Raw genomic sequence first — 57,671 nt, forward strand, 5'->3', positions numbered from 1 at the left:
TACCTCTACTGAATTTTGAGAGGCAGGACTTCCTACATGGGCAAATACACCAGCCGATTTGACTTCATATTCACTATTCGCTTTATGTCTAAGAACGGCTTCTGCCATTGGGCTTCGGCATGTATTTCCCGTACATACAAAGAGAATATTCCTCATAATCAGCTCCCTCTCCAAGTTTTTATACCTTTCATGTAAAAATACAATTATCTATACAAATAAACTTATTACATACTTAGTATAGTATAAAACAAAGCAAATTTTTCTAATATAGATACCAACAAATTCTTCCTAAATTGTCAAAAAAGAATTTGAAAAATCGACACAATTCGACATTCCCTAAACCTCTGACCTTTTTAAGTCATGAGTTTCTTACATAAAGAGTCCTAATAAAATAAAAAAGTACTTTCCAAGCATAGGAGTAGTACTGTTTTTAAATATACGCTTCATAATATAGGTGCTGTTTGTATATATAAATTCATCAACGATTATAAGACTTTTTTGAATGTAGAACTATTATTTTAAAAAATCTTTACTTAGATTTTATTTTTAAATTGGTAGTAATAGCTTTAACCCACAAGCAAATAGAATACTCCCACCAAGTGCTTCGCCATATGAACCGAGCCAATGCTGAACCTTTCTACCTAAAATTAGCCCAGCCCACGCTAAAATCATACTGAAAAAGCCAAATAGGAAGATTGCAAGTAATACTCTTGCCCCAAAAATTCCGAGACTAAGTCCGACTGAAAAACTGTCGAGGCTGACACTTAGGGCAAATAAAAACAATCCAAAGCCTATTGGTGTTATAAGGCGGTCTTGTGCTGAACCTGTACTAAATGAGGAAATTACCATTTGAATCCCTAATAGTAATAAAAGTGCTCCACCAATATATGTTGCAATGCCACTAAAGTGAAAGGATATAAACCTGCCAATCCATATCCCTAAAAGCGGCATAATAAAATGAAACAATCCGATTGTTATACCAATATAAAATATTTGTTTTAATCGCAATTTTATCATGCCCATTCCTAGTCCTAGCGAAAAAGCATCCATTCCTAGGGCGAGCGCTATCATAACTAATGTTAAGATTTCACCGACTAGCTCCGTTACTCCCATTATTTTTCCTCCTTGGACTTGCTTATATAACTTATGCACGTCCAATTGGATTTAGAATAAATAATGGGACTGATTTAACGTATAGCACTCTTAATATCTCAATCAACTTATGAACTACCCAATATGTGATAACGGTTGTTGTTATACTGTAAGTGCTTTTATGCATAAAAAACATGTGCTTTCCGCGCTTTCAGAAAAAATTGCACTGTTTTTTTAATGTTGCTATTTAGTAACCGTTGGCTCTTTAATTATTTGTCCACCTGCAGCTTTTGTTAACCTGTTCATTAAGGCTTCGCCAACATCTGAGTACGGGAAAGCTTCGCCGTAGATTATGTCTACATCCTGGTCATCAAACCTTCGCAGGCTATCATATAGATGGTGGGCAACTGTTTTTAAGTCTCGACGATATCCACAGGCAACAACGACATCAGCCTCGTAGGTATGTTTATTTTCCTCAGTTGTTAACACCGCCACCTTTTTCCCAAGCTTCTGTTCCTTCTCTACTAAACTTTGCAAAAATTGAGGCGACCCCTCAACAAGTATAAACGGAGCTTGTGGTGCATAATGGGTATATTTCATTCCTGGTGATTTAGGTGCATGAGCCGTTACCGTCTCGTCATTTGGTAGCAAGGCTTTATCAACAACAACAACGCCGATTACCATTTCAATTTGCTCTTTTGTTATTCCGCCCGGACGTAAAATCATTGGCGGATTGCATGTACAATCTATAACAGTTGATTCAAGCCCTACACCTGTTGCACCCCCGTCCAGAACACCTGCAATTTTCCCTGTTAAATCTTTTAATACGTGTTCTGCCTTTGTTGGGCTCGGTTTTCCGGAAAGATTTGCGCTAGGCGCTGCAAGCGGCACCCCCGCTTCTTTAATTAATGCTAACGCGAGTGGATCATCCGGCATTCGGATGGCAACCGTTTTTAGACCTGCTGTTACTCTAGGAGATACGGATGAATCGCCTTCAAATACAATCGTCAATGGTCCTGGCCAAAATTTATCCATTAATGTCTTAGCTTTTTCCGGGATACCTTTCACTAAGTTATGTAGTTGCTCAATTGTTGCGATGTGGACAATTAGTGGGTTATCGCTCGGACGTCCCTTTGCTTTGAAAATTTTACTAATTGCCCTGTCTGATAAGGCATTTGCACCTAGCCCATAGACGGTTTCTGTCGGAAAGGCAACAACTTCATCATTAGTAATCCACAATGCTGCCTCTTTTACTTGTGGATTATCTGTGAGTATGTCTGTTTTTTTGTCCACAATCCAATGCTTTGTTTGTAAATTATTCATAGGTCTTCCCTTCTCTTGCCATATCACTAATTTTCCATATTATATCTTAAAAAATATGTTTTTTAAAACAAAACTATCCACATAATGTGGACAAATTGAACAAAAAAGTGGATAACTTTGTGGATTTTATCTTAAAACGTGTATTTCATGATAATCGGTTTCTCATTTTGGATCATTTGGAAATGGTCAAATAATTGGATATCAATAGGAGTATTCTCTTCTATCTTAAAACCGATCATTTCGAACAAGGCTATTGTTGAACTATGTAGTGTACATAAATATAATTGCTTAATTCCATTATTGTTTGCGTATTGTAGAACTGCTTTGATTAATTGTAATACCGTCACGTGGTCTGATTGATCAGACATTACAAGGGACCTTAGCAGACCTATGTTATTGTGCAATTCAAAGCCTACAACAGCAGTAATTAATTGATCATACCCATTTTCCATTATTAAAAAATTCCCGATATTTTCTGTTATCCCATTCGTTTGTAGACCTGCTTGTCCAACAACTTGTTCAATTGCAGCAATATCATTGCTTGTTGCTTTACGAATAACCTTCAATGCATTTCCTCCTAACTATTAAGTCATTTCTATTAATGAATAGTAGGTTAGCAATAAGAAGGCACTATTAATTATAATTAAGAAGACGCATTTCTTAAAGTGCTTCTTAGTGTAAAAATGTGCTTTCAAACTAGCTGAACTCCTACTATATTAATTAACTCTATGACTAAATCGTTCGGTTCATGCTTAAATCTAGTAAATTTTTTAACTACTATATTTTTTGATTTTTCGTTTAAAAACAACAGGGCGCTTTTACATTAGCATTTTCCCTAAATTCGAACTTCTCACGACTAAAGTTATGAGATGCCTGCGTAAGGAGTCCTAATAACTTTCAACTGCCTTTATTTAATTAAAGACTCTTTTAAACTTGGTAATACATTTTAGTTCCAGATATTTCGATTTCCGCGGGCTCGCGCTAGGTGGACTCGCGTCAGGCGGGCTCGCGTCAGGTGGACTCGCGCTAGGTGGACTCGCGTCAGGCGGGCTCGCGTCAGGCGGGCTCGCGTCAAGCCGCCTCGTTCACTTCGTTCGCTGTGAGGTCTTGGACTGTCTCGCTGTCCCGCAGGAGTCTACGTGTCTGGAACACAGACGAGATACTACTAAAATCAACATTGTACTTTAACAAAACTTAATAAAAAAATGCAATTCTTTAATTAAAAATTTTTTTGAGCAGTTCCATTAGAAATGATTTTACTTCTACTGTTTCGGTTACCTCATTTGTTTCATGATCTTGTTGCTTGTTAGTCTCACTACTTTGTGGATCGTTTAAATTGTCATCTTGTAGATTGCTTGCTTTGCTACCTTGTAGTTCATTGACTTTGTCATCATCGAGAATGCTGTCTTTGCCACCTTGTGGTCCATTGACTTTGCCATCGTCGAGAACGCTGACTTTGTCACCTTGTGGTCCATTGACTTTGTCATCGTCGAGATTGCTGGCTTTACCACCTTGTGGTCCATTGACCGCATCACCGTTGGAAAAATCAAGAAAGCATAGTGGCGGGAATAATACACACCACCAATTTGCGCCTGCTCCATTTCCTATAGTAATTAAAATTGCTTCATATTGACCAGCTGGGTAAATAAAGTTGCCGTAAATTTTTGTAGGAAAGCTAACATTTTGATCATACTCAACTTGTACCGTTTGTTTTATCCCTCCATCAACTACTACTTTATTAGCAATTTCTTCAACTTCAGCAACCCGACTAGCAATTAATGTTCTTGCTGCTTCAATTGATGTTAAATCCTCAACCCATGTTGTAATTTCAGCGTTTACAGCATCTCGAACTTTTCTTTTTAACTCTTGATCACTAGGAGAATCACTATTAGCTAAAATACGCAAACGAATTGCTTCATCTGGAATTACGACCGGTCCCTCTGCTTCTACAATCGCTCTATCAAAAACTTGGATAATGTTCGCTCCTATTACTAATAAAAGTAAATAAATAATTGCTTTGTTCTTCATTTTGTCTCCACCGCCCCTTCACTAAGACAGTGTGGACAAAATATAATCATCTTAAACTAGCATTTTTAATTTTTTACTAGATTTATTATTTTTGAGAAAGAGAACAGTTGATAGCATAGTCACTCACAAGTTTTTACAATGTGCTGGATAAAAAAGGAACCGCGGCGCAATCCGCTCCACCGATAGCATAGTCACTCACAAGTTTTTACGATATGCAGAAAGTAAGCGTTCCCTCGTTTGTTTGGTGAGCGTACCGGAAATCGCTGTTTCTTTCTTTTTTTACTTTGTAAGAAAGGTTCAATACGCATCACCATTAAAAAGTTCCGTATACCATCCGGTCCTTGCCATTAATGTCATTGACAACTTCAACATTTATTCCTTGTTTATCAAAGGTTTCTTTCAGCAAAGCTGCAACGTCCTGACCTTGCCCTGCTCCAACCTCGAACGCGATAAGCGCATGAATTTTTACGACAAACGGCAATTGCTCCATAAAACGACGATAATAATCTAAACCATCCGCTCCGCCGACTAAGGCGCGTAATGGTTCATGATCTTTAACCGTATCGGCTAAGCCTTGGATATCACTTTCAGGAATATAAGGTGGATTAGAAACGATTACATCAAACTTTTCTCCATTTTCAATAAAAGGAGATAACAAATCAGCTTGAACAAATCGAACATTCTCCGCACGAAGTTCAGAGGCGTTTTTTTCGGCAACCTCCAGCGATTCCTTCGCAATATCAGTTGCAGTCACTGCTAAGCTTGGATCTTCAAGCGCAAGTGTGATCGCAATAATTCCACTACCTGTCCCTACGTCAATAACTGAAAGCTTATTTTCCTCTTTAAAGTGCTGCTTTATCCTTTGTAAAACACCTTCAATTAACTCCTCAGTTTCAGGCCGAGGTATTAAAACCTCTTGATTCACCGCAAAAGTTCTGCCATAAAATTGTTCAGACCCAATTAAGTATTGGACTGGAATCCCATTTCCAAAGGCAAAAACACTGTCAATATACTCTACTTTTTCTGCTTCATTTTTCCATTCATCCTGTAATGATGCGTATAGCTCAGTCCTTGACATTTTAAGGTGATGTCTTAATAAAAGTTCAGCCGCAAAAACTTCACGACCTTGGTTTTTTAAAAAAGAAGAAGCCCAATTGAGGGCTTCGTGAATTTTCGTGATGATTGGTTTCATAATTGGGTTTTCTCCATATCCTTTCATGTTTTTCTCAACTCACAATACTGTGCTTTTTGCTTGCAGGCCGTGTATTTTGTAATACCGAGATTTTAGTCACATCTTATATGAATCACGGTTCAGCTAGGCGAGTTTGTTCATGTTCTACACACTAAAGCATACAAGTTCATTCGCCTACATCATATTTTAACCTCAGTCTATTATGAATTTCAGTCTTAGACTATTATAAATTACAGTTTAGCGAGGCGAGTTTGTTCATATTTTTACATACTAAAGCAAACAAGTTCATTCGCCTACATCATATTTTAACCTCAGTCTATTATGAATTTCAGTCTTAGACTATTATAAATTACAGTTTAGCGAGGCGAATTATTTTAGAACTCATGTAGTTTTATCAATATGGACATTGAGTGAAATTACTCAGCCTGCTCCATTTTCCTTGCTTGATCGTCCATAATTAATGCATCTATGATTTCATCAAGCTTTCCTTGTAAAATTTGGTCTAACTTTTGAATTGTTAAGCCAATACGGTGATCTGTGACACGATTTTGCGGAAAATTGTAGGTGCGAATTCGCTCTGAGCGGTCCCCTGTTCCAACAGCTGATTTTCGATTTTCATCGTATTCCGCTTGAGCTTCCTGTTGGAATTTATCATAAATTCGTGCACGTAAAACCTTCATTGCCTTTTCCTTATTTTTGATTTGCGATTTTTCGTCCTGACATGATACAACAACACCTGTTGGGATATGTGTTAACCTGACCGCTGACATCGTCGTATTAACACTTTGTCCTCCTGGCCCGCTTGATGCGAACGTATCAACACGAATGTCTTTTTCATGAATTTCAACTTCAACCTCTTCTGCTTCAGGAAGAACAGCAACTGTTGCTGTAGATGTATGAATACGACCTCCAGATTCCGTTTCTGGAACCCGTTGAACGCGATGCGCACCATTTTCGAACTTCATTTTTGAATAAGCGCCATTTCCATTTATCATAAAGATAATTTCTTTATAGCCACCAATACCAGTCGTGCTCGCTTCGATAACCTCCGGCTTCCAGCCTTGTGCCTCCGCAAAACGGCTATACATTCTGAATAAATCACCGGCAAATAGTGCTGCCTCATCGCCACCAGCTGCTCCACGGATTTCAACAATAACGTTTTTATCATCATTCGGATCTTTTGGTAGCAGTAACACTTTTAACTGTGCTGCTAACTCTTCTTCACGATCAGAAAGCTCATCAACTTCGTCTTTAACCATTTCACGCATTTCTGGATCTAATTTTTCTTCAAGCATTGCTTTTGCATCTTTTAATTGTTCAGCGACACTTTTATATTCACGATACACTTGTACGGTTTCTTCAATATTTGATTGCTCTTTTGAATAATCACGTAATTTATTGCTATCATTAATGACTTCAGGGTCACTAAGTAATTCATTCAATTTTTCATAACGATCTTCGATTGATTGCAAACGATCTAACACGTTCATTCACCTCATTAAATAGTCCATAACCATTAAATTATAGTATACTCAGGCATCTTAGTCAAAAAGTTATGTAATTTTTTTCAATATCTTAAGCTTACTTAGTGAAATTTCCCTAGCGATCTTAGTGATCTACTAAAGAGTTGAGTTATTTTACTGGTCGGTGAATGAGTGAAGTAAAAAACTCGACCATTTGATCGAGTTTTAGCGTTCATTCACTATAACGTCTATGTTGTACCTAGGTACAGCTTCCATAATTTTATCGTGCAGACCATTTCTATATCTTCCAAGGTCTTTCTTAGATAGTTTCTTTTTGGGTGTCACGTTAACAACCATATTTTCCCCATTTACAAAGATCATACCGGGTTCAAACAGTGTTGAGTTTTTCACAATTTCTCGTGCCTTATCCTGATAATAACCATGGTTATTATGCGCCTCATTTTCTGTGTTTAAATCTAAAAAATTAGGATTCAAATCGGCGATATCCGTCATTTCACCTTCCAGTAATGTCGTTTCGGATGTTGTCACGTTTGAATTTTGGAAATCATCAAGGTCATACGGTTGTTGCCCTTGCTCGTTTGTGTTTAGCGCGCATCCAGAAAAGAGAAGTAACAAAATTAGTAGTAAAGGCTTGTTCATAGTGGCACCTCCCTACAAATAGGGTGCCTACATTTTTTGAAGATCATACTTGTATTCGATTGGAAAAACTGTGTGGAATGCTCTTTGCGGTTATCTACTGTGAGCGCTTGGGCAATTCTCTTTTGATGGTCGCGGTTTAATAATAGCTCTCGTGTCCATAATTGCTGGTTTTGTATTGTTAAATTTGATGATGACTATTATTTTATCCGCACCAAATTGGTTCTAATTCCGTTTTGCTGATGATAAATCGTATTTACTATCAGCAAATTCGCTCTGCGTTCGTTTTGCTGATGATAAATCGGTTTTACTATCACCAAATTGGTTCTAATTCCGTTTTGCTGACAATAAATCGGATTTACTATCACCAAATTCGCTCTGCGTCCGTTTTGCTGACAATAAATCGGATTTACTATCACCTAATGGGCTCTGCGTCCGTTTTGCTGGTGATAAATCGTATTTACTATCACCAAATTCGCTCTACGTCCGTTTTGCTGATGATAAATCGTATTTACTATCAGCAAATGGGCTCTGCGTCCGTTTTGCTGACAATAAATCGGATTTACTATCACCAAATTGGTTCTAATTCCGTTTTGCTGACAATAAATCGGATTTACTATCACCAAATTCGCTCTGCGTCCGTTTTGCTGATGATAAATCGTATTTACTATCACCAAATTCGCTCTGCGTCCGTTTTGCTGATGATAAATCGGATTTACTATCACCAAATTCGCTCTGCGTTCATTTTGCTGATGATAAATCGTATTTACTATCACCAAATTCGCTCTACGTCCATTTTGCTGATGATAAATCGTATTTACTATCAGCAAATGGGCTCTGCGTCCGTTTTGCTGACAATAAATCGGATTTACTATCACCAAATTGGTTCTAATTCCGTTTTGCTCGTGATAAATCGTATTTAACTATTTAAGTACGACTATGAGTACCACTTCGAAAACCATTTAATGGTAGATAAATCTGTGCTTTCTATCATTTGCGTCCCTCATCACTGATTTGGTGATGAATGTCCAAAATAGATACTCCTTCACCTATCTGACATCAATAGTTTTGTTATTTAATGAATTAGTATATATAGGTGCGTGTGGTACTTCATGGCAGTGACGACAACGAGGTTCATAGGACTCTGAAGCACCAACTAAAATTACCGGATCATAATAGGAAGCGGGTTCGCCATTAATTAGTCTTTGTGTGCGACTCGCTGGTGATCCGCATTTTACACATATGGCCTGAAGTTTTGTAACCGACTCTGCCAAGGCCATTAACTGTGGAACTGGTCCGAAGGGCTCCCCACGAAAATCCTGATCCAAGCCGGCACCAATCACTCGAATACCTTGCTTTGCCAATTTACTAACAATAGCTACAATATTCTCATCAAAAAATTGTACTTCGTCAATTCCAACTACATCTGTATTCGTTGTAACTAGTTCAATTAGTTCTTCAGAGTTGGCAACTGGTTTTGCAATTACAGTAGTACCGTTGTGGGATACCACCTCAGAATGACTATAGCGGTTATCTATGATTGGCTTGAAAACTTGGACCGCTAACTTTGCATATTGCGCTCTACGAATTCGCCTAATTAATTCCTCTGATTTCCCCGAGAACATACTACCACATATTAATTCGACCCAACCGCTTTGTTTCATGACGTACATCTTTTAGCCCCCTTCAAGCGGTATATGTATTAACTTCCCTTTTTTCTTTCTTCCTTTAAATACTAAATATTTCCGCTACACTTTTAAGTAGTTCATTTTAGTTACGAATAATAAACATTTTTAGTGTCATTCTATTATTACTTTTTAAGTGTAGGACAATGTATTTTATTTCATTTATGCATTCTAAAAATTTTAAGCGCTCACCTTCAAGTAGGAAATGGTTTATTTTATATCACATTAAAATATATTAACCCCCAATAAAATCGGAATTACCCCTAATAAAATCGGAATTAATTTATCAAAAAACTCCATGAGCATCTATTTATACAGATAAAAAGCAGGTCCGGGACTTAACCCTACCTGCTTTAAATTTTAAAATTATTTAAGAACCAACTTCGATAATATCCGAACTAACTAATTAATCACAGTATAATACTTTTCCCTACTATTTGATTAATAGTAAGAATATCATTACTTCCGAACCGTCTAGCTAATCATTAAATAATAATTACTTCCAATTCGTACTATACTGGTTAAATAGCCGGAAGATATTTACTTAAGATTGTATTTTTTCTTGAAGCGATCAACACGTCCGCCTGCATCCGCAAACTTTTGACGTCCTGTATAGAAAGGATGGCATTCTGAACAAATTTCAACTTTCACTGCATCCTTAACTGATCCGCTCTCAAATTCATTTCCGCAAGCACATGTCACCTTAACAGTCTTATAATTAGGGTGAATTCCTTGTTTCATGAGTTTCATCTCCTTCCGCCCTGATTCCTGTGGAAACAGAGTTATAACTTTGACACATGAAAAGATTATATCAGGAATAGATCCTAGATGCAACCTTTGATTTTTGACTTTATTATGCCTAAATTTCAGCAACCTGCAACCTTTGATTTTTGACTTTATTATGCCTAAATTTCAGCAACCTGCAGCCTTTGATTTTTGATTTTGCAATGCCTAAATTTCAGCGAAAATGCAGCCTTTGATTTTTGATTTTGCAATGCCTAAATTTCAGCGAAAATGCAGCCTTTAACTGACCTGCGGCCTTTGATTTTTGACTTCATTATGCTTGAATTTCACCAATATGCAGCCTCTAACTACTGACTTTATTATGCCTAAATTTCAGCGACCTGCACCCTTTGACTTTTGACTTTGTAATGCCTGAGTTTCAGCGAAATACAGGCTCTTGGGTAGTCAATTATCTCTTGCCTGAAATTCCACGCATTTCTTCTTCCATTTTTTGAAAGAATTCTTCATTTGTTTTCGTGTTTTTCAAACGTTTTAAGAAGCGCTCTACGAAATCTGGGCTATCTGTCATAGTTTTACGAATTGCCCATAGTTTATCCAAATGATTCTTCGGCAATAATAACTCTTCTTTACGTGTTCCGGAGCGACGAATATCAATAGCTGGGAAAATTCGTCGTTCTGCAAGGCTACGGTCTAGATGCAGTTCCATATTCCCTGTCCCTTTAAACTCCTCGTAAATAACATCGTCCATTCTTGAACCTGTGTCTACAAGTGCGGTGGCTAAAATGGTTAAGCTTCCACCTTCTTCAATGTTTCGGGCAGCACCAAAAAACCGCTTTGGACGATGAAATGCTGCTGGGTCAATACCCCCTGATAATGTCCTGCCACTTGGAGGAATAACAAGGTTATAAGCACGCGCTAAACGAGTAATACTATCCATAAGGATGATAACGTCCTTCTTATGTTCAACTAGACGCATCGCTCTTTCCAAAACAAGCTCTGCAACTTTAATGTGATTCTCTGGAACCTCATCAAATGTTGAGCTTACCACATCGCCTACAACGGATCTCTCAATATCCGTTACCTCTTCTGGGCGTTCATCAATTAATAAAACAATTAATTCTGCTTCTGGATGGTTTGTTGTAATGCTATTTGCAATTTCTTTAATAAGGACCGTTTTACCTGCCTTTGGCGGGGCAACAATTAAACCACGTTGTCCAAAACCTACAGGAGCTAATAAATCCATAATTCTTGTTGAAATATGCTGTGGCGCTGTTTCAAGAACCATTTGGCGGTCTGGATATAAGGGGGTTAGCGCAGGAAAATGAACACGTTCTTTTGCAGTTTCCGGATCCTCTCCATTTACAGCCTCAACATGTAATAATCCGTAATACCTCTCATTTTCTTTTGGCGGTCGAACTTTTCCTGATACTTTATCTCCATTACGTAAATCAAATCTTCTAATTTGTGAAGCAGAAATATAAATATCCTCTGAACTTGGAGAATAATTAATCGGTCGTAAAAATCCGAATCCTTCAGACTGAATGATTTCTAAAACGCCTTCCATAAATAAAAAGCCATCTTGTTCTGCTCTTGCCTTTAAAATAGAAAAAATTAATTCTTTTTTATTTAACTTGCTATAATACGAGACCTTAAATTCACGGGCTAGCTCGTACAATTCTTTTAATTTCATATTTTCTAATTGTGAAATAGTAACTACCATTGTGACACCACACTTTAATTTTTTTTTAGAAAAATAGGAAATGAGATCAGGAAAGTTTGAAAGAGAGAAGGGTATAACTAGAATTGTGAAGTAAAAAAATTGTAGTTGTTCTCTATTTTATAAAACAATTCTATTTTAACCAAAAATCATCTATATATTCAAGTATATCATAAAATTAAGATAAATCAAACATTTGTTCTCTTCAGAAAAACGGTAGATTGCGGCTTCCGCATCCATATTAAAGCATTTGTTAAAGTTGATTGTGAATTTTCATTCTAAGCACTTCGCTCACATCATGCCGCCTACTCACATCATGCCGCCTGCTCACATCATGCCGCCACGCTCACTTCAGATCGCTATGGGGTCTTGGACTGTCTCGCTATCCCGAAGGAGTCTATGTGCTTAGAACTACGTACTGAAACGAAGATTTTAGAACTACCAAAATCAACATTGCGCTTTAACAATGCCAAATATTAAAGCGGAAGCCGGATCACCCTACTCTATTTGATTACTAAATTAGGTTTCTTTTTCAGACTATGAGTCCCATCAATAAACCGAACTGTACCTGACTTGGCACGCATTACAACTGAATGAGTTGTAGCCACACTACCTTTGAATTGTACGCCTGTTAAGAGCTCACCATCTGTAATACCTGTTGCAGCAAAAATGCAGTCATCCCCAGACACAAGATCATCCATTAATAAGACTTTATTTATATCGCTTATACCCATTTTATGACATCTTTTCAGTTGTTCATCATTTTCAGGAAGAAGCTTTCCTTGGAGTTCTCCGCCTAAGCATTTTAAGCCAGCAGCCGCTAGTACACCTTCAGGTGCCCCACCGATTCCAAATAAAATATCTACACCTGTAAAATCAAATGCTGTATTTAAAGCTGCTGCCACATCCCCATCAGATATAAGTCTTATACGTGCTCCAGCTTCACGTATTTCGGAAATAATTTTGTTATGACGTTCACGGTTTAAAACTGTCGCCACAACATCCTCAATATCTTTTCCCTTCGCTTTCGCAACTGCCTTTAAATTTTCTGTCACGGACGCATTAATATCAATACAGCCTGCTGCATCAGGTCCAACTGCAATTTTTTGCATATACATATCGGGAGCATGTAAAAATTTCCCTTGATCTGCTACGGCAATAACGGCGAATGCCCCCCACGTTCCTTGGGCAACAATATTTGTACCTTCAACAGGATCAACTGCGATATCAACTGCAGGCCCGTGACCGTTTCCGACCTTTTCACCAATATAAAGCATCGGAGCTTCGTCCATTTCTCCTTCACCAATTACTACCGTCCCTTGCATCGGAACTGTATCTAACACCTTACGCATAGCAGTAGTTGCTGCACCGTCAGCTTCGTTTTTCTTGCCGCGACCCATCCATCTTGCCGATTCGAGCGCTGCTGCCTCGGTAACTCGAACTAACTCTAACGTTAAGCTTCTTTCCATTTCTAAGTCCTCCCCAAATAGTTCGTATATGTCTATAATTCTTGAAGATTCAATATAGTTTCTCTCGTAATTCCATTTGATTAAAATCCGCTACGCAAGATTCCCGTACATCGCACATTGATTCTATGTCCAATAATTATTTAAACAGTAAATTAAGCAAAAAGAATTATGAATTCTGGAAGTTCTTAATCTCTTCTTTTGTCATTTGCTCACGCCAAATAACAGCACCTAAACTCATTAACTTTTCAACTAAATTTTCATAACCACGATCAATATGCTCTAATCCAGTAATTTCCGTAATTCCATCCGCCATTAACCCTGCAACAACAAGGGATGCACCTGCACGTAAATCAGTTGCTTTTACCTTAGCCCCTTGTAGCTGGACTGGCCCAGAGACAATGGCTGAGCGACCTTCAACTTTTACGTTCGCACTCATCCTTCTTAATTCATCTATATGCTTAAACCGTGATCCGTATATTGTATCTGTAACAATACCTGTTCCCTCAGCAGCAGTTAGTAACGAGGTAAATGGCTGTTGAAGATCCGTCGGAAAGCCTGGATAAACTAATGTTTTGATATCGACCATTTCAAGTCGTCGGACCTTTGATACAAAAATTTGATCATCATTAATTTTTATTGATGCTCCCATTTCGCGAAGCTTCGCTATTAATGACTCTAAATGCTGAGGAATAACGTTATCAATTAAAACACCGTCACCCTTGGCAACCGCTAAAATTAAGTATGTACCAGCCTCAATGCGATCAGGAATAATCGTATGTTGACATCCATGAAGACTTTCAACACCTTCTATCCGTATGACATCAGTTCCTGCACCTTTAATTTTTGCTCCCATACTCGTAAGTAATGTTGCAACATCAATAATTTCAGGTTCCTTTGCGGCATTTTCAATTAACGTTTGGCCTTTTGCGCGTACAGCAGCAAGCATAATATTAATTGTTGCCCCAACACTTACTACATCCAAATATATGCGAGCACCTACTAATTCGTCGGCACGTAAATAAATAGCACCTTGTTCGTTTGTAACTTTTGCTCCTAGTGCTTCAAATCCTTTAATATGTTGGTCAATCGGGCGCGGGCCAAGATGACAACCACCCGGCAGTCCAATAACCGCTTGTTTAAAACGACCTAACATTGCTCCCATTAAGTAATAAGATGCTCTCAGCATTTTCACTTTTCCGTTCGGCATCGGCATTGATACCATCTTAGAAGGATCAATTGTAACTTTATCATTTTCTAAAGAAACGGTACCACCAATTTCTTCTAGTAAACTACAAAGTATATGAACATCAGATATATCTGGTAAGCCTTCAATTGTTACAGTTGAATCTGCCAAAATGGCAGCCGGGATTAAGGCAACCGCACTATTCTTCGCTCCACTAATTCGAACGCTTCCCTTTAATGTGTGGCCGCCTTCAATTTTCAACTTTTCCATTTGCCACTTTGCGCCTCCTTTTTCACGCCATAGTGCATACGTTATTTATTTTACCTATTAGTTTACACTATAATACGTCCTTTATGTTTGCAATTCAAAAAATTTGGAAGGCATTGTGTTGAATTGTCGAAATTCGTATAAAGTATAATGATGGTTTCCCATTACAAATTCCAATATTTCTTAAAAAGTTAAAATGATGGTTCCCCATTACAAATTCCAATATTTCTTAAAAAGTTAAAATGATGGTTCCCCATTACAAATTCCAATATTTCTTAAAAAGTTAAAATGATGGTTCCCCATTACAAATTCCAACATTTCTTAAAAAGATAATGTTGGCTTCCCAATATAAGTTCCAACGTGTTTAAACGTGACTATCATCATCTTTTCAATCAATTATTCAACGCTTATATCTATGGGTGTATTTGCTGGAAATGACTCTAGTTTTGAGCATCTACTTGTTCTTATTCCAATCTGCTAAAAACTTCTCAATTCCGTTTGCAGTTAGTGGATGATTGAATAGCTGCATAATTACTTTGAAAGGCACCGTTGCGATATGGGCACCCCTTAATGCACTTTCTGTAATATGCATCGGATGACGGATTGATGCTGCAATGATTTCTGTCTCAATACCATGAATTGCGAAGATTTCTGCAATTTGAGAGATTAGCGCTAACCCATCATGGCCAATATCATCTAATCTTCCTAAAAATGGGGAAACATAGGTGGCACCAGCGCGCGCGGCTAATAATGCTTGGTTTGCGGAAAAAACGAGTGTAACGTTTGTTTTAATACCTAGTTCCTTAAAGGTTTTGACTGCCTTTAGACCATCTGGCGTCATTGGCACCTTTATTGTAATATTTGACGCAATGGCAGCTAATTCCTTCCCTTCAGCAACCATTTCATCTGCTTTTAAAGAAATAACCTCAGCACTGATTGAACCTGCTTTAACTTCATTAGCAATTTCACGGAGACGGTCATGAAATGATACATTTTCTTTTGCCACTAAACTTGGATTTGTTGTAACGCCATCAATAACACCTAATGCATTAGCCTCTCGAATCTCATCTATATTTGCTGTATCGATAAAAAATTTCACTAATATCCACTCCTAATTCCCAATAACTGGATTTTATTAATTTCAATATTCGCTTAAGATAACATCAACTGAGCATTTTCTAGTAAACAAGAAAATTTCAGCTATCTATGAAAATTATTAAATAGAGTTATGACAAAAAATGCCCTGATGAAAATAATACCGTCTTAACAAACAACAATTGAGGCTGTCTTTTAAGACAGCCTTATTTATTATACGTAGGGTACTTATTTTGAATATAACTGGGTACTTATTTTGAATATAACTTAATTATGCTTTATTTGAAGAGCCAAATTCACGAATTTTCGCCATTACCGTTTCTTTGATGGTATCTCTTGCAGGACCCATAAATTTACGAGTATCGTATAGCTCTGGTTTTTCTGCTAAAATTTTACGAACAGTCTTTGTAGATGTAATTTGGTTTTCTGTATTTACATTAATTTTCGCTGTTCCTAATGAAATTGCCTTTTGAATATCTTTTGTCGGAATACCTGTACCACCATGCAATACTAAAGGTACACCTGTTAGCTCCATTACTTCCTTCATCCGATCAAAGCCAAGCTTAGGCTCTCCTTTGTACGGGCCATGGACTGAGCCTAAAGCTGGTGCAAAGCAATCTACTCCTGTTTCACGTACTAACTGATCACATTCAGCCGGAATTGCATACATTGCTTCAGCATCAGACACTACTAAGTCGTCCTCTTGACCACCAATTCGTCCTAATTCAGCCTCTACCGAAATGCCTAGTGCATGGGCTACATCGACAACCTTCTTTGTAATCGCAATATTTTCTTCTAATGGATGGTGAGAGCCATCAATCATGACAGATGTAAAACCTGCATACATAGCTTCTACGCATTTTTCAAAGCTTGAACCATGATCTAGATGGATAGCAACTGGCACCGTAATGTTATAGAAATCCATTAATTCTTCAACAATTGCTACAACTGTTTTGAAACCACCCATATATTTCCCTGCACCTTCAGATACCCCAATAATTAGTGGAGACTTTTCCTCTTGCGCTGCAAGTAAAATTGCTTGAGTGTACTCTAGGTTGTTCGTATTAAACTGACCAACAGCATACCCTTCGTTCTTTGCTTTGTTTAACATTTCCGTCATCGATACTAAAGGCATTTTGAAGTCCTCCTTAAATTCAATATTAAATTATGTACATACCAAATATAGTATAGCATACATAGATCAATATGCTATACTATTGCCCTATTATTATATAATACCCAGACGGAAAAATTTTACTTATTTTGTAAAAAATAAACACGTTTTGTGAATTGCCGACTACCATTGTCGTAATTTTTCAGCAGATTTCGACAGGTTTTCTTACAACAACCTTTCGTACTAAATTATATCCGTTTTCAGCGATTAAGTTACAGCCAACTCCACTTCGTTGTAATTTCAAATTGGCCGTTACTTTTCGGTGTTCAATTGCATTTACTCAAATACTTAATAAACGTTTACTCTAATGCTTACTATCGTTTACTCTAATGCTTACTATCGTTTACTCTAATGCTCGCAGAAAACATACCACTTTAGTGATGTGAGGCTCAATTCTTTAATTGTGTTTCAATTGGTACAATTTCCTTTACTGCTGCCCGGAGCTCGTCGATATCAAACGGCTTAGAAAAATGGGTGCGCGCCCCTAAGTCGTTTGCTTTTTGAATCATGTCTAATTCTCCGTACGCTGTCATAATAAACACTTCAATTGTATTATCAATTTCCTTTAATCTTTTTAAAATTTCAATGCCATCCATCCCAGGTATTTTCATGTCAAGCAATACTAGGTCTGGTCGATCCTTTTCAATAATTGATAATGCTTGGATTCCGTTTGAGGCTTGAAACATTTCATAACCTTCTTTGAGAAAAACCTCATTTAGTAAAATTCTAATACCGTATTGATCATCAACTATTAATATTTTTTTTCCCATTTTCTGTCCACCTCTAGTTTTGTCTATTAATATATAATAAATATTTATATATTTACTAATAGATTAGCATTATTATAGTTATCAGAATTTTCTAAGTTTTCTTCTTCGTTGTATATTATTCTCTAAACTTTTTCTATCTCCTTTATTTTATTTCCTATTTGTTATCGACAGATTTTTTAAATATGTAAAGTTGTTCCAATATAAATAGGCTGTTTGACTCATGTTGATGTCTAAGCTTTTAATTTACTAGCATGAGATGGATATCTATCATCATCTAAAAAATACAAAAAATAGCACCCCCATAGTTGAAGGTGCCGTTCTACAATTATTCGCTTGAACATATTTGATCGATTAACTTAATTAATGGTCGATTAACTTAATTAAAGATATTGATGGCTTAATTATTAGTATTTATAAACCTGATCACTTTACTTGCTGCTTAGTTTGTATTAGATACCTGATACTTTACTTGCTGCTTAGTTTGTATTAGATACCTGATACTTTGCTTGATGATTAGTTTTTATTTGTAACCAAATTCTTTACTTGATGGTTAGTTTGCATTTGATAAATGATGCTTTATTTTGATAATTAGTTTTTATTTGTAAGCGATGCATGGACAAATTCTCTAAATAAAGGCTGCGGTCTTGTTGGTCTTGATCTGAATTCCGGATGGAATTGAGATGCTACAAACCACGGATGATCTTTCACCTCGATAATTTCAACTAGGCGGCCATCTGGACTAGTTCCAGAGAAAATAAAGCCTGCATTCTCCATTTCTTGACGATATTGATTATTAAATTCGTAGCGATGACGATGACGCTCGTATATTAGCTCATCTTCATATGCTTTATAGGCAAATGTGCCTTCAGCAATTTTACATGGGTAAAGACCTAAGCGTAATGTACCCCCTAAGTCTTCAATATCCTTTTGCTCCGGTAGTAAATCAATAACAGGATATGATGTATTAGGATTAATCTCCGATGAATTTGCCCCTTTATACCCTAATACGTTTCGTGCAAATTCAACAGATGCCAGTTGCATACCTAAACAAATTCCTAAGAATGGTACTTTATTTTCACGAGCAAACCGAATCGCTTCAATTTTCCCTTCAATACCACGATCACCAAATCCACCGGGCACAAGTACACCATCGACATTTTTCAGAAGATCGTTGACATTCTCTGCTGTAACCGTTTCTGCATTAATCCATTCAACTTTAATTTTCGCATCATAGTTATAGCCTGCATGACGTAATGCTTCAACGACTGAAATATAGGCATCTTGAAGCTCTACATATTTCCCGACTAAACCGATTGTTACTTCTTTTGTAAGGTTTGAAACCTTTTCTACTAACGCTTTCCATTCAGTCATGTCTGCTTCTTTTAAATCGAGCTTTAAATGATCGCAAACAATTTTATCTAAATCTTGTTCTTGTAATGTCAGAACAATTTCATATAAGTTTTTTGCATCTCTAGCTTCAATAACTGACTTGGCATCAATGTCACAGAAAAGAGCAATTTTGTCTTTCATATCTTGAGATACTGGCATTTCAGTGCGAACGACAATGACATCCGGTTGAATACCAAGACTTCTTAGTTCTTTAACACTATGTTGAGTTGGTTTTGTTTTCATTTCGCCAGCAGCTTTTATATATGGAATAAGCGTACAATGTATGTACATTACATTTTCGCGACCAACGTCGCTTTTAACTTGGCGTATCGCTTCTAAAAATGGCAACGATTCAATATCGCCAACCGTTCCGCCAATTTCAGTAATGACCACGTCTGCATTTGTTTCGCGACCACTACGGAAAAGTCTTTCTTTAATTTCATTTGTAATATGAGGGATTACTTGAACTGTTGCTCCTAAGTATTCGCCTCTACGTTCCTTTTTTAGAACTGAAGAATATATTTTACCTGTTGTTACATTGCTATATTTACTCAAATTAATGTCAATAAAGCGTTCATAGTGTCCAAGGTCTAAATCTGTTTCCGCACCGTCATCCGTTACAAATACTTCCCCATGCTGGTAAGGACTCATAGTTCCTGGATCCACATTTATATATGGGTCAAACTTTTGTATCGTTACATTTGCACCACGATTTTTTAAAATACGACCTAGTGAGGCTGCTGTTATCCCTTTCCCAAGTGATGACACGACTCCTCCTGTCACGAAAATATACTTCGTCATCCTATTCCCCTCTTTTCCAAAACTTTTAGAAGGTCGATCCTTACCACTTATTATTGTGGTAGTTGATGCCCTTCGTTATACTATCATCCACTGAATATTGATAGTACAATGCAATGTTGTGATCATTTCTTTTACTACTATTTGATTATTTTACAATAACTAGAGGATAACACTATTATATAGTATAACCAATAGGCCTTTAGCTTCCTTTCAATCTTTATGCTTTAGTATTGCATATTCAATTTATCGGGCGTGAATACTTAATATCCCCATTAATAAGCTTACATTCTAAAGCAAATATTCTAATAGTAGAAAGCAAAAAAAGTGCCACCCTTAAACAGGGAGCACTTTTACATTCATACAAACATTTTACTGTTTTATGAGAGCCCAAGATAGATTGTACCGATTTCATAAATTAAAGTCAAGATAGAAAACTGTCATGAATCGACTTTTCTATTTTCCTTTTCCGAACCTCTCATGACTAAAGTAAGGCGTGTTCTGGGCTAAGTCATAAAATAAATCGCAATATATATTTATTCATCTTCTTCTTCGTCAATTAATAATTCATCCTCTAAGTCATCGTCTGAATCGTCATTTGAATCATCAAAATCATCATCTAGATCAAATTCATCTTCATCGAGGAGATCTTCTTCACTATCATCGTCCTCATCAAAATCATCTAAGTCATCGAAGTCCTCATCGTCTTCAATATCATCATCTTCTTCGTCTAATTCTTCCTCCAGATCTTCTTCGCTGTAGTCATCGTCATCATCATAGCTCTCATCATCAAAATCTTCATCATAATCATCAAAATCTTCTTCATCTTTAATAGGCTTTTTCTTGCCTTTTTTCTTTTTAGGCTTCGCAGGCACATGTACTTCTTCATCAATTTGATCATATGGGTACCATTTTTTTAGACCCCAGCGGTTTTCACCAATGCTCAAAAAGCGGCCATCTACATTTATGTCAGTATAAAATTGTGCAATGCGTTCTTCTTTTTGTTCCTGTGTTAAGCCTTTTAATTCTGCAACTTTATCAAATAGTTCATAGAAACTAATTGCCTGCTTTTCTTCTTCTAAAAGCAAATAAGCAATTTCAATCATTGCCAGCTCTTGGATTTGTTCACTTGTTAGCTGTGAAATACTCATTATTAGGCAACCCCTCTCAATTTATTTACATGAAAAATTTAAATGTATGTATGTTCCTACATGATTTCATGAGATGTATTTATTATTATGAAAATCATACCATTCATTATAAACAAATCTACATATAATATGCTAGAGGAATAGTTAGTTTTTTCGGAAAAAAATTGGTTTATTTGCTTTCACCCTATTGGTCTCACTCGAGCAGTCTTGTAGTTGTATAATTTTGTGGAGTTTTTCGCCTTTCCTTGGGCAAGTTGTTTTTCATTTTATTTGACTAGCATTAAGAAGAGGGAAACCTTACAAAAATTATAGGTTCCCCTCTCTAAATTTATATAGAGCTAAAAATAACGAAGTACTCTTCAACAATTGTTCATTGTCTACTTAATGCGTATACTTTCATACTTCTTTGGTATTGGCCGAAATACTCACTACTACATATTTCTGCGGTATTGACCGCCAACCTCATATAATGCTGATGTGATTTGTCCTAAGCTTGCAACTTTAACCGTTTCCATTAGCTCTTCAAAAATGTTTCCACCAGATACTGCAACTTGTTTTAGCTTTGCTAATGCTGCATCCACTTCACCGGCATGTGCTTCTTGGAATTCTCGTAGGTTATTAATTTGCGTTTCCTTTTCTTCCTTCGTAGCACGAGCCAGTTCAATGCTGTTCATTTCCTCTTCTGAAGGTGGATTTGGATTCAAGTAAGTGTTAACGCCGATAATTGGTAGTTCACCACTATGTTTTTTATGCTCATAGTACATTGATTCCTCTTGAATCTTGCTACGTTGATATTGAGTTTCCATTGCCCCAAGTACGCCACCACGGTCGTTAATGCGTTCGAATTCTTGTAATACTGCTTCTTCAACAAGATCTGTTAACTCTTCAAGAATGAATGAACCTTGCATTGGGTTTTCATTTTTTGTTAAGCCAAATTCTTTCGTAATAATCATTTGGATCGCCATTGCCCGTCGTACAGACTCTTCGGTTGGTGTCGTAATCGCTTCATCATATGCATTTGTATGAAGTGAATTACAGTTATCCATAATCGCAATTAACGCTTGGAGTGTTGTACGAATATCATTAAAGTCTATTTCCTGAGCATGTAAAGAACGACCAGATGTTTGGATATGGTATTTTAACTTTTGGCTCCGCTCGTTTGCGCCATACATTTCCCTCATGACAACAGACCAAATTCTGCGGGCAACACGACCTAATACTGTGTATTCAGGGTCAAGACCATTAGAAAAGAAGAATGATAGATTCGGTGCGAACTCATCGATATCCATGCCGCGGCTTAAATAGTATTCAACATATGTGAAGCCGTTTGCGAGTGTGAAAGCAAGCTGAGAAATTGGGTTCGCTCCAGCTTCAGCGATGTGGTATCCGGAAATGGATACAGAATAATAGTTACGAACCTTATGGTCAATAAAGTATTGCTGAATGTCTCCCATCATCCTAAGGGCAAATTCGGTTGAGAAAATACACGTATTTTGACCTTGGTCTTCTTTTAAAATATCAGCTTGAACGGTACCACGAACTGTTTGTAATGTACATTCTTTAATTTCGATAAATTCCTCAACAGTAGGGATTCGACCATTGTCCTGTTCAAACTTTTTCACTTGCTGATCGATTGCCGTATTCATGAAAAATGCAAGCATGATTGGTGCCGGGCCGTTAATCGTCATCGATACTGACGTTGACGGTGCACAAAGGTCAAAGCCGTCATATAACTTTTTCATGTCCTCTAACGTACAAATACTAACTCCACTTTCGCCAACTTTTCCATATATATCTGGACGATAGTCTGGATCTTCTCCATATAATGTAACAGAGTCAAAGGCTGTACTTAGCCGTTTGGCATTATCATCCTTCGATAAATAGTGGAAGCGACGGTTTGTGCGTTCCGGCGTTCCTTCGCCAGCAAACTGGCGCTTTGGATCCTCACCCTCACGTTTGAAAGGGAATACCCCAGCTGTATACGGGAAAAAGCCTGGTGTATTTTCTTTATAAACCCAGCGTAAAATTTCGCCCCAATCTTCATATTTCGGTAGCGTAACCTTTGGAATATCAAGACCAGAAAGGCTTTTCGTTGTTAATTCAGTCCTGATTTCTTTATCGCGAACCTTTGTGATAAATTCTTTTCCACTGTATTGCACAAGACGGCTAGGCCACTCTTGTAAAATTTTCTTAGACTCTGGTGTTAATCTTTCCTCAATTGAGGCCTTCAAAGCCTGCAGAGATTGAATAAGGTCTTTGTTTGTTTCACGAGCAGCTAACACCTCAATTGTTCCCTGTACTTGGAATAATTGGCGTGCGATTATTACTTGTTGCTCTGCTTTTTTATGATAATTACGAACAGTATCAGCAATATCACGTAAATAGTGACGACGGCTATTAGGAATGATGACATTTTGTTTCGATACATCTGATGTTTTTTGAAGGTTCGTGGACCATTCACCACCAAATTTTTGCTGAATAGTTTCTAGAAGTGCTACAAACAATGTATTTGTGCCTTCATCATTAAATTGACTTGCGATTGTACCGTAAACTGGCATTTCCTCTAAATCCTTATCAAACAAGTTATGGCTGCGTTGATATTGCTTGCGAACTTGTTGAAGTGCATCCTCTGAGCCTTTACGTTCGAATTTATTAATCACAATTAAGTCAGCGTAGTCAATCATATCGATTTTTTCGAGCTGTGAAGGTGCTCCAAATTCGCTTGTCATCACATACATTGAAATATCTGTTACTTCTGTTATGCCAGCGTCTCCTTGACCAATTCCGCTCGTTTCAACAATAATCAAATCAAAGCTCGCTGCTTTCACAACTTGAAGTGCTTCTTTAATTGATGATGATAGCTCTGACTTTGATTTTCGAGTAGCAAGACTGCGCATGTAAACACGAGGATTAAAAATAGCGTTCATTCGAATGCGGTCACCTAATAACGCACCCCCCGTTTTTTGCTTCGTCGGGTCAATTGAAAGAATTGCTACTTTTTTCTCAGGAATTTCATTTAAGAAACGGCGAATTAGTTCATCTGTAAGCGAGCTTTTCCCCGCTCCGCCTGTTCCTGTTATCCCAATAATCGGAACTTTTTTCTCTAATGTTTTAATTTTTGCTAAAGCTGTTTGAGCGGCAGCAGCAACTTCTTCATTTGCTGTTACCATATTCTCAGCAAGTGTAATGTATTTTGCAATTGTCTTATGGTCGCCTTCCTTGATTAAGTCAAGGTCTTCATTTTTTAGTTGTGATTCTGTTTGGAAATCACATTCCTGAACCATGACATTAATCATTCCCTGTAAGCCAAGTTCACGGCCATCATCCGGTGAAAAAATGCGAGCAATTCCGTAGTCATGGAGTTCTTTAATTTCACGTGGAATGATAACACCCCCGCCACCGCCGTATATGCGGATATGGGATGCTCCTCTTTCTTTTAGAAGGTCATACATGTACTTGAAATATTCAACATGTCCACCTTGATAGGATGATATCGCGATGCCTTGAACATCTTCTTGAATTGCTGCATTAACAACCTCCTCTACTGAGCGATTGTGACCTAAATGAATGACCTCGGCTCCACTTGACTGAAGAATTCTTCTCATTATATTAATTGATGCATCATGACCATCAAATAGGCTTGACGCCGTTACAAAACGAACATGATTTTTCGGACGATAAATTTCTACTTCACTCATCTCCTACTCCCCCTTAGAGTTAACCATAGTATCCTTTACCATTATACCGTGTAGTAAATGGTTAATTTGCAGCTCCGTGTATTGTTCTAGTGTATACATATTTCTTAATGCCCAACGGCGAAATCCCCACATTTGACCTTGAACAAAAATATTATGGGCAACTAGCTTAATCTCCTGTTCACTGAGCTCAAATTCTTTATTTTGTACACAGCCGATAATAACTTTTTCAAACATTGATACCATTTCAAGCTCTTTTTGCAATACATATGGAAGCGCATCCTTTGTTAATGATTTTGCTTCCTGATACATAACTAGAACTTCATCCTGTAATTCATCCATGACCTTAAAATAAGATCTTACTGCCTCTTTTAAACTATTAATCGTGCCACGCTCCGTGTCAATGACTTCTTGAAGTCTAAGCTGAACGTGATCATAAATTGAGTCACATACTAAATAAAGTACATCCTCTTTTTTTCGGATATATTCATATAGTGTGCCAATGCTAAATCCAGATGCCTTGGCAATTTCTCTTGTTGTACTTCGATGGAAGCCTTTTTTTATAAAAAGCTTAACAGCGCCTTTTATCATTTGGTCTCGCCGTTTTTCAATAAGCTTTTCATCTTTCACGGACGCGGGCACTTCACGTTTATTCAAAATTCCCACTCCTTTCGAGCAAGGATAGTTGTCGATCATTAGTCAGCAATCAACATTCTGGAAATAACAAGACGTTGAATTTCTTGCGTTCCTTCGTAAATTTGAGTAATTTTCGCATCGCGCATGAAGCGTTCAACCGGATATTCCTTTGTATACCCATAGCCGCCAAACACCTGGACAGCATCAGTTGTAACCTTCATGGCTGTATCCCCTGCCATTAATTTAGCCATTGCAGATTCTTTCCCGTATGGAAGTCCTTCAGACTCTTTCCATGCTGCTTGATATGTTAAAAGTCTTGATGCCTCAACTGCTGTTGCCATATCTGCTAGCTTGAAACCGATTCCTTGTTGAAGAGCAATTGGTTTGCCAAACTGCTTGCGTTCCTTCGCGTAAGCAGTCGCTGCTTCTAATGCACCTTGTGCAATCCCTACCGCTTGGGCAGCAATACCGTTACGACCTCCATCAAGTGTCATCATCGCAATTTTGAAGCCTTCGCCTTCTTTCCCTAATAGGTTTTCTTTCGGTACACGACAGTCTTCAAAAATAATTTCTGTTGTAGGTGACGAACGAATACCTAATTTCTTTTCCTTCTTACCAACTGAGAAACCAGGGAAGTCTTTTTCTACTATAAACGCACTTACACCTTTTGTTTTTTGCTCTGGATCTGTTACAGCAAATACTACAAAAGTATCAGCAACACTGCCATTTGTAATAAAGATTTTTGATCCATTTAAAATATATTCATCACCAACAAGCTTTGCGTTTGTTTTCATACCGCCAGCATCAGAACCTGCACCCGGCTCTGTTAAACCGTATGCCCCAATTTTCTTACCTTCTGCCATTGGTTTTAAGTACTTTTGTTTTTGTTCTTCAGAGCCAAATTTGTAAATTGGCCAGCCTGCTAAGGAAACGTGCGCAGAAAGTGTTACTCCTGTTGATGCGCAAACACGTGAAAGTTCTTCAACTGCGATTACATATGCTAAATAATCAAATCCACTTCCACCGTATTCCTCAGGCCATGGAATTCCTGTTAAGCCAAGCTCGGCCATTTGATCAAAAATCTCGCGATCAAAGCGCTCCTCTTCATCACGTTCAGCAGCTGTTGGAGCCACTACTTCATTTGCAAAGTCCCGTACCATTTTTCTTAGCATTTCATGCTCTTCAGATAATTGAAAATTCATGTTATTGTCCCCCTAATTATTAATATTTATATAATTTGTCATATGATCACTTTCTTTTTGCTTCGTTTGTCATGTGAGCTTTCTTTTAGCTTGGTTTGTCATGTGATCTTTTTTTTGCTTCGTTTGTCATGTGATCTTTTTTTTTGCTTCGTTTGCCATATGACCGCTTTCTTTTTGCTTGGTTTGCCATATGATCGCAAAACTGAAGGGTTTAATGTTTTTTCGTCGCTTTCATCTAAATGAGTTTGACAGTTTTTTGGAAATTTCATCAATTGTCATTGGTCTGCTTTCCAATCGCCTGGATGTCATACTATTTCTTCCTTTTTTCGCTTCGAACCGTATTTATAATTTGCGGCTGATAACAAGCCGTTGGATCTCACTTGTACCTTCATAGATCTCAGTAATTTTCGCATCACGGAAATAACGCTCAACTGGATACTCTCTTGTATAGCCATAGCCGCCAAATACTTGGATTGCATCTGTCGTTACCTCAACAGCTGTACGCGAAGAAAATAGCTTTGCCATTGATGCTTCCTGCCCGCACTGAAGATTATTTGCCTTAAGATTAGCAGCCCGATAGACTAATAGCTTTGCGGCCTCAACTGCTGTCGCCATATCAGCAAGCTTAAAGCCGATTCCTTGTTGTAATGCAATTGGTTTGCCAAATTGCTTACGATCCTTTGCATAGTTAACGGCAGCCTCTAATGCTGCTTCGGCAATTCCCAATGCTTGCGATGCTATGCCTATACGTCCTGTATCTAGGTTTGCCATCGCAATTTTGAAGCCCTCGCCTTCTTGACCTAGTAGGTTTTCAACCGGAACCTTACAATCTTCAAACGTTAGCTGAACCGTTTTGGAGCCATGGAGACCCATTTTATTTTCATTTTTTCCTACGATAAACCCCGGTGTATCCTTTTCGACAATAAACGCCGAAATCCCTTTACTTCCTTGCTCTGGGTCTGTAATTGCAAAGGCAATATAAATATCTGCTTCTCCACCGTTTGTAATAAATACCTTTGAGCCATTTAAAATGTAATGGTCGCCTTGTTTCACCGCACGGGTCTTTAAACTTCCAGCATCAGAACCCGCACTTGGCTCTGTTAACGCAAAGGCGCCTAAATATTCTCCCGTCGCAAGCTTAGGTATATACTTCTTCTTTTGTTCCTCATTGCCAAAATATAAAATCGGGTTCGTTCCAACTGATGTATGCACTGATAAAATTACTCCGATTGTAGCGCTTACTCTTGAGAGTTCATTAATAGCAATAATGTATGATGTAAAATCCATCCCGGCACCGCCATATTGTTCAGGGATCGTAATCCCCATTAAACCAAGCTCGGCCATTTTATTTAAAATTTCCCGTGGAAATTCATGATGCTCTTCCATTCTTTCAATAAATGGTTCAATTTCAGTTTGAGCAAAATCACGGACCATTTTTCGCATCATTTCTTGTTCTTCTGTAAATCGCAGTTCCATCGATTTCCCTCCTTTATTTCATTTCTCAAATTCAATTGGTAGCATCTATTAATAAACTATCGTTTTCAATGACTTTTTTTCATAACCAGTTACGTTGTATCTAGCTTCTTTTCTATTTCGTCCAGTATGCGTGACTAGCATATTGTCAGAATGAACTTTTCCCATGGATGCGTGAGAGTCATAGCCTGTTTTGTTTAATAGGGCAATGTTGTTTATCTAGTTATTTTTATCATAAATATTATTCGTATTTATAGAAGCCACGGCCTGATTTTTTACCTAGCCAGCCTGCTTTTACATACTTTCTTAGCAATGGACATGGGCGGTATTTTGAGTCACCAAAGCCTTCATATAGAACTTCCATAATGTATAGACAAGTATCTAAGCCAATAAAGTCTGCGAGCGTTAACGGACCCATCGGATGATTCATCCCAAGCTTCATCACATCATCGATTGCCTCTTTTGTTGCTACACCTTCGTATAATGTATAAATTGCTTCATTAATCATTGGCATTAAAATTCTGTTTGAAACAAAGCCTGGGAAGTCATTTACTTCAACAGGTACTTTATTTAGCTTCTTCGTCATATCCTCGATTGCTGCATATACTTCATCAGCTGTTGCTAAGCCACGAATAATTTCAACGAGCTTCATAACCGGTACTGGATTCATAAAATGCATGCCAATTACTTTCTCTGGACGATTTGTTACTGCCGCAATTTCTGTGATTGGAAGCGAAGACGTGTTTGACGCTAAAATTGCATGTGCTGGAGCAATTTCATCTAGTTGCTTAAAAATTTTACTTTTGATATCCATATTTTCGACTGCAGCTTCAATTACAAGGTCTACATTACTAGCAGAATTAATATCCAATGAAGTCGTTAAGTTAGCTAGGACTGCATCCATTTCTGCTTGCGTCATGCGATCTTTATCTACTTGGCGCTGTAAGTTCTTTGAAATGATCCCCATGCCACGGTCTACGAATTCCTGTTTTAAGTCTTGTAAAACAACATTGTAGCCTGCCATTGCACATACTTGTGCAATCCCAGATCCCATTTGACCTGCACCAATTACCATTACTTTTTGAATACCCATTGTTTTGTCCCCCAATTCTTTTTTTGTACTAGATTTTCTATGTTAATTATTTTTAGTAGTTTGATAGTTTTTTCGACTTAATTTTTTGTATGAAAAAATCAAACGAAGTGGAAGTTGGCCTGAGTTCGGACTCGATTTCGCTTCTTTGGCCTTTTTCTGTCCGAATTCGCACGTAGTTCGGACTCGATTTCGCTCCACCGGCCTTTTTCTGTCCGAATTCATACCTAGTTCGGACTCGATTTCGCTTCTTTGGCCTTTTTCTGTCCGAATTCATACCTAGTTCGGACTCGATTTCGCTTCGTTGGCCTTTTTCTGTCCGAATTCATACCTAGTTCGGACTCGATTTCGCTTCTTTGGCCTTTTTCTGTCCGAATTCGCACGTAGTTCGGACTCGATTTCGCTCCACCGGCCTTTTTCTGTCCGAATTCATACCTAGTTCGGACTCGATTTCGCTTCTTTGGCCTTTTTCTGTCCGAATTCGCACGTAGTTCGGACTCGATTTCGCTTCTTTGGCCTTTTTCTGTCCGAATTCGCACCTAGTTCGGACTCAATTTCGCTTCTACGGCCTTTTTCTGTCCGAATTCATACCTAGTTCGGACTCGATTTCGCTCCACCGGCCTATTTCTGTCCGAATTCGCACGTATTTCAGACTCTATTTCGCTTCTACGGCCTTTTTCTGTCCGAATTCGCACCTAGTTCGGACTCAATTTCGCTCCACCGGCCTTTTTCTGTCCGAATTCATACCTAGTTCGGACTCAATTTCGCTCCACCGGCCTTTTTCTGTCCGAATTCGCACCTAGTTCGGACTCAATTTCGCTTCTTTGGCCTTTTTCTGTCCGAATTCGCACGTAGTTCGGACTCGATTTCGCTCCACCGGCCTTTTTCTGTCCGAATTCGTACCTAGTTCGGACTTCGATCTATTAACCCTATTTAACCTCTATCATGATGGCATCACCTTGACCGCCGCCACTGCATATTGCAGCAATTCCAAGACCTCCGCCACGACGTTTAAGTTCGTGGATCATTGTTAAAATAATTCTAGTACCACTGGCACCAATTGGATGACCAAGCGCTACGGCACCACCGTTTACATTCACTTTTCCAGGGTCTAACGAAGCAATTTGACCGCTTGCAAGTGCTACAGCTGCGAATGCTTCATTGATTTCAAAAATTGCGATATCATCAACCGTTTTGCCAGTTTTCTTTAATAATTCATTAATGACGATACCTGGTGTTTCTGGGAAGCGGTGTGCTTCGATTGCAATTGCTGCATGACCAACAATTGTTGCCATTATTTGTTTGCCTTCTTTATTTGCGCGCTCCTCAGACATTAACACAAGTGCACCTGCACCATCATTAACGCCTGGAGCATTACCTGCTGTAATCGTGCCATCAGCACCAAAAGCAGGAGCAAGCTTTGCCAATTTTTCTAACGATGTATCCGCACGTGGACCTTCATCAGTATCAACTACAACTGGGCTCCCTTTACGTTGCGGGACCTCGACTGGAACAATTTCATCTTTAAATTTACCTGCCTCAATTGCCGCGATTGCACGTTGATGACTACGATATGACCATTCATCCTGTTGCTCGCGTGTTAAGCCAAATTCAGCAGCTGTACTATTGCCATATGTGCCCATATGAACTCCTTTAAAAGTACAAGTTAATCCGTCATGGACCATTAAATCAACAAGCTTCGCATCACCCATACGAGCTCCCCAGCGAGCTTTCGGCATAAAGTAAGGGGCATTACTCATTGATTCCATTCCGCCCGCAACAACTACTTCTTGATCACCTAAGCGAATAATTTGATCGGCTAGTGTCACACTTCTTAAACCGGAAGCACATACTTTATTTATTGTTTCAGTTTGAACCTCCCACGGAAGACCAGCTTCACGTGCTGCTTGGCGTGATGGAATTTGACCTTGCCCCCCTTGCAAAACAGAGCCCATAATAAGTTCGCCAACTTCAGTACCATCAACGTTTGCACGTTTAAGTGCTTCCTTAATTGTTATCCCACCTAATTGCGATGCAGTTAATGAGCTTAATGCTCCACCAAATTTCCCAAATGGTGTTCTTGCACCACCAACAATTACAGTTTTTGTCATGCTATTATCCCCCTTTAGTTTTTCGGACTTTTTGCAATACAGATACTATCTTCTTTTTCACAAAGCACACAGATTCTAGTTGAGCTACTGTCATAAATATTTCATGAATTTGCTGAGATTTTTCTATAAATAATTCCTGAGAAGCCTTATTAAGGCTTCGTTTTTTCATGTGAAAATTCAACATTTCTTTGGTTTATCAAAAGTCTGCTGAATTCAACTTGTTTTACAGAAAACGTCGACCGAACGCTCGCTCAACCATTGAGCATTTTAGGAGGTGCACTTATAAAGCGCACCTTTTTAACTCCCAATTAAGCTCTGCACTATAGCCTACCTTTTTACCTACTCAATTAAGCTCTGCACTATAGCCTACCTTTTTACCTACTCAATTAAGCTCTGCACTATAGCCTACCTTTTTAACTCCCCAATTAAGCTCTGCACTATAGCGCACCATTATCCGCCAAATATGCACTAAAGCAACTACCAAATCAAGATATACACGGCGGTGAACATAAAAGGCGCACCACCCACGGGCATTTTAAGATTTTCACTAAAAGCACACCTAATGTAAATTCTATTATTAAACTCTTATTTTTATTCGATTTTTTTCTCTTTTTTCCTTCAAAAAGCTGTTATTAATAGTTTTATCAAATCAAAGGCTAGCTTCGAAGGAGTTATAATCTATTATTATACTGCTCTTTCTTCTGTAACTTCAGGCTGCTCTTCTCTCCTGTATATAGACATTTCTAATAGCTCTGCCACATCATATGTTTTAACCTTGTCTTCGACTTCCTTCGCTTTTGTTCCGTCTGTTAACATGGTTAAGCAGTATGGGCAGCCGCTTGAAATTACAGTTGGATTTACCTCTAATGCTTGCTCAGTTCTCTTTACATTAATACGGTCGCCAACCTTTTCTTCCATCCACATTAATCCACCACCGGCACCACAACACATACCATCTTGACGATTACGGGTCATTTCAACAAGCTTCACACCTGGTATCGCTTTTAAAATTTGACGAGGCTCTTCATAAACTTCATTGTAACGTCCTAAGTAACAAGAATCATGGAACGTTATTGTTTCATTGACTTCATACTTAGGCTTTAAGCGACCTTCAGCTACTAGCCTTGCTAAAACTTCTGTATGATGATAAACGTTTGCTTCTAATCCAAAATCAGCATATTCATTTTTCAGTGTATTGTAAGCATGTGGGTCGATTGTAACGATCTTTGTTGCCCCGCTTTTTTGAATTTCATCGATATTACCTTGGGCTAGCTCTTGGAATAAAAACTCGTTTCCTAAGCGGCGAGGTGTATCGCCTGAGTTCTTTTCCTTATTCCCTAAAATGGCAAACTTTACGCCAGCCTCATTCAGTAGCTTCGCAAATGATAACGCAATTTTTTGACTGCGATTATCATATGAACCCATTGAGCCTACCCAGAATAAGTATTCAAATTCTTCATCAGCTTTCTTCATTTCTTTTACTGTTTTTACCTCAACATCTTCGCGAAGCTCGCGCCAGTTTTCACGCTCTTTGCGGCTGATTCCCCATGGGTTGCCTTGACGTTCGATATTTTGAATTGCCCGCTGGGCATCACTGTCCAATTTCCCCTCAGTAAGAACAAGATAACGGCGAAGATCAATGATTTTTTCAACATGTTCATTCAGTACAGGGCATTGGTCCTCACAGTTACGGCATGTTGTACAAGCCCAAATTTCTTCTTCAGTAATGACATCCCCGATTAAACTTTTATTATAATCAAGTGCTGCAGCTGACTCGCTTTTGCTTTGTGCAGCAGATTGCATTGCCAATTGATTGCCAACTGTATTTGCAAATGCAAAGGTCGGAACCCATGGTGCGCGTGATGTAATCACGGCTCCTTTTTCTGTTAAGTGGTCACGCATTTTCATAATTAAATCCATTGGCGATAGCATCTTACCAGTCCCTGATGCAGGACACATGCTTGTACAACGCCCACATTCCACACATGCATAAAAATCAATCATTTGATACTGTGTAAAATCTTCAATTTTCCCAACACCAAACGATTCTTGACTTTCATCTTCAAAATCAATTGGGCGCAGCTTTCCAGGTGCATCTAAACGATTGAAGAAGACATTTAACGGTCCGGCAATTAAGTGGGCATGCTTTGATTGTGGTACGTATACAAGGAATGTTAGTAACACAATTAAATGAATCCACCAAGAAAAATAAAAAATCGTTGCGGCAATAGGCTTACTAAGGCCGGCAAAAATTGTTGCAATAAAGCCTGCAACCGGTTCACTTACGGATGGTTCATGACCTTGCCATATGAGGTCCATTCCATTACCAAGTAATACTGAAATCATTAAAGTTCCGATAAAAATAAGGACTAGGCCGGCTTTTAAGCCGCGTTTAAGACGAGCAAGCTTTTCAATATAGCGACGATAAAATGCCGATATAACTGCTACTAAGATTACTAACGTTACGATTTCTTGGAAAAATGTAAAAGCTGGATAAAGCGGACCTAGTGGCAAGTGTGCTCCCGGTGCTAATCCTTTTACAATAAAGTCAATTGCTCCAAATTGAACAAGTAAAAAACCGTAAAACATCATAACATGAATAAGTCCACTTTTCTTGTCCTTTAAGAGCTTCTTTTGTCCGAACACCATGACCCAAATTTTATCAAAGCGTTCTTTAAACTTACGGTCAAACTCTACTTTTTTCCCTAACTTAATATATTCATATCTAGTTCTAACAAGATAAGAAAATAAATAAATTCCGTAAGCAGTTACTAGTAAAAATGCAATCCAATTTAAAACTAACAGCATTAAAGTTTCCCCTTTCCTCTCGGTGTTCTTCCGTTGGTAAATGAATAATAATGTTTGTGCTCGCCCTTAGCCTTTGTACTCGTAGTAGCCAACTTTGCCAGACTTTCGGAATTTAAATGCGAAAGTCGATGACTTAGCACTACTTTGTAGTATCCAGTTGCCCCTATTTATTGGCATATTACTTGTTTTTTTAAAATTATTTTTAAAGAATTAATTTTCAGAAATTATTATAACATATATCTATTATGAATGAGCATTCAGTCGACTACTTTTTAAAAAAAATTTTTTCTTAATAACCTTTAATATGGGTCATACTACATAGTACGATAAGTTTTTATCATTGAAACCTACTAATTTTTTTGCTGCTATTTTGCGTTGGGCTTCGAAAAAATATTTTGCCTGTTGGTTGTCAGAAATGAAATGGAGCTATGAAAAAACAAGGAGTTCGATTCATGACTATATTTTTATTAGTTTTTCTATTGTTTATCGGATGGCTTTTTATTGATTTTCGTTTAGGTCGAAAAAAACACTTACAAACAGCATCTAAAAGGCTTTATCCAAATAGAAACGGAAAATGGATGTTATTTGGTGATGGGCAAGAGCTTTATAGGAGCTATTTTCAGGATATATCAGATGCTAAGCACCATATTCATATTCTTTTTTACATTGTTAAAAATGATAATGTTGGTCATGAATTTTTCAGTTTGTTAAAAAGGAAAGCTCGCCACGGTGTAAAAGTTCGTTTATTATTAGATCGGATTGGAAGCAGAAATATCTCAAAGAAAGAAATTACTGAGCTTCAGAATTGCGGAATAGAATTTGCATTTAGTAATCGGCCTGTGTTCCCTTTCTTTTTTTATAGCTTAAATTATCGGAACCATCGCAAAGTTACTGTCATTGATGGAAAAATTGGTTATTTCGGTGGCTTTAATATTGGTAAGGAATATTTAGGGCAAGATCCACAGCTTGGATATTGGAGAGATTATCATTTAAAGCTTTATGGAGACGGAGTTCAGGATTTGCAGACTGAATTTCATTTGGATTGGAAACGTGCAACAGGTAAATATGTACCGAATGATTATCGCTATTTCCCAAGTCTTATAAAAGGGTCGTTACCATTGCGCTTTATTCCGACTGATGGCGCGTTTATTAAGGAATTCTTGCTAGAGTTAATTCAAAACGCCAAATCGGAAATTATAATTGGAACACCTTATTTTATTCCAGGAAGTGAAATTCTTACTGAAATTTTGAATGCTAGTTACCGAGGGGTGAGCGTTACTGTATTAGTCCCACTTAAGGCTGATCACGCTTTCGTTAGAGAAGCTTCCTTCCCTTATTTTAAAAAGCTCCTTGCGGCAGGCTGTAATATTTACCGTTACACACACGGGTTTTATCATGGCAAAATTGTTTTAATTGATAATGAACTATGTGATTTTGGGACAGCTAATTTTGATAAGCGGAGCTTTTTTATTAATGATGAGCTTAATTGCCTTATTACCGATCCGCAATTTATTTCCAAAATTCAGGAGGAATTTAAGAAGGATTTATATATGCATTCTGAAAAGCTTACTATTTCTGCTTATAATAAACGTCCTTGGCTCCAGCGTAGCAAAGAGGCCTTTTCATCGTTTATCTCAGATTTGTTATAAAAGCATTATAAATCGAAACTCTTGACTACCTTATAAATAAATGAAAGTGCGGTTAAACATTGATTATTTTCAGGGTTGAACTAATAAATAACGGCAAACCGCACAAAATTGATTCTGCACATCCAATAATTAATTTAGATTATCTCGACAACTTGGATGCCGTTAAAATCGTGCGGTTCGGTTTGTCTCGTACAGGCTAGCGAACTTACTAGCAACTTACTAGCGAACTCATTGAAATAGTATTTGAAACAATTTAAAGCCCAAATAAATTCCAACTATACCTACAATACCTGCCAATGCTGGCGGGGCAGGTATCGGTAATCTAAGAAAAGCAAATAAAAAGCCAACAATTGCACCTGTTACTAAGGATAGTAATACTTCCTTCAAATTTTCCAACTCCTTTACATATCCTTATCGTTTCATCCTACATTGTATTTTAATCATTTTTCTTAATTAGCTTTCACGTTTAAAAGAAGTTTGTATCCCGAAAATTGTAGGATCATACAGCAATTCAGCAGACACACATGAAAAAATCCCTAGTCGAGAGGCTAGGGTTTTGTTTTCGTTTCCATTTTTTTCCGGGGTCAGGAACCTCTGTGGACACCACCCTGGACACCACCCTGGCACCGTCCCTGGCTACTGCCCTGGACACGTGCCAGGCTCCGCCCCGGGACGAGCCAGGAACCCAATTAAGGAACCCAATTATTACATTTTTTCTGGTGCGGAGACACCGACTAAGTCTAGGGCATTTTTTAATGTGATTTGCACTGCTTTGACTAAAGCTAAACGTGCTTTTGATTTTTCAGGCTCTTCTAAGTTAATTACTTTTTCAGCATTATAGAAGCTGTGAAGAGCAGATGACAATTCATAAATATAGTTCGTAATTCGGTGCGGCATTCGTTTTTCTGCTGCTTCAGCCACAGCCTCTGGAAATTCCCCGAGCTTTTTCAATAAATCAATTTCTTTTTCGGCTGAGATTTGCGATAAATCCACCTTCGTCGCATCTCCGAAGGAAAGGTTTTGTTCTTCTCCTTGACGAAGCATGCTGCAAATGCGGGCATGTGCATATTGGGCATAGTAAACTGGATTTTCGTTGGATTTTGACACTGCTAAATCCATGTCAAAGTCAAGATGGCTATCCGCACTCCGCATTGCAAAGAAATAGCGCATCGCATCAATTCCAACTTCTTCCATCAATTCGCGCAATGTAACAGCTTTTCCTGTCCGCTTGCTCATTTTCATCTTTTCACCGTTTTGGAAGAGGTTCACCATTTGAATGATTTCCACCTCGAGTGTATCCGCATCATAGCCAAGTGCTTGAATCGCAGCCTTCATTCTTGGGATATAACCATGATGGTCGGCACCCCAAATATTGATTAGCTTTTCAAAGCCGCGAATTAATTTATCCTGATGATACGCAATATCAGGTGTTAGGTACGTGTATGACCCGTCGTTTTTGATAAGTACGCGGTCTTTATCATCGCCGTATTTAGTTGATCGGAACCATGTTGCACCGTCTTCTTCAAAAAGTTCGCCTTTGCTGCGAAGTGCTTCTAGAGCAACATCAATTTTGCCATTTTCATATAAAGAGGTTTCTGAGAACCAGTTATCAAATTCAACTCGGAATTGCTTCAAATCATCACGAAGCTTAGCAAGCTCGAATTTTAAGCCATATTCCCGGAAATAGTTATAACGCTCTTGTTGGTCTTTTTCTAACAATGAATCGCCTGCTTCGTCGGCAAGCTTTTTCCCTATTTCAATAATATCCGCACCATGATAGCCATCCTCTGGCATTGGTGCATCTTGGCCAAGTGCTTGCTTGTAGCGTGCTTCAACAGAAAGTGCGAGATTGTGAATTTGATTGCCTGCATCATTTATATAATATTCGCGGGCAACATCATAGCCTGCTTTGGCAAGGATGTTGCATAAAGAATCACCAACTGCTGCACCGCGTGCATGTCCTAAATGAAGGTCGCCAGTTGGGTTAGCTGAAACAAACTCTACTTGAATTTTCAGACCATTGCCTGTATTGGTTTGACCGTAATTTTGACCAGCTTGTAAAATTGTCGGAATTAGGTTTGTTAAGTAACTGTTATTCATGTAAAAGTTAATGAAACCCGGACCGGCAATTTCAATTTTTTCGATTGATGCCTTTGTTTTGTCAAAATGGTTAACTAGTTCTTCCGCAATAACACGCGGCGGCTTTTTCGCAACTCGCGCAAGCTGCATTGCCATATTTGTAGCATAATCGCCGTGAGCCTTCTCCTTAGGTAGCTCTAAAACAACTTCAGGCAACTCTTCCTCCGAAGCTAATCCCGCTTTCATAACTGCTACTTTGATTTCCTCTTTTATACGATCCTTTACTTGTTCAACGATGTTCACCGTCGACTCCTCCTTACTTATGTAACTGCTACACAGGCTTTATTACTTTCATTTTTGAACATATTACATTGATGTTTGTATTGTCTGTAAATTAGAAATAACTCTATACTTTCTGTTTTCAATGACAAAATGGTTGATGCAAATTACGTTTTTTTGCGGAAGACCACTGTGTTTTGTCTTTTAATTAAATATGTATTTTATATCTCTTTTATCATAAAAATTAAGCGATGCCGACCTACTGCTTCTCCTTGCATATGTAATTGATATGCGAGGGTCAGCCTTCCTTTCTGCGAGTTTGTCCTATAGACATACTCCATATTCTCCGTCTTCGTGAGCATTTCTAATGAACCATATGGGCCATGATATGTACTTATTGTTGTTTGACCTGTTCGATATGTATGGTTCATTGATATTCCACCTGAACGAATAATCGTTAATTCATCCCTCTTGATTTTAACAGTTGTTGATACCTTTCCGATACCCTCCATCATTTCCTTGTAGGATATGTACGTTGCTCCTTCCTTACCATACAACGTACCATCAGCTTCCATTGTTAGCATTTCTTTTCGACTGCCATCACGGATTTCCGTTACCAGCTTTAATCGAATTGGCCTTTTACTTGGCTCATTTTCTTGCATTTAGACACGCCCTCTAACTCTAATTGAAGCTTAAAACTTCGATAAAATATTGAATGTATTACGTTTTTCTTTCGTAATCAACTTTGTTCAATTGTATCTTATAACTTAACTATTATATAGATTGTCAACATTGTTATCAAGTGGAGTAACCTATTTGTAATGGTGATAATTTGGTCCTTCGACTTATTTTCTGGAAAAGAACAAAAGCTATAGGCGCCCTGATTAGCGACGTATAAACTAAGAGCGCATCGACTGAGATAAAGGAAACACGTCGAGGGACGAGTCGATGTTGACTTATCGCAAAAAAGATGAGCGAAGTTTACTAGTCGCTGGGAGCTGGAGCTGGGCGACTACTCTCTGTGCTATAGTATTTATCCACAGGATCAAATTTTATAATTTACTAAACAATAAAAAAGCCAGCCTAGTATCTACTAAACTGGCACAGAACTATTATCGACTGTAGCTCGAGTCGAATAACGTAAGCTCCAAGACTACTAAAATTTAATTAAAATGTTGTTCAACAAATGGTGGCGGCGTTTGTAAGCCTTGAATTACAGGATCTTCTTCGTCTTTAAAGTAGATTGCAATTACATATTGCTTGTTGGAAGTTCCCCATGTTGTTTGCCACAAGCACTCCTCAAGTTGTTCCGGTTCGACGATTTTTAGCCCGTTTTCGTTCGTTACAAAGAATTGAGTTGCTTCCTCGATCATTTTATGCGGTGGAGTATCCTCAAGATATTGATCGTTTTCAACGACGATCGCATAGTCAATGTCTTCAGGAACAACTCTTGCCTGTGCGATTAATTCGTTTTCCTGCATCCAGCGATCAAATGCATAGTACGATTTTTTCCACGGCACGTGCACCCATTGATTATTTTCTAGTAATAACTCTATTTCCGCCCATTTTTCACGGTCATCAAACATATCTTCGTACGTTTCTTCAAGCATTGCTTCCTTGAGCGCTACCATCATTTCATCAATTTCTGTCTGATCTAACGTTTCGTATGATTTTGAAACTCGGCTATGTGCCGAAATTTTTATTTTATCTACTGATATATTTTTGTTTAAGCGCAGGAATTCATTATTAGAATTTTTATATTCATGAGATTCATAAATAGGTTTTAAGTATTCCTTATAAGCTTCATGCGTAATTTCATATTGGCGTATGATTGTCGAGCCGTTCTTTAATTCATAGCCAATGCCGATGGTCCAATAATAATGGTTGTTATTATGAAGCTCTTTTTTATCTTCAATTACTTGCTGATGGAGCTTTAGGATTGAATTAATATTTTCGGCATCAACAAAAAAGTAACGATCCGTTTCCTCAAATGTATTGACAATTTCTGATCCTGTATACGGATCAACTCCAATTGTAACATTATCATCACGGTGATTTTTCTCATTAAACCAGTGTATGCCGTCACCAAAATAGGCTCTTTCAATATCAGTAGCTACTGGCATTTTTTTCTCATATCCTGTAATATCTGCATTTAATAAAATGCCAAATACAGCGACGATAACGCCGTAAACAACATACCATTTTAAGCTGCGAAATACACGCCATGTTTTTTGCAACACCATTTCGGCAATAACATAGCCAATGACCGAACCAAAGAAGTAACCAAATAATAGCCAGCCATAATCGCCTTGCTGTGTTTCGGCAAAATACACCCCACCTAATAGCATTGAACAAAATGTCACACCATATTTAAAAATAGGCTTTAAATAACGAAAAGCAATTGCTTGTGTTGCGCCTTCAATATGACGTTTGTTATAGGCGAAGAGGCCCAAAACGTAAAACACAACAGTCAAAAGTAAATATATTGTTATTTCCTTTCCAGATAAGGCTTCACTATAACGGAGTTCGACCATTCTAATGATCGGTGATAGTAAATATACACTTCTATCAAAGAAATAATCATAGGCAAATCCAAAAATAAAATACTTCATATTAAAATAAAGCAAAACCATAATCCCTGCAGGGAAAATTAGAAAAATATACGTTAGTACAGCTTGCACAGCTGATATTCCCGAAACCGTTCCAATTAGTGCTGTCAATGCAAACACAAAAACATTCATCATAATTGTAATCCCAGCCCAATAGGCAATGTCACTTACTTGGAAGTAGCCGCTGCCCAGTTCTAACACACCATGGACGATTCCAGTAATAAGAGCTGTTATTACGACCGGAACCACGAGAAGTAGCAAGCCAATCAGCAAATGATGATGGAAAATCGAACTACGTTTAACTGGCAAACTATGAATAAAATCGGCTGAAACTTTTACTTGCATATATCGAAAAAGAACAACACCAAGTAAAACCGGCACGGTAAACATTAGTAAAACTTGAACCTCTTGTAACACTTGAAAAAGGTTATGTGATGACTCTACCGCATGGTATGGAATTGAATCTGTTTCGTACATCATGATGATTTGTAACGGTAAAGCAAACAGCAATGCAATTTGATAAATAATGCCGATCCAACCGACTGTGCGCAAATCTTGCATGAAAATGCCACGTTTAAGCCATGATACTTTCGATTGCATAACCGACATCCCCCATTTCGTAAATAAAAATTTCTTCAAGTGTTAAAGGTAGCAAATCAAATAATACCGGATGGAACGCTGCAATTTTTTCTGAAACAGCCGTTTCATTCCCTCTTACAATACATAAAAGGACACTTCCCCGTGTTTCTTGGTAAAGAACATCTAAGTCTTGTAAAAACTTCTCAGGTATCGCCCCTGATTTAAACGCCACTTGAATTTTATGAATATCAGATTTTAGATCATCTAAGTCTCTTTCGATCATCATTTCTCCGTGATGTAAAATTCCGATGTGATCACAAATGTCTTCAACCTCACGTAAATTGTGCGACGAAATGAGAACTGTCATGTCACGGTCGGCAACATCTTGGACGAGAAGGTTTTTTATTTTTTGCCGCATCACAGCATCTAAGCCATCTATTGGTTCATCCATGATTAGCACATCTGGCATCGTTGAAAACGTAAGCCAAAAAGCAACCTGACGCTGCATCCCTTTTGATAAGCGGTGTATTTTTTTACTTGGATCAATCGGAAAAACTTCCGCTAATCTTTCGTACCTTTGTTCGTTCCATGTTGGATAAATGCTACGGTAGTAATCAGCCATTTGTTTAATCGTATATTGTGAGAAAAAGTAAAGCGTATCCGGGAGAAAAATAAGCCGTTGTTTGATCGCTGTATTTTCAAAAACCGGTTCGTTGTCAATGCGGATTTCTCCGCTATCTTGCTTATATATCCCCGCTAGGATTTTAAGTAATGTTGTTTTGCCCGCCCCATTGGAGCCAAGCAAGCCGTAAATTGATCCTTTTTTAATATGTAAACTGACGTTTTTGACTGCTTCCAAATCTTCAAAGGCTTTGCGAACATTTTTAATAGCAATCATTCTTCTCGCCTCCCTTTTACAGACTTTTCAGCGTCATCAGACTTCACATGATCCCCTTGATCCACATGATCTCCAAGATCTCCATGATCCTCGGATTTCTCTGCTTCTTCTATAAGTGAAATTATTTCTTCTTTTTTCACGCCAAGAAAAATGGCTTCTGAAATTAGCTTTGATAATTCTTGCTTCATCTTCTTCACCTTTTCCCCCTTGTTAATTTCTGACGGCGGTGCGACAAAGCTCCCTTTGCCTGGTACGGAATAAATATAGCCTTGATGCTCAAGCTCGCGATATGCCTTCTGTATCGTGTTCGGATTAACGGTTAGTTCCTTCGCGATTTGACGTACAGACGGCAGCTGCTCATCAGCCTTCAAAACTTCATTGATAATGAGGTTCTTAAAGTTTTCAACAAGCTGCTCATAAATCGGAATGCGACTACGAATATCTAATTGGAACATGTCAGCGTGTGCCTCCTCTCGCTTAGTAGTATTACTTTATCGAATAGTATTGAATAGTGCGTTGTATTATTCGTTGTATTATTCGTTGTATTATTCGTTGTATTATTCGTTGTATTACGCGTTCTAACTGTATTATATATCATAGTACAGTGTTGTCAATGTTTTGTTTCCATTTTTTGCCGGGGTCAGGAACCTCTATGGACACCTCTATGGCTACCTCTATGTACACCGCCCTGGCACCTTTTGTAAAAAAATAACGCTTGAGGAACTGTTCAGTAAGCCTCAAACGTTAGTTTTTTTCTAGACTATAATCGTGATTACACACGTCGTTAACCTTCCATCTTCCATAATGAAAAAACCAACTCATTTGGTAAACTCCAAACGAATCGGTTTTGTATCACTTATTTTTGTATTTGTGTTTTCTAAGAAAATTTCGCTTTGCTACTTTAGCTTCTTTTTTGCACCCAGCCGAGAATCATTTCACGGAGCATTTTACTTGCAGTATTTGCTGTTTGTTCAGATGGATCATAAATTGGCGCAACCTCCACTAAATCCGCTCCAACTACTTTTACATCCGATTTTGCAATCTCATGAATGGAAGCAAGAAGTTCTCGAGATGTAATTCCGCCAGCATCCACTGTACCCGTACCAGGGGCAAAAGCAGGATCTAACACATCGATATCAATCGTCACGTAAACAGGTCGCCCAGATAATTTCGGTAAAATCTCCTTCAGCGGTTCAAGTACCTCGAATTTTGCTATATACATACCAACATCCTGCGCCCACTGAAATTCCTCTTTCATTCCAGAGCGAATACCGAATGAATAGACATTCTTTGGTCCGATCAATTCCGCTGCTTTTCGAATAGGTGTGGAATGTGATAGCGGCTCGCCTTCATAATGCTCCCGAAGATCTGTATGTGCATCCATATGTAGAATAGCTAAATCTGGGTATTTTTTATACATAGCTTTAATAACCGGCCATGTTACTAAATGCTCTCCACCCATTCCAAGGGGAAATTTATCCGCTGTTAAAATTCGGTCAACAAATTCTTCTATCATTTCAATACTTCTTTGTGGATTCCCAAATGGTAACGGAATATCACCTGCATCGAAATATTTTACCTCTTCTAGTTCACGATCAAGATAGGCACTATATTCCTCTAAACCTATCGATACTTCACGAATTCGGGCTGGACCAAAACGTGAACCAGGACGGTAACTAACTGTCCAGTCCATTGGCATTCCATAAAGGACCGCTTCACTTTCTTCAAAGTTTGGATGGCTCTTTATAAAAACATTACCTGAATAGGCTTCATCAAATCTCATAAAATATGTACCTCCTAAACTAAAGTATAAATTTGAATCTGAACTGATGCCAAAGGGCATTGGCAAACGAAGGTGCCAGGGTGGTGTCCATAGCAGTATCCACAGTGGTGTCCATAGAGGTTCCTGACCCCTCCATAATTTGGTTATTTTGTTAAATTTTCTACAAAGCGAGGCAATACGAATGCGGCTTTGTGGAGTTCTTTTGTATAATATTTTGTTTGAATATTATGGAAACGACTCTCTTCAACAGCTAACGGATCATACTGTTTTGAACCAATTGTAAAAGTCCATAGTCCGCTTGGATATGTGGGTACGTTTGCAATATAAAGTTTCACAATTGGGAAAATCTCTTTGACATCGCGTTGGACATCACGTATTAAGTCGGCCTTAAACCAAGGATTATCTGTTTGAGCTACAAATAAGCCGTCATCTTTCAATGCTTTTGAAATTCCAGCATAGAAGCCTTTTGTAAATAAGTTAACCGCTGGACCCACAGGCTCAGTCGAATCAACCATTATAACATCGTACTTATTTTGACTTTCAGCAATGTGCATAAAGCCATCGCCTACTATCACCTCGACCCGTGGATTGTCAAGCTCACCTGCTATTTCAGGTAAAAACTTCTTTGAATACTCTATTACTTTACCATCTATTTCTACAAGAGTTGCCTTTTTTACAGTAGGATGTTTCAACACCTCACGGATAACACCGCCATCACCGCCACCTACAACGAGAACTTGTTCTGGATGTCGATGTGTGAATAACGGTACATGCGCGACCATTTCATGATAAACAAATTCATCCTTTTTGGTTGTCATGACCATGCCATCTAATACGAGCATGTTACCAAACTCTTCTGTTTCAATCATGTCTAGCTTTTGAAACTCCGTTTGCTCTGTATGTAAAGTTTGTTTAATCTTTGCTGTAATTCCGAAGCTTTCTGTCTGTTTTTCTGTGAACCATAAATCCATGTCCACTTCAATCCTTTCTAGTAATTTTTAGTTAGTAAGAAGCTTTTATTTTTATTTAGAAAACAATTTTTTCTATTTTTTAATGTCCCCAATACCTCTGATAAAAACCACAAAAGCTTCGCTAAAAATATAGAAAGTAACAAGTAAAGAGTATAGTTGAATCTAACAAAAAAGCAAGAAATTTTTTCTAAAGGACTCAGTTGGTGTTTATTTTTTGTAAAACATTCCAATACTATCTAATAAAAAAAATCAATTATATGATTTGAAATGAAAATTCACATTAAAAAATTGCAGGATTAGTCGCTGAAATAAGAATTTGCTTCTGGAAATTGCAAAGGTAGTGCCCAAATATAAATTTCCTTCTAAAAATCACAGTGTTAGTTCCCAATATTGGAATTTGCTTCTGAAAATTTCAGGGTTAGTTCCCAATATTGGAATTTGCTTCTGAAAATTTCAGGGTTAGTTCCCAATATTGGAATTTGCTTCTGAAAATTGCAGGGTTAGTTCCTAAAATACAAATTTGCACCTGAAAACCACAAGGTTAGTGCCTAATATTGGAATTTGTTTCTAAAAATTACAGGATTAGTGCCTAATATTGGAATTTGTTTCTGAAAATTGCAGGGGCAGTATCTGAAATAAAAAATTTTTTCTACTATAACACGGTTAGTGAACGACTCTAGTAAATTTATTGTCCTGCTACAAGGATTTATTGTCTGGAAACCAACATTTATTGTCCAATTACGAGGATTTATTGTCTGAGAAACAATATTTATTGTCCTACTGACATTTTTAACCAAAAATCCAACAGCAAAAGATCAACAATCAATAAAATATTACCCAACTTAAAAACTGAAAGGGGGGAAGCCAATTTGGAGCTCATAAGAGAAGAAACACTGGAAAAAACTCGAAAATGGTTTCGTGCTTTTTTTGTGATCGGTATTATACTATTAATCTTATTTATTATCGGAATTATTAGCCTTGTTTCATACGGATTAATTAAAGGACCGCCGCCTTTAGCTGTCCCGCAAACTACGATATACTACGCGAATGATGGCAACACGATTATTGGGGAAAGCGTTCATAACGGTGAAAACCGTTATTGGGTTTCATTAAATGAAATATCTCCTGAAGCAATTAAAGCAACAATTGCGATTGAGGACCGGAATTTTTTCGACCATTACGGTTTTGATTTGAAGCGGATTGTTGCTGCTGCCCTTGCTGATCTTAAAGCAATGGCTAAGGTTCAAGGAGCCAGTACCATTACGCAGCAATATGCTCGAAATTTATTTCTAGAGCATGATAAAACATGGAAACGAAAAATACAGGAAGCACTTTACACTGTTCGACTTGAAACGAATTACAGTAAGGATGAGATTTTAGAAGGGTATTTGAATACTATTTACTATGGAAATGGTGCTTATGGTATTGAAGCTGCTGCCAATTATTATTTTAACAAGCATGCCAGCGAATTATCCTTAGCTGAAGCGGCCATGTTAGCCGGCATACCGAAAGCTCCAAGCTATTATTCTCCTTTTGCTGATGAAAAAAAAGCCACCGTACGGCAGCAAATTGTTTTGCAATCGATGGTTACAAATGAATTTATAACTAGTGCGGATGCGCAAAAAGCGCAAGAAATAGCGCTACAATACAATAACCAAGGTCGAAGAATTACTCAACAACAAGTGGCACCATATTTTCAAGATGCTGTAAAGCAAGCCTTGCGAGAAGTAGTAAAGCTTGATGAACGTACAATAGAGCTCGGTGGTTTACGCGTCTATACAACATTAGATACTGAAATTCAGGAAAAAGCAGAACAACATATTAATGCAATTATTGATCCTAATTCAAAAATTCAAGTATCATTGCTATCACTAGAACCATCAACTGGAAAAGTGCGCGCACTTGTGGGTGGGCGAAATTATCTGGAAAGTCCATTTAATCGGGTTACGCAAGCGGAACGTATGCCTGGTTCAACTTTTAAGCCATTCCTTTACTATACTGCTTTAGAAAATGGGTTTACCCCATCGACAATTATGCGTAGTGAACCGATGAGTTTTTCGTATGACGAAGGACGGGCAGTATATCAGCCTGATAATTTTAACAATTATTATGCAAACGACTTTATTACAATGACGCAGGCCCTTGCGTTATCCGATAACATTTATGCAGTCAAAACCCATATGTTTCTCGGAGTCGAAAAGCTTGTAGATGCTGCAAAAAACCTTGGCATTACGAGCGAATTATTGCCTGTCCCGTCACTAGCTTTAGGTACTTCTTCGGTTAAAATGATTGATATGGTAAAAGCTTATGGTACCATTGCCAATTACGGCGCACAAGTTACTCCTGTTTTTATTGAAAAAGTAGTTGATCATACTGGTCAGGTTATTTATAGCCATCAATGGGAAACGAAACAAATCCTTGATCCTGCACTCTCCTTTGTAACTGCACACATGATGACAGGGATGTTTGATTTGCGGCTAAATGATTATACATCGGTAACTGGACGAGCAATTGCAAATCTACTTACTCGTCCTTATTCGGGAAAATCTGGAACAACACAAACAGATAGCTGGATGATTGGGTTTAATCCTCAGCTTGTGACAGGTGTTTGGACAGGTTATGACCGTGATGAAACCATTGATAAAGTTTCCGAAAGATCTTATGCGAAGCGAATTTGGGCAAGCTTTATGGAGGATGCATTGAAGGATAAACCAATTGTTACGTTTACACCACCAAAAGACGTTATTGCTAGGACTGTAGATCCAAAAACCGGTTTATTGGCTACTAGTGATTGCCCGGCGGCACGTTTAACTTATTTTTCGAAAGGAACAGAGCCAACTGAATTCTGCTCTATTCACTTACCAAATATAGAGGAACACCAGCATGACACTGAACAAAAGGAGAAAGGTGAAAAATACCCAGGTTGGTTTAGTAAATGGCTCAAATGGTGGTAATGATTTTGTAGTCGTGATTTTGTAGTCGTGATTTTGTAGTGGTAATTTTGTAGTCGTAATTTTGTAGTCGTGATTTTGTAGTCGTGATTTTGTAGTGGTGATTTTGGGTAGTGATTTTGCTGTAGTGATTTTACTGCAATGATTTTACGAAAATGATTTTACGAAAATGATTTTACGAAAATGATTTTATAGTAATGATTATGTACTACTATTAGCTCTATATATGCTACGGCTTCCAAAGACTGTATTTTTATTTTCCCTATTTTTTTGATGACAGGAGTATGCGGGAGTATTGTTATTTGGATACTTATCGCTTCTATGTAACTACGATGTAACTACGATGTAACTACGATGAAAGTCGAAAACCCAAGCGGTCCTTTACTAACAAGGATGCTTGGGTTTTCTATGTCCTAGTCTATGTGTGTGTTTAGACCATAAAAATAGTTTACTTTTTTCATTTCAAAAGCTCAAGGTTTTCACATAATGTTCACAGATTTTTCAAAATATGTCATTTTTTTAAAAATTTTCAGATAAAACCTATTGCAATTATTATTTTCCCAATTTTAAGAGCTTATTCAAGTCTTAATGCATCTTTCAGCTCAATAGCTGAATTGTCCCACATTTCGTGGTTGTAGCTCTGTAAATATTGTCGTAAAACTTTTTTTGATTCCTCATCCATAATATCAACTATGACTCGACCTTTAATTGATTTATCCATATTATTAACGTGTTGTGGCATTGATTTATAGCCACGTTTTGCCTCAGAGTCTATGAATAACTCACATGCGCCTAAGCCGTGATAATACGGACCCTTCTCATTCCGATGCACGGTGACCCAAACAACCCAATATACTTTACCATTTGGAACACCTTCACGGTTTGGGATCATCTTGATTCCCTTTTCAACGGCACTACGGGCGTGTAATGCCCCCATATCAATAAACGCCTCTTGTTTTTCAGAATCTATAATTACAGGTGTTACGTTATTTAAACTTATTGCGCCAACACCGTATCCGCCATGTCCAGAAGTTGAGTCATCTTTAATAATATTAAAGCCCATGCTTTTCTTTTTTTCCATTTATTTTCGCTCCTTTTCTATTTTTCGCTTTAAGCTTCCCTGTTTATGCGCTCGTGGTAAAATCGATCATACAATCATTTATAACTTAGTGTTCTGTGGAAAAAATTTGTTAGTTTAATAAATTCTGCATTTTACAAATTAAGATGATTATATGTTTATATTTTTTGCTAATTATTAGCTTCGTCTTCATCTTCATTGTACTAATTGGTTCCATTGTTCGTTTAACTATTTTTGCTAATTACAAATTGTATCTTCATCTGCATTTTACTAATTAGGTCCATAGTGTTAGGTCCATAGTGAGCTTAAATATCTCAAGCTTTATTTTTCCCATATTTTGTATGGCCGAAACTAATTACCCTTATTTTAGCATAATTATCCTTTCTGCTTCAGCAAAGACATCTTGTAAATTCCAACATATTTATTGGAAAACTGTGCGCGAGGCTTAACATTTAATCAGATCGCAAATTTTGCAGGAATTTTTCCAGAAAACAACGAAATGATATGAATAGGTTTACAAAACTAACTAGCGGAGAAGGAGCGAGTCAATATGCCATATGTCACAATTAAAATGTTAGAAGGTCGTTCAAATGAGCAAAAAAAAGCTTTAGCGGAAAAAGTAACGGCAGTTGTAGCAGAAACTACCGGCGCACCACTTGATCGAATTCATGTCATGATTGAGGATATGCCAAAAACAAATCATGCAATAGGCGGAAAACTCTCAAGTGAGCAATAGCATTGGAGCAAAGGCTATTAAAAGTCACACAAGAACTAAAGCGCAAGTGCCCTGTTAGCGACGTAAAAATAAGAGCGCATCGACTGAGATAAAGGAAACACGTAGAGGGACGAGTCAATGTTGACTTATCGCAAAAGAGATGAGCGAAGTTTACTAGTTGCTGGGCGCTTGCGCTGGACACTACTCTCTGTGCTATAGTATTGATCCACAGGATCAAATTTTATAATTTCCTAAAAACAATAAAAAAAATCAGAATCCTTGGTTCTGATTTAAATGGCTAGGGCTTATACAGTCCTAGCCATTAATGTATGTTCACGAAGCTCATTTATATAGCTATAAGCTTGTTCTATTTCATCGATTGTGTAGCGCTGTTTGCTTTTTAAAGTAAATACTTTTTCAATCACTTGATCTTTTGGAATATCTTCAAAATAAAGAATTGTCGAGACAAGCTCTAAAAACCTTGAGCTTTGTTTATTCATATTTTTCACTAACGGCTCTAAGTAAGGTATATTCTGTTGGAAGTGCCGTAAAAATTGCTTCCCTTCCTCTGTTAATGAATAGCGATAATGAACATAACCGCCCTTTTTTTCTTTACTCTCGCCTAAAAACCCATTGTTTTCAAGCTCCTCTACCCGTAACGTGAGTTCCTCAGAATATGGGCCAAAATAGTGAAAATTAAATTTTTCATTAAACGGAAACTGTAGCTTTTTCGCAATGAATACCATCTTTTGAAGTTTTTTCCGTCCAACAATTTCTCCTGCACATGCAAACATCTGCATTAGCTTCGCGTGATCCTGTAACACTTTTAGGTCACTCCTATCCATGTTCAATATCTCTTTATATTTGTCATAACATCTCAATATCTGAGTTTTGTGGGGATCAAGGTCACCCTTTAATTCTCGTTTGGCCTACTTTTTCTGGTTTGCGGCAATCATTGCACCTTTTAAATCCCCATTCAACCTACTTTTCTCAACAGTGTCGTGTCGATTCCTTCTAGCCATGCAATATCTCTTTAATCCTTTTTTTAACATCACTATTGTCCGGAAGGTCTTCAATTAAATCAAGCGGATAGTAAAGCTTATGATCTGTTCTTTTTTTACCAGAAATAGACTCAACAATCTCAGATTCTCTTGATAACTCTCGTAACTCTCCATTCGACATTAATAAATATATAGGAATCCGTTCTCCCTCTTCACCGGGCCTATAAAAATCATATGGTAAATCGGATGATGAATCGACCTCTAAATAATAATTTGTGTCGATTCCAGCTTTTTGAAAAAGATTTATTAATTCCACTAATTGCAGGTAGCTTGTATTTGGATTGAATTCTATATATTTAAACAGTTTGCGATTAATAAAACGAGTACATAAGTCTCGTAGGATTGAATCCTTCTCATTCATCCAAGCCTGAAAATAATACATCATTACGGATTCATCCAATGACAAGTAATCTTTTAGGCTAACATCACTTTTAAATAACGAAAAAAAGTGTGTAGGTTGTTGCGCAAATTCATAACCAGCCTCATAAATTTCCTTTGCACGGTGAAGAATTTTTGAAAGAATAACCTCAGCACTTCTTGTAACTGGATGAAAATATACTTGCCAATACATTTGGTAGCGGCTCATAATATAATCTTCAACCGCGTGCATCCCACTTTTCTTAATAACGACCTGATCTTCGGTCGGTCGCATCACTCGAAGAATACGTTCCATATCAAAATGGCCATAGCTGACACCTGTATAAAATGCATCACGTTGCAAATAATCCATCCGGTCGGCATCAATTTGGCTAGAAATCAAGCTGACTACGAGTTTATTTTCATATGTTTTTGCAATTACTTCGGCAACCTTTTTCGGAAAATCCTCACTTACACGGCGCAATACCTTATTAATTTCCGTATCGCCAACAATAATGGCTCTTGTCCACTCTTCATGGTCAAGCTTAAAAACCTTTTCAAATGAATGAGAAAAAGGCCCATGACCGACATCGTGCAATAGCGCAGCTGAAAGTGAAAGCAAACGTTCGTTATTATCCCAATGCTCCCTGCCTTGGAAATTTTCAATAATTCTGCGTATTACCTCGTATACCCCAAGAGAATGGTTAAAACGGCTATGTTCCGCACCATGAAATGTAAAAAATGACGTACCAAGCTGACGAATTCGCCGCAGCCTTTGAAATTCTGCTGTTCCTATGAGGTCCCATATTAATCTATCCCGTACATGCACGTAGCGATGCACCGGGTCTTTAAAAACCTTCTCTTCCTCCAGCTGTTCATTTATGTAGGTCATGAAAGGTCCTCCTTTCATCCTTCACTATATTTTACTATCTTAATTTGGTTATTGTTTTTTTAGATGTTAGTTTAATTCAGTAACCATTTTATATAGATAAATTGGTGTTCTTCTACTATAAACAGGAATGATACCATAAGTCATAAGTATAATAGGCATCTTCATTTAACACTTTAGATAAGCCATTTTCACTAAGCCACTTTTTTAACTTTGGGGAATTTTGTATGTTTATTGTAATTATTGTTCTTTGTTTTGTCTTTGTGTCCTTCTAAATTATACATCCGAACATCGCAACAAAAAACAAATTTTTTGGGTGCCAGGGCGGTGTCCATAGAGGTAGCCATAGACGGTGCCACCAAGGTTCCTGACCCCGGCAAAATTTGGTAATCGTTACTTGAGTTTCTTTTCTAATTTCTCAATAAGCTCGTCCTCTGACGGCGCTGATATAGGACGATTATTTAGAAAGGCGAATGATTTTTTGCGGCCAGGCCCACAATATGATTGACAGCCAATAACAATGGTTGCGTCTGGATCTAGCTTTTTTAACCTTGGTACTAATGTCTTTATATTTGTAGCTTGGCAATCATCACATATCCGAAACTCATTCTTCGCCATAACGCCCACCTGCCTTCCAATCCATGACTAATTATAAGAAAGGTATTTAACCGTATTTTCACATTACTAAAGTAACCTCACATGCTCCCTCGCCTCTTCACCAACAAACTAACGGTGTAATGAAGTTTCTTTCGTACTGGCTTGAAGCTAACCTATCAGTCCATTTATATAACGGTATTTACAACCTCAAATTTCACTTTATCACTTCCGCCTATTTGTATCAACAGAAGATGACAAGCAAGGTGCCAGGGCGGTATCCATAGCGGTGTCCATAGCGGTAGCCATAGAGGGTGCCACCAAGGTTCCTGACCCCGGTAATATTTGGAAATTGGTGCTATCCTCTATCACACTCTTATTTTATGTATAAATAATTTCGTTCTTGGTCATCCTGTTAGTAACAGAAATTTTATATTTCATTCTACTTTATTACTAGAAAAATAACTAAGGAGTGTAAAAAGCATGAGCATGATTCAAAGACAAGATGCATGGTCTGAAGAGGATGATCTATTGTTAGCGGAAACCGTGCTCCGTCATATTCGTGAAGGGAGCACGCAACTTAATGCATTTGAGGAGGTAGGTGATAAACTCAACCGCACTTCAGCTGCCTGTGGTTTCCGTTGGAACGCAGTTGTTAGACAGGATTACATAAAAGCTATTGATTTAGCAAAAAAACAACGGAAACAACGACAAAGGGCATTAGGGCAAAAAACAAAACCATTATACACACCGCCAGTCCCAACGTTAACGTTTGAGGCAGGTGAGGAATTTATTGTTCAAAAAGATAATCCTAATCAAGAAAACACTCACCCTGTGCGGTCGACTATAAAAAATCAAAGTGGTTCTCTAACAATTGACGACGTTATCCAGTTTTTAAGAAGCTTTGGAATGAATAATCAAGAGTCGACTAGTGTTCAATTCGAAAATGATAGATTGAAAAAGGAGAACAAAGAGTTAAGTGAGGAAATCGAGGCTCTTAAAAAGAAGGTTGAGCAAACCGAAAAAGAATATGAGCTTGTTCAAGAGGATTATCAGGCACTGATTAAAATTATGGATAGAGCTCGTAAGTTAGTTTTATTTGAGGATGAGGAAAAACCGTCAAATACATTTAAAATGGATAAAAACGGTAACTTGGAGCGAATCGCAAAATAAATAAATTCGTTCAATCTAGTTTTTAGTTTAAATTTTCGGATTTTTGGACAAAATTAGTTACAAAATTAGTTGCTAAATATAATATGATATTCATTCGTTCGAGCAACGTGCAAACGAGATTTGGACACAATACAATATATTATATTGTTTGAACTACGAGTTTTTTGGAATTGAACTTCCAGCTATCAGCATATACAAACTCATAGTTCATGTAAACTAGCGATATAAAAAAATAGCGAAGCCTATTCGTGCGCTTCGCTTTTTCTATTTAATCATTAAAGTAATCAAAAGCATTATCACGATTATCGAGCATGCCCTATACCTATTTTTTAAAAATCTACTCCTGCAGACGCCTATTTTCTACTCATGCTATAATTATTAAAATTATTATAAAAAATCCCAAAACTTTATTCACACTAACATAATAGGAATGGAGATAAACAATGATGGTTTCCGCAAGTTCACTATTACAACAAAAGGTTTGGCGGTATATTGATCATTCAAAGGTTGGCCTAACTTTTAGTGCTTTACAGTCGTTTGCATATGATGATACGTTTTGCGCCTCGGTTGGAGGCGGGGAATCAGATCCAATTTTTCGGTCATGGGTTCATGCGCCAACCATTGTTTTAGGAATTCAAGATGGGAAGCTTCCATTTCTACAAGAAGGTATCGCTTTTCTAAAAGAACATAACTATGAAATCATTATTCGAAATTCGGGCGGTCTTGCTGTTGTACTTGATGAAGGCATTTTAAACCTTTCCTTAATTCTTCCAGAAGGAAAGGGAATTGATATCAACAGTGGCTACCAGGCAATGTGGAATTTAATTCAACTAATGCTAGCAAGGTACCGAGTTCCAATCGAAGCAAAAGAAATAATTGGCTCTTATTGTCCTGGAAGCTTTGATTTAAGTATTAACAATCAAAAATTTGCGGGTATCTCACAACGAAGACTTCGCAACGGTGTTGCCGTGCAAATTTATATATGTGTAACAGGTAGTGGAAGTAAACGCGCGGAGTATATTCGAGAGTTTTATAATATATCATTACAAAACGAACATACTAAAATGGTTTATCCAAAGATTGTCCCAAGCACGATGGCTTCTTTGGCAGAGCTACTCAATGTGAATCTCTCAATCAGTGAAGTAATAACATTAGTATTGGATGCGTTAAAGAAGCTAGGATCATTAATCATCCCTACTGAGAAATTAACTGAAAATGAACAAGCTCTTTTCACATTCAATTATAATCGTATTCTAAAGCGAAACCATGTCATTCATTCTAATAAATAAAAGGAAGTAACACTTAATTCTTTCTTAAATGCACCATTTTGCTGACGAACATAGCCTGTATTTATAAAAACAGACCAAATGCAAAAAGAAAAATCGAATACACCTTCAATAACTTCCTAAATGACCAGCTAAATCGTATGATAAAACATGGCTGATATTTATTAAAGGACATAGGATCCGTTATTCTCCGCATAAAAGCTTATTAGCTGATTTAGTGGACACACGTTCCGTTATTCGATTGTGTAGGAGTCTTTTTCTTATGATTTTTGGCAAATAACGGATCTGTTGTCCGCAAAAATTACTTTTACTATAGGTTTTTGTAAAATAACGGATCTGTTGTCCATATGACAATCATTCACTATTATTTTGAGCATTTTTAGTTTTTTTATGCCTTTTCTTACAACGCTTGTATTTTAAAGCTAAGCATCCAACCGAATAGTAAGTCCTTTTTTTGCGGAATCTTACGACAGTTGCATCTTTAAACGCTAAGCATCCGACCTAATTGTTAGTGCCTCTTTTTGCATTACTTTACAACAGTTAAATCTTTAACGCTAAGTATCGAACCGAATAGTTTATCCTTCTTTTTGCATTACCTTACAACATTTAAATCTTTAACGCTAAGTATCCAACCTAAATCGTTAGTATTTTCCCACTTTTTTACAATGCTTGCAACGCTGTTATTAATGCAAGATTATAAACATCATCCGTATTGCAGCCGCGTGATAAATCATTAACTGGTCGATTTAAGCCTTGGAGAATAGGTCCTACTGCTGCAAATCCCCCTAAGCGTTGTGTGATTTTATATCCAATATTTCCAGCATCCAAATTTGGAAATACAAATACTCTCGCATTGCCCTGAATTACGGAATCTGGTGCCTTTTTCTCGGCAACAGTTGGTACGAACGCTGCATCAAATTGAAACTCTCCGTCAATTACTAAATCCGGATATTGTTGTTTTGCAATTTTTACTGCCTCAGCAACCTTTTCCGTTTCAGGTGTATCTGCTGATCCTTTAGTCGAAAAACTTAACATGGCTACTCGCGGTTCAATGTCAAATAACTTTGCTGACTCTGCACTAACCTTTGCAATTTCTGCTAAATCCTGACTATCTGGCGCAACGTTAATCGCACAGTCAGCAAAAATATATTTTTCATTCCCTCGAGTCATAACAAACATCCCCGATGTTTTTCGGATACCCGATTTTGTTTTAATTATTTGGAGCGCAGGTCTAACGGTATCTGCAGTTGAATGGATTGCACCACTTACTAAACCATCAGCTTTTTTTGCATAGACAAGCATAGTCCCAAAGTAATTTTCATCCTTAATAATTTTTCTCGCATCATCTTCAGTTGCTTTTCCTTTGCGGCGCTCCACAAAAGCAGACACAAGCAAATCTTGCTCATCGTATGTTTCCGGATCATACACCTCAACGTCGTCTAACGATACGTTTAGCAATCGAGCTCTAGCTTCAACTTCTTTTCGATTCCCAATCACAATCGGATTTACAACATTGTCCTTTACTAAACGGCTAACTGCCGTTAAAATTCGTTCGTCTGTTCCTTCGGGAAACACAATTGACTTTTTTGCTGACTTTACCTTCTCTTTAATACTAGAAAAAAGTTCATTCACAGTTGTCGACCTCCTAGTTGTGTTTCAACTCAAAATTCTTGATGATTTATTTTTCCCTGAAACTAAGCAAAAAAATCCCTTGTTGGTCTACTCATAACTAAAAAGTCATGAGATTTCTGCAATAAAGAAGCAACCTTAATATACTGCGTATTAAAGAAATAAACTCGATGGTGATTTCCCACAGGAGCAACTGTAATAAACTCCGTATTAAAGATTAAACTCGATGGTGACATCCCACAGGAGCAACTGTAATAAACTCCGTATTAAAGATTAAACTCGATGGTGACATCCCACAGGAGCAACTGTAATAAACTCCGTATTAAAGTTGAGGATGTTTTGGACCTCGCACGACTTAAACACGAGTATTGTCGCTAGAATAATAAATATAAATTCGCCAGGATATGCTGCAATTATTAGTTTAATACCACGCCAATGGTGGTGAAGAGCATAAAACTTTCCTATCTGGAAATCTATGTTATATTAGTAAATGACATGTACATACTGAAAATAGGTTTAACTAAGACGAGCAATAACAGTTAGACAATGATGTACAAAAATATAAAAATTAAAGGGGTCGAAATATATGAGCGAAGCAGCAAAAACACTAGATGGATGGTACAGCTTACATGATTTTCGTACCGTAGATTGGGCAGCCTGGAAAACTCTTTCAAGCGACGAGCGCTATACAGCTATTGCAGAATTTCAGGCATTTCTAGAGAAATTAGTGGAAACTGAAAACGAGAAAAAAGGTAGCCATGCACTATATACAATTGTTGGTCAAAAGGCTGATTTTATGCTAATGATCCTTCGCCCAACAATGGAGGAACTAAACGAGTTGGAAACTACTTTTAATAAAATGAAGTTTGCTGAATTTTT

At 37.7% G+C, this 57,671-nt stretch carries 47 protein-coding genes (2 of these 47 cut by a window edge); 6 read left to right on the plus strand and 41 right to left on the minus strand.

Annotation, left to right across the window (positions count from 1 at the left end):
* From D612_RS0116545 to D612_RS0116675, 28 genes are all read right to left on the minus strand, one after another.
* Positions 1–156, minus strand: partial view of a low molecular weight protein arginine phosphatase gene (locus tag D612_RS0116545; RefSeq protein ID WP_017756615.1) — the start only. It extends 288 nt beyond the left edge of the window; only the first 156 of its 444 coding nucleotides appear in the window; its start codon is at positions 154–156; the stop codon falls past the left edge of the window.
* A 390-nt stretch (positions 157–546) separates the two neighbouring features.
* Positions 547–1,113 carry a manganese efflux pump MntP gene (locus tag D612_RS0116550; protein ID WP_017756616.1) on the minus strand — a complete coding sequence of 189 codons (567 nt, stop codon included), beginning with the start codon at positions 1,111–1,113 and terminating at the stop codon, positions 547–549.
* Between the two features lie 222 nt (positions 1,114–1,335).
* Positions 1,336–2,415: an L-threonylcarbamoyladenylate synthase gene (locus tag D612_RS0116555; RefSeq protein ID WP_017756617.1), complete on the minus strand. Its 1,080-nt coding sequence runs from the start codon at positions 2,413–2,415 to the stop codon at positions 1,336–1,338.
* A gap of 131 nt (positions 2,416–2,546) precedes the next feature.
* Positions 2,547–2,981: a GNAT family N-acetyltransferase gene (locus D612_RS0116560; protein ID WP_017756618.1), complete on the minus strand. Its 435-nt coding sequence runs from the start codon at positions 2,979–2,981 to the stop codon at positions 2,547–2,549.
* A gap of 380 nt (positions 2,982–3,361) precedes the next feature.
* Positions 3,362–3,490: a pentapeptide repeat-containing protein gene (locus tag D612_RS20130; protein WP_083888531.1), complete on the minus strand. Its 129-nt coding sequence runs from the start codon at positions 3,488–3,490 to the stop codon at positions 3,362–3,364.
* A gap of 140 nt (positions 3,491–3,630) precedes the next feature.
* A complete protein-coding gene (gene spoIIR / locus D612_RS19160; RefSeq protein ID WP_017756619.1) occupies positions 3,631–4,443 on the minus strand; it encodes a stage II sporulation protein R in 813 nt (270 codons plus the stop codon).
* A gap of 313 nt (positions 4,444–4,756) precedes the next feature.
* Positions 4,757–5,635 (minus strand): peptide chain release factor N(5)-glutamine methyltransferase, encoded by an 879-nt coding sequence (gene prmC / locus D612_RS0116570; protein WP_017756620.1) that lies wholly within the window; start codon positions 5,633–5,635, stop codon positions 4,757–4,759.
* 416 nt (positions 5,636–6,051) lie between these two features.
* A complete protein-coding gene (prfA, locus tag D612_RS0116575) occupies positions 6,052–7,119 on the minus strand; it encodes a peptide chain release factor 1 (protein WP_017756621.1) in 1,068 nt (355 codons plus the stop codon).
* Positions 7,120–7,323: 204 nt separating this feature from the next.
* Positions 7,324–7,758 (minus strand): hypothetical protein, encoded by a 435-nt coding sequence (locus D612_RS0116580; RefSeq protein WP_017756622.1) that lies wholly within the window; start codon positions 7,756–7,758, stop codon positions 7,324–7,326.
* A 197-nt stretch (positions 7,759–7,955) separates the two neighbouring features.
* On the minus strand, positions 7,956–8,174 hold the full coding sequence (locus D612_RS19600) for a hypothetical protein (protein ID WP_154649501.1): 219 nt from the start codon (positions 8,172–8,174) through the stop codon (positions 7,956–7,958).
* Entirely contained in the window at positions 8,175–8,636 is a 462-nt protein-coding gene (locus tag D612_RS19605; RefSeq protein ID WP_154649502.1) for a hypothetical protein, read from the minus strand.
* A gap of 168 nt (positions 8,637–8,804) precedes the next feature.
* Entirely contained in the window at positions 8,805–9,428 is a 624-nt protein-coding gene (locus D612_RS0116585; protein WP_017756623.1) for a thymidine kinase, read from the minus strand.
* Between the two features lie 552 nt (positions 9,429–9,980).
* A complete protein-coding gene (gene rpmE / locus D612_RS0116590; RefSeq protein WP_017756624.1) occupies positions 9,981–10,181 on the minus strand; it encodes a 50S ribosomal protein L31 in 201 nt (66 codons plus the stop codon).
* Between the two features lie 451 nt (positions 10,182–10,632).
* Positions 10,633–11,904, minus strand: a complete 1,272-nt coding sequence (rho, locus tag D612_RS0116595; RefSeq protein ID WP_017756625.1) for a transcription termination factor Rho — start codon at positions 11,902–11,904, stop codon at positions 10,633–10,635.
* Positions 11,905–12,404: 500 nt separating this feature from the next.
* Positions 12,405–13,370, minus strand: coding sequence for a class II fructose-bisphosphatase (gene glpX, locus D612_RS0116600; RefSeq protein WP_017756626.1), 966 nt, complete (start codon positions 13,368–13,370; stop codon positions 12,405–12,407).
* Positions 13,371–13,536: 166 nt separating this feature from the next.
* On the minus strand, positions 13,537–14,823 hold the full coding sequence (locus tag D612_RS0116605) for a UDP-N-acetylglucosamine 1-carboxyvinyltransferase (RefSeq protein ID WP_017756627.1): 1,287 nt from the start codon (positions 14,821–14,823) through the stop codon (positions 13,537–13,539).
* Between the two features lie 451 nt (positions 14,824–15,274).
* Positions 15,275–15,919, minus strand: coding sequence for a fructose-6-phosphate aldolase (gene fsa, locus D612_RS0116610; RefSeq protein WP_017756628.1), 645 nt, complete (start codon positions 15,917–15,919; stop codon positions 15,275–15,277).
* A gap of 267 nt (positions 15,920–16,186) precedes the next feature.
* On the minus strand, positions 16,187–17,050 hold the full coding sequence (fba, locus tag D612_RS0116615; protein WP_017756629.1) for a class II fructose-1,6-bisphosphate aldolase: 864 nt from the start codon (positions 17,048–17,050) through the stop codon (positions 16,187–16,189).
* A 428-nt stretch (positions 17,051–17,478) separates the two neighbouring features.
* Positions 17,479–17,859, minus strand: coding sequence for a response regulator (locus D612_RS0116620; protein WP_017756630.1), 381 nt, complete (start codon positions 17,857–17,859; stop codon positions 17,479–17,481).
* A 588-nt stretch (positions 17,860–18,447) separates the two neighbouring features.
* Positions 18,448–20,049, minus strand: coding sequence for a CTP synthase (locus D612_RS0116625; protein WP_017756631.1), 1,602 nt, complete (start codon positions 20,047–20,049; stop codon positions 18,448–18,450).
* A 533-nt stretch (positions 20,050–20,582) separates the two neighbouring features.
* A complete protein-coding gene (gene rpoE / locus D612_RS0116630) occupies positions 20,583–21,197 on the minus strand; it encodes a DNA-directed RNA polymerase subunit delta (protein WP_017756632.1) in 615 nt (204 codons plus the stop codon).
* A gap of 431 nt (positions 21,198–21,628) precedes the next feature.
* Positions 21,629–24,895 (minus strand): fused isobutyryl-CoA mutase/GTPase IcmF, encoded by a 3,267-nt coding sequence (gene icmF, locus D612_RS0116635; RefSeq protein WP_017756633.1) that lies wholly within the window; start codon positions 24,893–24,895, stop codon positions 21,629–21,631.
* 3 nt (positions 24,896–24,898) lie between these two features.
* Positions 24,899–25,549, minus strand: coding sequence for a TetR/AcrR family transcriptional regulator (locus D612_RS0116640; RefSeq protein ID WP_017756634.1), 651 nt, complete (start codon positions 25,547–25,549; stop codon positions 24,899–24,901).
* Positions 25,550–25,587: 38 nt separating this feature from the next.
* Positions 25,588–26,730 (minus strand): acyl-CoA dehydrogenase, encoded by a 1,143-nt coding sequence (locus tag D612_RS0116645; protein ID WP_017756635.1) that lies wholly within the window; start codon positions 26,728–26,730, stop codon positions 25,588–25,590.
* A 342-nt stretch (positions 26,731–27,072) separates the two neighbouring features.
* A complete protein-coding gene (locus D612_RS0116650; RefSeq protein WP_017756636.1) occupies positions 27,073–28,206 on the minus strand; it encodes an acyl-CoA dehydrogenase in 1,134 nt (377 codons plus the stop codon).
* A 238-nt stretch (positions 28,207–28,444) separates the two neighbouring features.
* Positions 28,445–29,296, minus strand: a complete 852-nt coding sequence (locus tag D612_RS0116655; protein ID WP_017756637.1) for a 3-hydroxybutyryl-CoA dehydrogenase — start codon at positions 29,294–29,296, stop codon at positions 28,445–28,447.
* A gap of 926 nt (positions 29,297–30,222) precedes the next feature.
* On the minus strand, positions 30,223–31,404 hold the full coding sequence (locus D612_RS0116665) for an acetyl-CoA C-acetyltransferase (RefSeq protein ID WP_017756639.1): 1,182 nt from the start codon (positions 31,402–31,404) through the stop codon (positions 30,223–30,225).
* A 684-nt stretch (positions 31,405–32,088) separates the two neighbouring features.
* A complete protein-coding gene (locus D612_RS0116675) occupies positions 32,089–34,212 on the minus strand; it encodes a (Fe-S)-binding protein (RefSeq protein ID WP_017756641.1) in 2,124 nt (707 codons plus the stop codon).
* 452 nt (positions 34,213–34,664) lie between these two features.
* On the opposite strand from D612_RS0116675, the gene cls reads away from it, so the two are divergent.
* Positions 34,665–35,861 carry a cardiolipin synthase gene (gene cls / locus D612_RS0116680; RefSeq protein ID WP_017756642.1) on the plus strand — a complete coding sequence of 399 codons (1,197 nt, stop codon included), beginning with the start codon at positions 34,665–34,667 and terminating at the stop codon, positions 35,859–35,861.
* A 228-nt stretch (positions 35,862–36,089) separates the two neighbouring features.
* On the opposite strand, the gene D612_RS0116685 is transcribed toward cls, so the two are convergent.
* The 8 genes from D612_RS0116685 to speE all read right to left on the minus strand — a co-directional run bounded on the left by D612_RS0116685 (position 36,090) and on the right by speE (position 45,059).
* Positions 36,090–36,248 carry a XapX domain-containing protein gene (locus tag D612_RS0116685; protein WP_017756643.1) on the minus strand — a complete coding sequence of 53 codons (159 nt, stop codon included), beginning with the start codon at positions 36,246–36,248 and terminating at the stop codon, positions 36,090–36,092.
* A gap of 318 nt (positions 36,249–36,566) precedes the next feature.
* Positions 36,567–38,243, minus strand: coding sequence for an arginine--tRNA ligase (gene argS / locus D612_RS0116690; protein WP_017756644.1), 1,677 nt, complete (start codon positions 38,241–38,243; stop codon positions 36,567–36,569).
* A 197-nt stretch (positions 38,244–38,440) separates the two neighbouring features.
* A complete protein-coding gene (locus tag D612_RS0116695; protein ID WP_017756645.1) occupies positions 38,441–38,881 on the minus strand; it encodes a DUF1934 domain-containing protein in 441 nt (146 codons plus the stop codon).
* A 501-nt stretch (positions 38,882–39,382) separates the two neighbouring features.
* Entirely contained in the window at positions 39,383–41,428 is a 2,046-nt protein-coding gene (locus tag D612_RS0116700) for a DUF6449 domain-containing protein (protein ID WP_017756646.1), read from the minus strand.
* On the minus strand, positions 41,403–42,305 hold the full coding sequence (locus tag D612_RS0116705; protein WP_017756647.1) for an ABC transporter ATP-binding protein: 903 nt from the start codon (positions 42,303–42,305) through the stop codon (positions 41,403–41,405). Before D612_RS0116705 ends, D612_RS0116700 begins: the two co-directional genes overlap by 26 nt.
* Complete coding sequence (locus tag D612_RS18520) at positions 42,302–42,760, minus strand: GntR family transcriptional regulator (protein WP_017756648.1); 459 nt, start codon at positions 42,758–42,760, stop codon at positions 42,302–42,304. Before D612_RS18520 ends, D612_RS0116705 begins: the two co-directional genes overlap by 4 nt.
* A 446-nt stretch (positions 42,761–43,206) precedes the next feature.
* Positions 43,207–44,088 carry an agmatinase gene (gene speB / locus D612_RS0116715; RefSeq protein WP_017756649.1) on the minus strand — a complete coding sequence of 294 codons (882 nt, stop codon included), beginning with the start codon at positions 44,086–44,088 and terminating at the stop codon, positions 43,207–43,209.
* A gap of 143 nt (positions 44,089–44,231) precedes the next feature.
* Positions 44,232–45,059 carry a spermidine synthase gene (speE, locus tag D612_RS0116725; RefSeq protein ID WP_017756651.1) on the minus strand — a complete coding sequence of 276 codons (828 nt, stop codon included), beginning with the start codon at positions 45,057–45,059 and terminating at the stop codon, positions 44,232–44,234.
* 869 nt (positions 45,060–45,928) lie between these two features.
* Between speE and D612_RS0116730 the strand changes: the two genes are divergently transcribed.
* Positions 45,929–48,013, plus strand: a complete 2,085-nt coding sequence (locus D612_RS0116730; protein ID WP_017756652.1) for a transglycosylase domain-containing protein — start codon at positions 45,929–45,931, stop codon at positions 48,011–48,013.
* 571 nt (positions 48,014–48,584) lie between these two features.
* Here the strand turns inward: D612_RS0116730 and D612_RS0116735 are convergent.
* The gene (locus tag D612_RS0116735; protein ID WP_017756653.1) at positions 48,585–49,091 is read right to left on the minus strand and encodes a YwhD family protein; all 507 of its coding nucleotides are present in this window, start codon (positions 49,089–49,091) and stop codon (positions 48,585–48,587) included.
* 547 nt (positions 49,092–49,638) lie between these two features.
* Between D612_RS0116735 and D612_RS0116740 the strand changes: the two genes are divergently transcribed.
* Positions 49,639–49,824, plus strand: coding sequence for a 2-hydroxymuconate tautomerase (locus tag D612_RS0116740; protein WP_017756654.1), 186 nt, complete (start codon positions 49,639–49,641; stop codon positions 49,822–49,824).
* A gap of 284 nt (positions 49,825–50,108) precedes the next feature.
* On the opposite strand, the gene D612_RS0116745 is transcribed toward D612_RS0116740, so the two are convergent.
* The 3 genes from D612_RS0116745 to D612_RS0116765 form a co-directional block, all read right to left on the minus strand.
* Positions 50,109–50,627, minus strand: coding sequence for a YwgA family protein (locus tag D612_RS0116745; protein ID WP_017756655.1), 519 nt, complete (start codon positions 50,625–50,627; stop codon positions 50,109–50,111).
* A 190-nt stretch (positions 50,628–50,817) separates the two neighbouring features.
* Positions 50,818–52,113, minus strand: coding sequence for an HD domain-containing protein (locus tag D612_RS0116755; protein ID WP_017756657.1), 1,296 nt, complete (start codon positions 52,111–52,113; stop codon positions 50,818–50,820).
* Between the two features lie 390 nt (positions 52,114–52,503).
* Positions 52,504–52,728 (minus strand): DUF1450 domain-containing protein, encoded by a 225-nt coding sequence (locus D612_RS0116765; protein WP_017756659.1) that lies wholly within the window; start codon positions 52,726–52,728, stop codon positions 52,504–52,506.
* A gap of 465 nt (positions 52,729–53,193) precedes the next feature.
* On the opposite strand from D612_RS0116765, the gene D612_RS0116770 reads away from it, so the two are divergent.
* Together D612_RS0116770 and D612_RS0116775 are read left to right on the plus strand one after the other, a co-directional pair.
* Entirely contained in the window at positions 53,194–53,877 is a 684-nt protein-coding gene (locus D612_RS0116770) for an RsfA family transcriptional regulator (RefSeq protein WP_026092557.1), read from the plus strand.
* A 446-nt stretch (positions 53,878–54,323) separates the two neighbouring features.
* On the plus strand, positions 54,324–55,166 hold the full coding sequence (locus tag D612_RS0116775) for a lipoate--protein ligase family protein (RefSeq protein WP_026092558.1): 843 nt from the start codon (positions 54,324–54,326) through the stop codon (positions 55,164–55,166).
* Between the two features lie 657 nt (positions 55,167–55,823).
* Here D612_RS0116775 and pta read toward each other — a convergent pair.
* Positions 55,824–56,795, minus strand: coding sequence for a phosphate acetyltransferase (pta, locus tag D612_RS0116780; RefSeq protein ID WP_017756662.1), 972 nt, complete (start codon positions 56,793–56,795; stop codon positions 55,824–55,826).
* 583 nt (positions 56,796–57,378) lie between these two features.
* Between pta and hemQ the strand changes: the two genes are divergently transcribed.
* Positions 57,379–57,671 carry the start of a hydrogen peroxide-dependent heme synthase gene (gene hemQ / locus D612_RS0116785; RefSeq protein ID WP_017756663.1) on the plus strand. The gene runs 451 nt beyond the window's last position, so only the first 293 of its 744 coding nucleotides appear in the window; its start codon is at positions 57,379–57,381; the stop codon falls past the right edge of the window.

Origin of the sequence: Calidifontibacillus oryziterrae (assembly GCF_000331575.1) — a bacterium.
Taxonomy (GTDB): Bacteria; Bacillota; Bacilli; order Bacillales; family Bacillaceae_J; genus Calidifontibacillus_A; species Calidifontibacillus_A oryziterrae.

What these genes read in the sequence shown, in the direction of transcription:
- D612_RS0116550 (WP_017756616.1), bottom strand. Translation starts at nt 1,113, where the DNA reads ATGGGAGTAACGGAGCTAGTCGGTGAAATCTTAACATTAGTTATGATA.
- D612_RS0116555 (WP_017756617.1), bottom strand. Translation starts at nt 2,415, where the DNA reads ATGAATAATTTACAAACAAAGCATTGGATTGTGGACAAAAAAACAGAC.
- spoIIR (WP_017756619.1), bottom strand. Translation starts at nt 4,443, where the DNA reads ATGAAGAACAAAGCAATTATTTATTTACTTTTATTAGTAATAGGAGCG.
- prmC (WP_017756620.1), bottom strand. Translation starts at nt 5,635, where the DNA reads ATGAAACCAATCATCACGAAAATTCACGAAGCCCTCAATTGGGCTTCT.
- D612_RS0116580 (WP_017756622.1), bottom strand. Translation starts at nt 7,758, where the DNA reads ATGAACAAGCCTTTACTACTAATTTTGTTACTTCTCTTTTCTGGATGC.
- D612_RS0116585 (WP_017756623.1), bottom strand. Translation starts at nt 9,428, where the DNA reads ATGTACGTCATGAAACAAAGCGGTTGGGTCGAATTAATATGTGGTAGT.
- rpmE (WP_017756624.1), bottom strand. Translation starts at nt 10,181, where the DNA reads ATGAAACAAGGAATTCACCCTAATTATAAGACTGTTAAGGTGACATGT.
- rho (WP_017756625.1), bottom strand. Translation starts at nt 11,904, where the DNA reads ATGGTAGTTACTATTTCACAATTAGAAAATATGAAATTAAAAGAATTG.
- glpX (WP_017756626.1), bottom strand. Translation starts at nt 13,370, where the DNA reads ATGGAAAGAAGCTTAACGTTAGAGTTAGTTCGAGTTACCGAGGCAGCA.
- D612_RS0116605 (WP_017756627.1), bottom strand. Translation starts at nt 14,823, where the DNA reads ATGGAAAAGTTGAAAATTGAAGGCGGCCACACATTAAAGGGAAGCGTT.
- fba (WP_017756629.1), bottom strand. Translation starts at nt 17,050, where the DNA reads ATGCCTTTAGTATCGATGACGGAAATGTTAAACAAAGCAAAGAACGAA.
- D612_RS0116620 (WP_017756630.1), bottom strand. Translation starts at nt 17,859, where the DNA reads ATGGGAAAAAAAATATTAATAGTTGATGATCAATACGGTATTAGAATT.
- D612_RS0116625 (WP_017756631.1), bottom strand. Translation starts at nt 20,049, where the DNA reads ATGACGAAGTATATTTTCGTGACAGGAGGAGTCGTGTCATCACTTGGG.
- rpoE (WP_017756632.1), bottom strand. Translation starts at nt 21,197, where the DNA reads ATGAGTATTTCACAGCTAACAAGTGAACAAATCCAAGAGCTGGCAATG.
- icmF (WP_017756633.1), bottom strand. Translation starts at nt 24,895, where the DNA reads ATGAGTGAAGTAGAAATTTATCGTCCGAAAAATCATGTTCGTTTTGTA.
- D612_RS0116645 (WP_017756635.1), bottom strand. Translation starts at nt 26,730, where the DNA reads ATGAATTTTCAATTATCTGAAGAGCATGAAATGCTAAGAAAAATGGTA.
- D612_RS0116650 (WP_017756636.1), bottom strand. Translation starts at nt 28,206, where the DNA reads ATGGAACTGCGATTTACAGAAGAACAAGAAATGATGCGAAAAATGGTC.
- D612_RS0116655 (WP_017756637.1), bottom strand. Translation starts at nt 29,296, where the DNA reads ATGGGTATTCAAAAAGTAATGGTAATTGGTGCAGGTCAAATGGGATCT.
- D612_RS0116665 (WP_017756639.1), bottom strand. Translation starts at nt 31,404, where the DNA reads ATGACAAAAACTGTAATTGTTGGTGGTGCAAGAACACCATTTGGGAAA.
- D612_RS0116675 (WP_017756641.1), bottom strand. Translation starts at nt 34,212, where the DNA reads ATGCTGTTAGTTTTAAATTGGATTGCATTTTTACTAGTAACTGCTTAC.
- cls (WP_017756642.1), top strand. Translation starts at nt 34,665, where the DNA reads ATGACTATATTTTTATTAGTTTTTCTATTGTTTATCGGATGGCTTTTT.
- D612_RS0116695 (WP_017756645.1), bottom strand. Translation starts at nt 38,881, where the DNA reads ATGCAAGAAAATGAGCCAAGTAAAAGGCCAATTCGATTAAAGCTGGTA.
- D612_RS0116700 (WP_017756646.1), bottom strand. Translation starts at nt 41,428, where the DNA reads ATGCAATCGAAAGTATCATGGCTTAAACGTGGCATTTTCATGCAAGAT.
- D612_RS0116705 (WP_017756647.1), bottom strand. Translation starts at nt 42,305, where the DNA reads ATGATTGCTATTAAAAATGTTCGCAAAGCCTTTGAAGATTTGGAAGCA.
- D612_RS18520 (WP_017756648.1), bottom strand. Translation starts at nt 42,760, where the DNA reads ATGTTCCAATTAGATATTCGTAGTCGCATTCCGATTTATGAGCAGCTT.
- speB (WP_017756649.1), bottom strand. Translation starts at nt 44,088, where the DNA reads ATGAGATTTGATGAAGCCTATTCAGGTAATGTTTTTATAAAGAGCCAT.
- speE (WP_017756651.1), bottom strand. Translation starts at nt 45,059, where the DNA reads ATGGATTTATGGTTCACAGAAAAACAGACAGAAAGCTTCGGAATTACA.
- D612_RS0116735 (WP_017756653.1), bottom strand. Translation starts at nt 49,091, where the DNA reads ATGGAAAAAAAGAAAAGCATGGGCTTTAATATTATTAAAGATGACTCA.
- D612_RS0116740 (WP_017756654.1), top strand. Translation starts at nt 49,639, where the DNA reads ATGCCATATGTCACAATTAAAATGTTAGAAGGTCGTTCAAATGAGCAA.
- D612_RS0116755 (WP_017756657.1), bottom strand. Translation starts at nt 52,113, where the DNA reads ATGACCTACATAAATGAACAGCTGGAGGAAGAGAAGGTTTTTAAAGAC.
- D612_RS0116765 (WP_017756659.1), bottom strand. Translation starts at nt 52,728, where the DNA reads ATGGCGAAGAATGAGTTTCGGATATGTGATGATTGCCAAGCTACAAAT.
- D612_RS0116770 (WP_026092557.1), top strand. Translation starts at nt 53,194, where the DNA reads ATGATTCAAAGACAAGATGCATGGTCTGAAGAGGATGATCTATTGTTA.
- D612_RS0116775 (WP_026092558.1), top strand. Translation starts at nt 54,324, where the DNA reads ATGGTTTCCGCAAGTTCACTATTACAACAAAAGGTTTGGCGGTATATT.